General features: G+C 57.5%; 46 protein-coding genes, 6 pseudogenes and 1 riboswitch (2 of these 53 cut by a window edge). Of the genes and pseudogenes, 37 read left to right on the top strand and 15 right to left on the bottom strand.

The features are described 5' to 3' along the window. The 5 genes from GHO42_RS06010 to GHO42_RS05990 form a co-directional block, all read left to right on the top strand. Positions 1–809 carry the 3' portion of an efflux transporter outer membrane subunit gene (locus GHO42_RS06010; RefSeq protein ID WP_218575995.1) on the top strand. Its footprint begins 700 nt before the window's first position, so only the last 809 of its 1,509 coding nucleotides appear in the window; its start codon lies off the left edge, out of view; the stop codon is at positions 807–809. After that, a complete protein-coding gene (locus GHO42_RS06005) occupies positions 806–1,639 on the top strand; it encodes a MipA/OmpV family protein (protein WP_153326007.1) in 834 nt (277 codons plus the stop codon). The genes GHO42_RS06010 and GHO42_RS06005 overlap by 4 nt, the downstream gene beginning before the upstream one ends. A gap of 88 nt (positions 1,640–1,727) precedes the next feature. Further along, positions 1,728–2,798, top strand: coding sequence for an efflux RND transporter periplasmic adaptor subunit (locus GHO42_RS06000; protein WP_153384134.1), 1,071 nt, complete (start codon positions 1,728–1,730; stop codon positions 2,796–2,798). Further along, positions 2,795–5,881 carry an efflux RND transporter permease subunit gene (locus GHO42_RS05995; RefSeq protein ID WP_153326011.1) on the top strand — a complete coding sequence of 1,029 codons (3,087 nt, stop codon included), beginning with the start codon at positions 2,795–2,797 and terminating at the stop codon, positions 5,879–5,881. The genes GHO42_RS06000 and GHO42_RS05995 overlap by 4 nt, the downstream gene beginning before the upstream one ends. 362 nt (positions 5,882–6,243) lie before the next feature. Beyond that, positions 6,244–6,810 (top strand): putative glycolipid-binding domain-containing protein, encoded by a 567-nt coding sequence (locus tag GHO42_RS05990; protein WP_153326013.1) that lies wholly within the window; start codon positions 6,244–6,246, stop codon positions 6,808–6,810. Between the two features lie 76 nt (positions 6,811–6,886). Here the strand turns inward: GHO42_RS05990 and GHO42_RS05985 are convergent. After that, positions 6,887–7,021 (bottom strand): annotated as a pseudogene (locus GHO42_RS05985) (transposase domain-containing protein); the annotation flags it as partial. A gap of 634 nt (positions 7,022–7,655) precedes the next feature. Then, a complete protein-coding gene (locus GHO42_RS05980; protein ID WP_153326015.1) occupies positions 7,656–7,844 on the bottom strand; it encodes a hypothetical protein in 189 nt (62 codons plus the stop codon). 1,037 nt (positions 7,845–8,881) lie between these two features. On the opposite strand from GHO42_RS05980, the gene GHO42_RS05975 reads away from it, so the two are divergent. From GHO42_RS05975 to GHO42_RS05895, 17 genes and pseudogenes are all read left to right on the top strand, one after another. Continuing rightward, complete coding sequence (locus GHO42_RS05975; RefSeq protein ID WP_153326017.1) at positions 8,882–9,145, top strand: hypothetical protein; 264 nt, start codon at positions 8,882–8,884, stop codon at positions 9,143–9,145. A gap of 285 nt (positions 9,146–9,430) precedes the next feature. Beyond that, a complete protein-coding gene (locus GHO42_RS25670) occupies positions 9,431–10,186 on the top strand; it encodes a hypothetical protein (protein ID WP_178114900.1) in 756 nt (251 codons plus the stop codon). Between the two features lie 109 nt (positions 10,187–10,295). Further along, positions 10,296–10,526, top strand: coding sequence for an AlpA family transcriptional regulator (locus tag GHO42_RS05965; RefSeq protein WP_153326019.1), 231 nt, complete (start codon positions 10,296–10,298; stop codon positions 10,524–10,526). Between the two features lie 4 nt (positions 10,527–10,530). Next, the gene (locus tag GHO42_RS05960; RefSeq protein WP_153326022.1) at positions 10,531–11,388 is read left to right on the top strand and encodes a ParA family protein; all 858 of its coding nucleotides are present in this window, start codon (positions 10,531–10,533) and stop codon (positions 11,386–11,388) included. A 58-nt stretch (positions 11,389–11,446) separates the two neighbouring features. After that, positions 11,447–11,656: a hypothetical protein gene (locus tag GHO42_RS05955; protein WP_153326024.1), complete on the top strand. Its 210-nt coding sequence runs from the start codon at positions 11,447–11,449 to the stop codon at positions 11,654–11,656. Positions 11,657–11,670: 14 nt separating this feature from the next. Then, on the top strand, positions 11,671–13,293 hold the full coding sequence (locus tag GHO42_RS05950; RefSeq protein ID WP_153326026.1) for a ParB family protein: 1,623 nt from the start codon (positions 11,671–11,673) through the stop codon (positions 13,291–13,293). After that, complete coding sequence (locus tag GHO42_RS05945; protein WP_153326028.1) at positions 13,290–13,838, top strand: DUF2857 domain-containing protein; 549 nt, start codon at positions 13,290–13,292, stop codon at positions 13,836–13,838. Before GHO42_RS05950 ends, GHO42_RS05945 begins: the two co-directional genes overlap by 4 nt. Next, the gene (locus GHO42_RS05940) at positions 13,835–15,022 is read left to right on the top strand and encodes an STY4528 family pathogenicity island replication protein (protein ID WP_153326030.1); all 1,188 of its coding nucleotides are present in this window, start codon (positions 13,835–13,837) and stop codon (positions 15,020–15,022) included. The genes GHO42_RS05945 and GHO42_RS05940 overlap by 4 nt, the downstream gene beginning before the upstream one ends. A 219-nt stretch (positions 15,023–15,241) precedes the next feature. Then, on the top strand, positions 15,242–15,997 hold the full coding sequence (locus GHO42_RS05935) for a PFL_4669 family integrating conjugative element protein (RefSeq protein WP_153326032.1): 756 nt from the start codon (positions 15,242–15,244) through the stop codon (positions 15,995–15,997). After that, positions 15,994–16,512, top strand: coding sequence for a DUF3158 family protein (locus tag GHO42_RS05930; RefSeq protein WP_153326034.1), 519 nt, complete (start codon positions 15,994–15,996; stop codon positions 16,510–16,512). The genes GHO42_RS05935 and GHO42_RS05930 overlap by 4 nt, the downstream gene beginning before the upstream one ends. After that, on the top strand, positions 16,509–16,964 hold the full coding sequence (locus GHO42_RS05925) for a single-stranded DNA-binding protein (RefSeq protein WP_153326036.1): 456 nt from the start codon (positions 16,509–16,511) through the stop codon (positions 16,962–16,964). Before GHO42_RS05930 ends, GHO42_RS05925 begins: the two co-directional genes overlap by 4 nt. Before the next feature lie 229 nt (positions 16,965–17,193). Next, a pseudogene (locus GHO42_RS05920) lies at positions 17,194–18,852 on the top strand (DNA topoisomerase III); the annotation flags it as partial. A gap of 199 nt (positions 18,853–19,051) precedes the next feature. Further along, a pseudogene (locus tag GHO42_RS05915) lies at positions 19,052–19,309 on the top strand (MerR family DNA-binding protein); the annotation flags it as partial. A gap of 43 nt (positions 19,310–19,352) precedes the next feature. Further along, positions 19,353–19,598, top strand: a pseudogene (locus GHO42_RS05910) (transposase); the annotation flags it as partial. Between the two features lie 13 nt (positions 19,599–19,611). Next, positions 19,612–20,066 (top strand): annotated as a pseudogene (locus GHO42_RS26005) (DDE-type integrase/transposase/recombinase); the annotation flags it as partial. 314 nt (positions 20,067–20,380) lie between these two features. Further along, entirely contained in the window at positions 20,381–20,713 is a 333-nt protein-coding gene (locus tag GHO42_RS05900) for a DUF2790 domain-containing protein (protein WP_033979951.1), read from the top strand. Positions 20,714–20,872: 159 nt separating this feature from the next. Continuing rightward, positions 20,873–21,633, top strand: a pseudogene (locus tag GHO42_RS05895) (OprD family outer membrane porin); the annotation flags it as partial. Between the two features lie 36 nt (positions 21,634–21,669). On the opposite strand, the gene GHO42_RS05890 reads toward GHO42_RS05895, so the two are convergent. Next, positions 21,670–21,939, bottom strand: a complete 270-nt coding sequence (locus GHO42_RS05890) for a hypothetical protein (protein ID WP_033979952.1) — start codon at positions 21,937–21,939, stop codon at positions 21,670–21,672. Positions 21,940–22,074: 135 nt separating this feature from the next. Continuing rightward, positions 22,075–23,124, bottom strand: coding sequence for a DNA-binding protein (locus GHO42_RS05885; RefSeq protein ID WP_011154388.1), 1,050 nt, complete (start codon positions 23,122–23,124; stop codon positions 22,075–22,077). 186 nt (positions 23,125–23,310) lie between these two features. On the opposite strand from GHO42_RS05885, the gene GHO42_RS05880 reads away from it, so the two are divergent. Further along, complete coding sequence (locus GHO42_RS05880; protein ID WP_077747747.1) at positions 23,311–24,321, top strand: tyrosine-type recombinase/integrase; 1,011 nt, start codon at positions 23,311–23,313, stop codon at positions 24,319–24,321. 745 nt (positions 24,322–25,066) lie between these two features. On the opposite strand, the gene GHO42_RS05875 is transcribed toward GHO42_RS05880, so the two are convergent. From GHO42_RS05875 to GHO42_RS05865, 3 genes are all read right to left on the bottom strand, one after another. Further along, a complete protein-coding gene (locus tag GHO42_RS05875; protein ID WP_095000222.1) occupies positions 25,067–25,696 on the bottom strand; it encodes a glutathione S-transferase family protein in 630 nt (209 codons plus the stop codon). Positions 25,697–25,724: 28 nt separating this feature from the next. Further along, the gene (locus tag GHO42_RS05870; RefSeq protein WP_133144621.1) at positions 25,725–27,095 is read right to left on the bottom strand and encodes an amidohydrolase family protein; all 1,371 of its coding nucleotides are present in this window, start codon (positions 27,093–27,095) and stop codon (positions 25,725–25,727) included. Positions 27,096–27,358: 263 nt separating this feature from the next. Further along, entirely contained in the window at positions 27,359–29,254 is a 1,896-nt protein-coding gene (locus GHO42_RS05865; protein WP_133144620.1) for a sigma-54-dependent Fis family transcriptional regulator, read from the bottom strand. Between the two features lie 243 nt (positions 29,255–29,497). On the opposite strand from GHO42_RS05865, the gene GHO42_RS05860 reads away from it, so the two are divergent. After that, positions 29,498–31,321 carry an NAD(P)/FAD-dependent oxidoreductase gene (locus GHO42_RS05860; protein WP_133144619.1) on the top strand — a complete coding sequence of 608 codons (1,824 nt, stop codon included), beginning with the start codon at positions 29,498–29,500 and terminating at the stop codon, positions 31,319–31,321. 118 nt (positions 31,322–31,439) lie between these two features. Further along, positions 31,440–32,405, top strand: a complete 966-nt coding sequence (locus tag GHO42_RS05855; RefSeq protein WP_095038801.1) for an endonuclease — start codon at positions 31,440–31,442, stop codon at positions 32,403–32,405. Between the two features lie 21 nt (positions 32,406–32,426). Here the strand turns inward: GHO42_RS05855 and GHO42_RS05850 are convergent, their stop codons facing one another. From GHO42_RS05850 to GHO42_RS05820, 7 genes are all read right to left on the bottom strand, one after another. Beyond that, complete coding sequence (locus GHO42_RS05850) at positions 32,427–33,038, bottom strand: dTMP kinase (protein ID WP_095019163.1); 612 nt, start codon at positions 33,036–33,038, stop codon at positions 32,427–32,429. Positions 33,039–33,157: 119 nt separating this feature from the next. Then, complete coding sequence (locus tag GHO42_RS05845; RefSeq protein WP_095000228.1) at positions 33,158–34,348, bottom strand: MFS transporter; 1,191 nt, start codon at positions 34,346–34,348, stop codon at positions 33,158–33,160. A 23-nt stretch (positions 34,349–34,371) separates the two neighbouring features. Beyond that, positions 34,372–35,409, bottom strand: coding sequence for a Rieske 2Fe-2S domain-containing protein (locus GHO42_RS05840; RefSeq protein WP_095000229.1), 1,038 nt, complete (start codon positions 35,407–35,409; stop codon positions 34,372–34,374). A gap of 101 nt (positions 35,410–35,510) precedes the next feature. Next, positions 35,511–36,752, bottom strand: a complete 1,242-nt coding sequence (locus GHO42_RS05835; RefSeq protein ID WP_133144618.1) for a LuxR C-terminal-related transcriptional regulator — start codon at positions 36,750–36,752, stop codon at positions 35,511–35,513. A 136-nt stretch (positions 36,753–36,888) separates the two neighbouring features. Continuing rightward, positions 36,889–38,751: a long-chain-acyl-CoA synthetase gene (locus GHO42_RS05830; protein ID WP_133144617.1), complete on the bottom strand. Its 1,863-nt coding sequence runs from the start codon at positions 38,749–38,751 to the stop codon at positions 36,889–36,891. 32 nt (positions 38,752–38,783) lie between these two features. Further along, complete coding sequence (locus GHO42_RS05825; RefSeq protein ID WP_095000232.1) at positions 38,784–39,953, bottom strand: acyl-CoA dehydrogenase family protein; 1,170 nt, start codon at positions 39,951–39,953, stop codon at positions 38,784–38,786. 112 nt (positions 39,954–40,065) lie between these two features. Further along, the gene (locus GHO42_RS05820; protein WP_095019932.1) at positions 40,066–41,502 is read right to left on the bottom strand and encodes a coniferyl aldehyde dehydrogenase; all 1,437 of its coding nucleotides are present in this window, start codon (positions 41,500–41,502) and stop codon (positions 40,066–40,068) included. 241 nt (positions 41,503–41,743) lie between these two features. On the opposite strand from GHO42_RS05820, the gene GHO42_RS05815 reads away from it, so the two are divergent. The 7 genes from GHO42_RS05815 to GHO42_RS05785 all read left to right on the top strand — a co-directional run bounded on the left by GHO42_RS05815 (position 41,744) and on the right by GHO42_RS05785 (position 51,756). Next, positions 41,744–43,291: an efflux transporter outer membrane subunit gene (locus GHO42_RS05815; protein WP_133144616.1), complete on the top strand. Its 1,548-nt coding sequence runs from the start codon at positions 41,744–41,746 to the stop codon at positions 43,289–43,291. Between the two features lie 89 nt (positions 43,292–43,380). Beyond that, positions 43,381–44,493 carry an efflux RND transporter periplasmic adaptor subunit gene (locus GHO42_RS05810; protein WP_178114903.1) on the top strand — a complete coding sequence of 371 codons (1,113 nt, stop codon included), beginning with the start codon at positions 43,381–43,383 and terminating at the stop codon, positions 44,491–44,493. 9 nt (positions 44,494–44,502) lie between these two features. After that, positions 44,503–47,574, top strand: coding sequence for an efflux RND transporter permease subunit (locus GHO42_RS05805; protein WP_153326041.1), 3,072 nt, complete (start codon positions 44,503–44,505; stop codon positions 47,572–47,574). A 105-nt stretch (positions 47,575–47,679) separates the two neighbouring features. Continuing rightward, positions 47,680–49,065 carry a GntP family permease gene (locus tag GHO42_RS05800; protein ID WP_095000237.1) on the top strand — a complete coding sequence of 462 codons (1,386 nt, stop codon included), beginning with the start codon at positions 47,680–47,682 and terminating at the stop codon, positions 49,063–49,065. 29 nt (positions 49,066–49,094) lie between these two features. Continuing rightward, positions 49,095–50,732 (top strand): AMP-binding protein, encoded by a 1,638-nt coding sequence (locus GHO42_RS05795; RefSeq protein WP_133144614.1) that lies wholly within the window; start codon positions 49,095–49,097, stop codon positions 50,730–50,732. After that, the gene (locus GHO42_RS05790; protein ID WP_133144613.1) at positions 50,729–51,175 is read left to right on the top strand and encodes a MaoC/PaaZ C-terminal domain-containing protein; all 447 of its coding nucleotides are present in this window, start codon (positions 50,729–50,731) and stop codon (positions 51,173–51,175) included. Before GHO42_RS05795 ends, GHO42_RS05790 begins: the two co-directional genes overlap by 4 nt. Before the next feature lie 77 nt (positions 51,176–51,252). Then, entirely contained in the window at positions 51,253–51,756 is a 504-nt protein-coding gene (locus tag GHO42_RS05785; protein WP_095000239.1) for a PaaI family thioesterase, read from the top strand. A 95-nt stretch (positions 51,757–51,851) separates the two neighbouring features. On the opposite strand, the gene GHO42_RS05780 is transcribed toward GHO42_RS05785, so the two are convergent. Continuing rightward, the gene (locus GHO42_RS05780; RefSeq protein WP_133144612.1) at positions 51,852–52,187 is read right to left on the bottom strand and encodes an RcnB family protein; all 336 of its coding nucleotides are present in this window, start codon (positions 52,185–52,187) and stop codon (positions 51,852–51,854) included. 182 nt (positions 52,188–52,369) lie between these two features. Here GHO42_RS05780 and GHO42_RS05775 point away from each other — a divergent pair, with 182 nt between their 5' ends. The 5 genes from GHO42_RS05775 to GHO42_RS05755 all read left to right on the top strand — a co-directional run. After that, entirely contained in the window at positions 52,370–53,143 is a 774-nt protein-coding gene (locus GHO42_RS05775; RefSeq protein ID WP_095000241.1) for an SDR family NAD(P)-dependent oxidoreductase, read from the top strand. Between the two features lie 34 nt (positions 53,144–53,177). Further along, entirely contained in the window at positions 53,178–54,476 is a 1,299-nt protein-coding gene (locus GHO42_RS05770; protein ID WP_095019175.1) for an MFS transporter, read from the top strand. Between the two features lie 102 nt (positions 54,477–54,578). Then, positions 54,579–55,736, top strand: a complete 1,158-nt coding sequence (locus GHO42_RS05765; RefSeq protein ID WP_095019176.1) for a DUF1624 domain-containing protein — start codon at positions 54,579–54,581, stop codon at positions 55,734–55,736. 33 nt (positions 55,737–55,769) lie between these two features. Beyond that, a riboswitch (cobalamin riboswitch) is annotated at positions 55,770–55,968 on the top strand. 115 nt (positions 55,969–56,083) lie between these two features. Next, positions 56,084–57,097 (top strand): ABC transporter substrate-binding protein, encoded by a 1,014-nt coding sequence (locus GHO42_RS05760; protein WP_095000244.1) that lies wholly within the window; start codon positions 56,084–56,086, stop codon positions 57,095–57,097. After that, positions 57,094–57,671: the 5' portion of an iron ABC transporter permease gene (locus GHO42_RS05755; RefSeq protein WP_133144611.1), read on the top strand. Its footprint extends 439 nt past the window's final position; the window shows 578 of its 1,017 coding nt (coding positions 1–578); its start codon is at positions 57,094–57,096; the stop codon falls past the right edge of the window. The genes GHO42_RS05760 and GHO42_RS05755 overlap by 4 nt, the downstream gene beginning before the upstream one ends.

Below are 57,671 nucleotides of genomic sequence, written 5' to 3'. Positions count from 1 at the left end.
GCCAACGAGACGTTGGGACATTATCTGAAGATGAAGTGAACCTGCAACGCAGCGACACCGAACACTCACACGCAAGCATGCAGCAGGCTCAAACCGACTCGGCTGGCGCACGAAATGCGCTGCAGCTGCTGACTGGCTACGCCGGCGCGCCCCCCGCAGGAAAGGTCGAAGAGTTGGCCAATCCGAATGAGTCGCTCGACTGGCTAAATTCGTTGCCTTCTGAGGTACTGCTGGAACGTCCCGACATCCTTCAGGCGGAGGAGCAACTGCGGGCCTCCAATGCTGACATCGGCGCGGCGAGAGCCGCGTTCTTTCCATCAATTACGTTGAGTACCTCATTGGGTACTGCTAGCGATGGTCTGGGAAACCTGTTCGATGCAGGTGGCCGCGTTTGGACCTTCATTCCTCAAATCACACTGCCCATTTTCAATTATGGCCGCAACAGCGCCAATCTCGATCTGGCCCAGCTACGTAAAGAGGCGGCAGTGGCCGACTACGAAAGAACCGTGCAATCAGCGTTCCGAGAAGTATCCGATGCGCTCATTGCCCGCACCGCGCTGATTGAACGAGTGCGTAGCGAGCGTGGACTGGGGATCACAGAGGATGAACGTGTTCGGCGAGCGACTGCGCGCTTCGACGCGGGATGGGAGGACCAACCGCGGCTATTGTCGGCACGCCTGCGGCTCCACCAAACCCGCATCGACGGTATTTTCGCGCAACGGGACTTAGCCCTTAATCGTATCGCTCTTTTCCACGCCTTCTATGGCGTAAGCATGAACGCTCCAGCAACGTTAGGAAAAAAATCATGAAAAAACTTTCTGCATACGCATTACGACGCTCAGCTGCCCACGTGTTCTACGGTTCGGTCATGTCCTTGCCGTTGGCGCTTCAAGTGCAGGCTGAAACGGCCTCAATTGCCGACAGCATCTTTGGTGGCGAAACTCAAGCTAGCATCGGTGTCGGTGTTGCGGGTGGGCCCCGCTACATGGGCTCAAAGGACTACCGAAGTGTGCCGGTCCCGGTGCTCTCGCTAAGCCGTGGCATTTTTTTTGTTGATACCTACCGAGGGTTAGGCTTGCAATGGCAGTCGCCTTCCGGCTTCTACATCAGTCAGTCATTTTTCTACGACGCTGGCAGGGATGATCGCAATAACGACTTCAGGCCTGGGTCTAACCGACTCTCAGGCATGGGCGAAGTCAACAACACAGCAACCAGTATTCTGTATCTAAGTCAGCAAGTGATGCCGTGGCTCTCGGTCAATGGCGAAGCCGAATTTGCGCTGGATGGTGGAGAAAGGGGCACACGCTATCGCGCCGGGCTCGAAGCGACGGTATTGAACCAGTCCAGAGACATCATTGTGCTTGGGCTTGACGTCCGAGCTGCCGATCATCGCTACAACCAGGCCTATTTCGGCGTAACTGGCCAGCAATCTCAGCAATCGAGGTTTACTGCATTTACCCCTGGGGGCGGCCTGAATCAGTATGCTCTGAACGCGAACTGGACTCATAAATTTGACGAAAACTGGTCAACGTATGTGCTGGTAACCGCATCGGAATTGGGCGGAAAAGTTGAGGACAGCCCTCTAATCGAACGCAAAGGCGCTGTGAGCGCCGTTACCTCCATTAGTTATACGTTCTGACCCTGCTAGACGGCAGCCGCTCAACTATCAAACATCGGGAATACATGTCGTGATCCATGCCCCTCGCGCGCCTCTTGTACCTTTAATAATGATGTTAAGTCTAATTGCTGGATGCGGTCGTTCAACACCGCCCCCACAACCCCCACCTCGTTCGGTGAAGGTTGAAACCGTGCGTGATAGCGATGGCAATCGCCTCCCTATTACGGGTCGGATCCGGATTGAACAACGCGCTGATCTGAGTTTTGAAGGTTCAGGCCGTATAGCTTCCATCGCCGTGGATGTTGGCGATACGGTTCGGCGCGGACAAACACTCGCACGGCTGGATCCAGAGCCTGCACAACTTAAACTACAACAAGCCCGTGCGGATGTGAGCGCTGCAAAAGCGCAAAAAGCTGAACGAGAGCTGAATTTTCGCCAGCAACAAGCATTGTTTGATGATCGCGTGATCTCACCCGCTACCCTCGCTGGTGCGCGTGCGGCCTACCTGAGTGCCAACGAGCAGTTGGACAGCGCAAAGGCAACAGAGGCCCTGGCCAGTCGAGCCGTGCGCACCAGCGCCATTGTGTCGCCATTTAATGGACGCATAGTCGCTCGTTCAGTTCAGCCCTTCGTAGATGTGACAGCGGGGCAAAGCGTGCTTCAGATTGAGGGCGCCGAGAAGGCTGAAGTCGTCGGTATGCTTCCCGCGACATTGGTCACTAAACTCAAGCCTGGGGATGTCGCGTCAGCCTATACAAATACAAACCCCACGCGAGTTGTCTCCATCCGATTGGAAAGCCTGTCCAGTCGCTTGGAAAATGGCGCGCTGGTACAAGCCATCTTTCGTCCCGTCGAGCCTAACAGCGAGCTGCGAAGCGGCGAGGCAGTCCTAATTACGTTGCCAATAGCGCAAGCACAATCACCCTCTGTACCGGTGACAGCACTTCTCCCACAAACGCAGAGCAAACAAGCGAGTGTCTTTGTGTATGACCCAAGGACCTCCAAAGTCAGCCGTCGTGAGGTCACCCCCGAAACGGTGGAGAACGGTCGAGTGCTTGTACATGAAGGCCTTGCCGTCGGCGAAACCGTCGTGGTTGCAGGCGCCGCATTCCTGGTTGAAGGTCAGGAGGTGCGTCTGTATCAACCCGCCACCCACATTGGCCGAGACAAAGCCTTATGAACCTGACGCGAAGCGCACTCGGCGCGAGCCGGCTGACTTTATTTACCGCACTTCTGATTTTGATAGGCGGCGTACTAACGTTTCTTCGGTTCCCCTCTCAAGAGGAGCCAACGATCACCATTCGTGACGCGCTTGTCGCAATTTACTTCCCGGGTATGCCGGCAGAGCGCATAGAAAATTTGCTAGCCAGACCGACCGAAGAAAAGTTACGTGAACTGGCGGGCATCAAAAAGATCATCACAACTGTGCGCCCCGGAAGCGCAATGATTCAGATCACGGCCTACGACCAGGTCAAAGATCTTAGCGCGCTGTGGCAGCGGGTACGCGCTAAGGCGAACGAGGCAGCTGCAGGATACCCGCAGGGCACCCTCGGGCCGTTTGTCGATGATGATTTCGGCCGCGTGGCGGTAGCGTCAGTCGCAGTCACGGCACCCGGTTTTAGCATGAGCGAAATACGCGAGCAGCTTAAAAATACTCGTGAGCAGCTCTACGCTTTACCAGGTGTTGAACGTGTCTCTATATACGGCTTGCAAGAAGAACGCATCTACCTCGAATTTGACCGCCAGCGCCTGGCTGGCCTCGGGCTAAGTCCCAACGCTGTACTGGAGCAACTGCGTACTCAAAACGTTGTGACACCTGGAGGACTGCCCTCTGTTTCCGGATCGGCTTTCACCGTTATGACTACCGGTGAAATGCGTACTCTGGACGACCTGCGTCGCTTTCTAATCTCCGCACCGAGGGGCAATGACACAACAGTTGTGGCATTGGGTGAATTGGCAGACGTTCGTTTGATGCCAGCCGATCCGCCGGAAACGGCGGCAATTTATGAAGGGCAACCGGCCGTCGTACTTGCCGTTTCGATGGCATCCGGCCAGAACATTGCAGCTTTCGGCCTCCAATTACGTCAACGATTGAACGAAATCGCCAAGCAACTGCCTGCCGGTTTTTCCCAACACGTCGTGACCTTCCAGGCCGACGTGGTTGAGCGTGAAATGGGCAAGATGAACAGCGTGATGGCCGAGACGGTCATTATCGTGATGGCTGTGGTGATGTTATTCCTCGGCTGGCGCACCGGGCTTGTGGTGGGGGCAATCGTGCCGCTAACCATTCTCGGGTCATTAATTGTTATGAGCGCTCTGAAGGTCGAACTGCAAACGGTGTCCATCGCAGCGATCATCATCGCCCTGGGACTTCTGGTGGATAACGGCATTGTGATTGCCGAAGACATTGAACGACGTCTTCAGGCTGGAGAGGAGCGCCGCTCCGCCTGCATAGAGGCAGGGCGTACGTTAGCCATTCCACTGTTGACTTCATCCTTGGTTATTGTGTTGGCGTTTTCACCTTTTTTCCTAGGTCAGACCAGCACAAACGAGTACTTGAGATCACTTCCGATAGTGCTCGCTGTAACGCTGCTGGGGTCGTGGGTATTGAGCCTGACGGTAACACCCTTGTTGTGCCTTTACTTTGCCAAGGCTCACGCCCCAGCAGCCAATAATGAGGCTGCCTACGATTCAAAATTGTATCGGGGCTATCGACGCGTTATCCAAGCGCTCATGCTCCATAAACTGATGTTCATTGCCGTGATGCTGGTTATGCTGACTGGAGCCGTTGCGGTACTCGCGTCCCTCCCCTACAGTTTTTTGCCTGAGTCAGATCGGTTGCAATTTCAGATGCCATTGACGCTAGAACCGGGTACCGATTCTCGTAAGACACTGCAGACCGTCAAGGACATCAGCAACTGGCTAGCGAATGACCAGGAAAATCCAGAAATTGTCGACAGCATCGGCTACGTCTCAGACGGTGGCCCACGTATCGTACTGGGATTGAATCCACCGCTGCCTGCGACGAACGCCGGTTACTTCACCATCAGTGTGCGCCAAGGTAGCGACATGGATGCGGTGATCGCGCGCGTGCGCAATCATATGCTTGAGACCTACCCGCAAGTGCGTGCTGAGCCAAAACGATTTTCCCTTGGCACTACCGAATCTGGAAAGGCGGTCTATCGCGTCAGCGGACCGGACGAGACCGTATTACGTGCAGCGGCCGACCATATAGCTAAGGCTTTGCATGGCCTGCCAGGCACGGTCAACGTGCAGGACGATTGGGATGCTCGAATCTCACGTTACGAAGTGGTGGTTGACCAGGTGCGCGCCCGACGCGCTGGCGTGACCAGCGCCGATGTCGCTCAAGCGCTACAGACTCGGTACTCAGGCGCACAGGTGTCTCAGATCCATGACGATGACACGACGGTGCCCATCATGCTACGTGGGTCGACGACTGAGCGTGACCAAGCTGAAGACGTGGGTAGCACATTGATCTATCCGCAAGCGAACGGCTCGCCGGTTCCGCTGGCTGCTGTAGCGCAGGTGACACTCAGTTCAGAGCCCTCTGCGATTCAGCGTCGGAATTTAAATCGGACCATTACCATCTCAGGCCGTAATCCCGATCTGACGGCGGCGACCCTAGTCGCGCAGATTGCGCCGAAGGTGGCAGAGTTTAAACTTCCACCTGGATATCACATTGAAATTGGCGGGGAAATGGAGGAGTCCGCAGAGGCCAATGAGTCGTTAGTGCAATATATGCCAGTTGCCGTATTGTCGATGTTGTTACTGTTCGTCTGGCAATTCAACTCGTTCCGAAAACTGCTGATCATCGTCGCCAGCATCCCATTTGTACTTATTGGCGCCGCACTGGCATTGGTGGTAACCGGCTATCCGTTTGGATTTATGGCGACATTTGGATTACTGTCCTTGGCAGGGATCATTGTGAATAACGCGGTCTTGCTGCTGGAGCGAATTGAGGTGGGTGTCGCCGAAGGCCAATCCCGTCATGATGCTGTACTGACGGCAGCCGTAGAACGGCTAAGGCCGATCTTGATGACCAAACTGACCTGCATTGTCGGACTGATCCCGTTGATGATGTTCGCCGGCCCTTTGTGGACAGGCATGGCGATTACGCTAATTGGCGGTTTGGCGCTAGGCACCTTAGTCACATTAGGGTTGATCCCGGTATTGTATGACCTACTTTTCGCAGGCAGCATCGGGGAGCGGATTACCAACAAGGAAAAAGAACACCACATATAGACTTGCAGCAAGCGCTTAATCGAAAGCGCTCCACCATAACGCCCTCCCCGGGCCGGTGATAGGCGACAGCGGGCGTCGGTCGCGTCCAATTTTCGATGCGACCGATGGCTCACAGATAGGCCAAGCTCGGAGGGAAAGGGCGGTAAGCGACCAGCCGACTCACTTTGCGTGCTTTATCGATAACGAATTTCGGCAGTAATTTTGCATTACTTCTCGCCAGTTGTGCGCGGTATTCCTGCGGCGCCCCATACGTATCATCTAAGTTCAGACGCGGAGATAGGATCAAACCCATGAGCCTCTCTACGCTGCAAGCTACGCTCACCTAGTAACATTGCTAACACGCTCCGCAAAGGAAGAAACGGATGAAGACAGTTGCTCAATGGTGCGATTGGGACGGGCATGGCCTGGATCATTGCTCGTTTTTTGAGGGTGGTGATCATTCAATCCTTGAAGGCGTTGTCATCGGTACTCGCGAAGGAGATTACGGTGCGCACTACTATGTCCGTACTGACGCTCTTTTCCGCACACGCGAGGTGCGGGTCGAGTATGTCAGCGGCCCACGTATGCACGTAAGCGCTGATGGCGAGGGGCGCTGGCACGATCTGCTTCGCGACGAGCCAATACCATCATTAGCGGGTTGTTTGGATGTCGATATCGGCGTGACACCTGCAACGAACACGCTGCCTATCAAGCGCCTCAAATTACGGGAGCAGGCTAGTGAAGATATCGTTGTAGCGTATGTTCCTTTACTTGCCCAAGTTACAGGTGATTTATTACCTAGGTCTGCCCAGCAACGCTATAGGTGTCTAATACTCAATCGACAGTACCGATATGAGGGATTTTTTCGGGCATTTACTGCTGATCTCGAAGTGGATGAGCACAGCCTTGTACTCGACTATCCTGAAACATTCCGAAGAGTTTCACTGTAAATGTTAGCACCGGAGTTTTTTTATGGGGGGGCAACAGTTACTGTATGCTGCCAACGCACCACCGATGGGGCAATAGCTACAATATATCACTTGCCCGTTGCGTCGGTAGACGCGCGAGAACGCCCTTCAAACAGGCATACGGCTCATGCCCATCCAGCCGTGCAGACTGGATCAAGCTCATGATCGCTGCCGCTGGTTTGCCGCTGCGCAGTAACGGCCTAATACAATCACCAGTTTGAGTCCGAGATCGTGGCCCCCGACCAACTGCCGGCCTTTTTCGCCTACCCGCCCGCCCCACATTGCTCAGAGACTCAGAGACTAGAACAGGACGATCCCGATCGAGTGACACTCCGCTTAACTACGCTAGGCTTGTTCGGCGAACATTTACCCAAAAATGCTAACCGTTGCATGCATGCGAATGCATTCTATTAGATAACCATTGTCACCAACACTTGCACCCTGTAGTACAGGGCCTAACAATTAAGCGTACGGCCAACTCATCTTGACGTAAGCGTCCGGCTAGGACTTGATACTCTAGGAGAGACAGATCAGCACCGACAGCTTTAGGCTTGAGGAGACACTCGCACTTCTCCCAGCTGAAAAAAGCGCTGTGCAGATGGACAGGCAACAGGATGCTTACAGGCGTAGCACTCACAGTGCGATCCGCTCGATGCTCAATAGCAACGGTAGTCCTCCTGGTACTCGATCTCATGCAGCAACCACAAACCTTTAGCTTAGGTAGGTGACTTGGCCGGCGCTTACCCTAACAAAAGGTAAACCAGCGACGCGTAGAATCTTAAAATGACCTCGAAACGACAAGGCGTAAGCTGAGCGCAACACGCAGATTAATCGATATCTATCGCCTTAAGGCTATCAATTAAATTTATCAACTGCTCCACCTGGGCCATAAGCTCCACACCATTGTGTGGTTGGCTAGAACGCTTAAGATCGAACGCTAGCTCGGCAAGCCGTTCGGCGTACAACTCAAACTTGCTAATAATAAGCGAGCGCTCGAACTTGGACATCTGGGCCATCACAACACCTCTTTTTATGATCATGGCCTCTAAACTATCTCGATCTTTTGAATAATCGGTCGAGCTTTTGTCAATATTTCGTCAAGGTGCTGATTTACGACTAACTTCAGCCTTTCCAAAATTACTAACTAATTGATTTATAAAGAAATAGCATATAACCAAAGACACACACATGTTAAATATTGCGGCGGCGTGGCGAATGGCTGCGCTGGCACTAGGAGCTCTCAGACTCATAGCGCCCTAAACAGGCTCATGTTGATCTACAGTAGATCTGGGCCAAGACCGGGTCGGTATGCTTAAGATTCCAACCGCCTCCCCCGGCCAGCAAATTAATGTCTAGTGATCAAGCTCAAGTCTTTGCCAAAAGCTCGCATTCGAATGCTGACCGCAATCTGATCGGCCATTCATCGCCCAGGCCTCTGAATATCCAGCCCTTAATAAATAATTGATCGCCCCTTCATACAATCTTGATAATCAAATGACAGCCTACGGGTAGACGTAACGCGAAATTCGTTTTAGATGCCACGTGCTTAAATTGGGTCGATCCTACTTTTAGCTCTGGTGGCTCTCCGCCATAAGCATTTTCTCCTTTGGGGCTATGGCGTTTTTCTCCTGCAGCTGTCGTCTTAGGCCTCGGCTGCCAAGACCGGTCGGCAACTTTAGTGCTGGATCGTTGATTTCAAGACGCTAGCTAGCTATCAGAAGAAGGATCTTCACCTAACCTCATCGACCACTAATACCGTCTACACACCTATTCACTACCCATGCTGGGCTGTACCTCAAAATAGCACCATTCGTTTGGGTCGCTTGGTAGCGGCAAGCTCATTTCTTCGAAAGCAAATGTGCGACCTACTATGAATTCCCTGCTTCCTATTTGAGTAAAAAACCTTCTAGGCAGAGACAGGACGGCGTCAAAAATGCATAGTGATTATGGTGGTACACAGCAGCAGATCGCGGCTCGACTCTAGACTGCGCGAATCTCCATGGTCGCCAGTTTTCCGCTCTGGGTCGGGTATCAACGAGAAGGAGGGCAATTCATGCTTGAGCCCCTACAAGGCGCCACCAATCAGTTTTTTGATGACTTGTGCAGGTTGGTAGACCCTCGAGAAGATCTGCCACTTTTGCGACCTCAGGTCGAAGCATATCGCTGGGAAGCCCTACATCATGCGGGAATGGTAAACATATATCATCAAATGCAAGGTTTTTTGTGCGGTCTGATGGTTTCCGAAGTATTGGACATCGAACAAGGTCGGCACCTGAATCAGCGCCTCGAGAATTGTCATGACGGTGGATGGCGTTGATGAGTGCTTCAGCCGGTACGACGGACTACTGACGTGTCAAACAATATTTACGGGTATCGTATCAATCGTTCGTGTTGCTTTGTGACGCCCAAACCGTCCTGTGAGGGAACGGCTCGGCAATCTTCGAATAGCGCCCTACAAAAACACCTGAAAAACAGCATCAGGACCACAGAAATTGCAACTTATCAGGGAAAATAGGACAGCAACCGCATGGAAGCCTAGGTCAAGTGTTGGATCTTTAGACATTACCTAGCGGGTCTGCCCTTTGATAACAAGGCGACCTCTATGTACGACCGCAATACCTTCGGCTCGATCGAAAAGCTGTTTTATAGTCCAATCGAAGCAGCAATACGCTGGTGCGATTTAATTGCTCATGAGGCTCAGATTCTGGAGTCAGCATGGGAGACCCCAGGGCGAATTATCCAGGGCTTTCCACAATGGCCCTGCTTGCACATCAAAATGGAAAAAATTCTGGATGCCATCCGAAACCACGAACTACCTTACGGAGCTCTGGGAACTACGGTTGCACCAGGTACTCCCGTCGATATTAAATTACTGACCGTCAGGCATTCGGATTTAAAGCGGTGGATGTTTCACTACCATCCAGATCAGCGCCCCCCCTTCCTTTTCAGCCAAGTTACAGCGGATAAAGTTGCTATCCATTACAGCACCTACTTGATATTGCAAGCAGATCGGGACGCCTTACAGGTGCAGCTAAAGGCAACCAAGAAGCATCTCCAAACGCTGATCGATGAGCTAAAAGCAGCTGGGCTGGAGCGCGAAAATCTGCGCATGCTTGCCGAAAACAAAGAGCAGCTCAGTAACCAAAGTAAAGCGAGCTACCTGAATGTCATTGGAGCGCTGGTAAGTACCATACTGGGATCGTCTTCAACAGGAAGAAAGCACTCTATTTTCGATAGCCAGGCTTCTATCGTCGACTCTATAACCGCGCATTACGACGGAGTACCGGGGCTTAGCAAGCGATCGTTGGACGAGAAATTTGCGGCCGCCAAACGTAGTCTCGCCCAAGCCAAAAGATGAGGGTTGCACTGCAATCACCGACGTTGCATTGCAATGACCGACAGCATTTTCTGGTATTGAATCCAGGTCACTTCCCACCCAACGCCATCTGGCTCTAGGAGTGACCACCATGTCCCACCAATCCTCCCCCACCGTTGCTACACCGCCAAAACAAATCGAACGTCATATCATGCGGCGCGACGAGGTGGAGCGTAAAACCGGTTTCAAGCGTGCCCACATCTACAACTTGATGAAGGAAGGTAAATTTCCTCAGGCTAAACGCATTGGCATGCGTGCGGTCGGCTGGGACTCGCTGGAGATTGAGCAGTGGGTCGTTGAACGCTTAGATAACCAGGCCTGATGCCATGCGTGTGATTTCGGTGGTCTCCACCAAAGGAGGCGTGGGTAAAACCACGATAGTCGCCAACCTTGGCGGCCTATTGGCAGATGCGGGTCTGCGCGTTCTGCTGCTTGATCTGGATAGCCAACCCACCCTCTCCAGCTATTACGCCTTGAGTCAGAAGGCTGATGTGGGGGCGTACGAGTTCATCGCGCTCAACTTAACAATCCCCGAGCAGTTCATTTCCAAAACAGTGATTGCAGGACTTGACCTGATCCTATCCAACGATGACCAAGGCCGACTTAGCTTGCTATTACTACACGCACCGGATGGGCGATTGCGGCTGCGCAATCTGCTTGGCATATTGCGCCCCCATTATGACCTGCTGTTGATCGACACACAGGGTGCACGCAGCGTCCTGCTGGAGATGGCCCTATTGGCCTCCGATCTCGCCCTTTCCCCTATCACTCCGGAAATGCTCGCGGCCCGCGAACTGCGCCGCGGTACCTTGAAGCTGCTCAGTGAGCTCGAACCGTTTAGTCACTTGGGCGTTTCACCGCCCCCCTTACGGCTACTACTTAACCAGGTGAACGCCAATCGGGTGGACAGCCGGATGATCATCCATGGACTGCGTGAAAGCTTCGCTAAGGTGACCAACATCTCTGTACTAGCTAACGTAGTTCCCGACCGAGTGGTGTATCTCAACGCTGCTTCTCTTGGGTTACCGGCCCATCGAATCGAGAAGCGTCGGTCACATCAACAACGCTCTCCATCAGCACGTCAAACCATGCAATCGCTAGCCATCGAGTTGTTTCCGCAATGGCGTGAAGAAATTTCTACGCTGAGTCGAGCCTGGGAGGAATCAACACGCGAGTCTTTCTAGCCCGGTCGTTTTTGTTCTATTGACCTGAGTACTAATAATAGTTGGAGAGGAGTCTTTGATGTTGAGTCAACAGCCCATCATCGTTCAGCCGCCAATTCGGCCACACCATCACATCTACGAGGAGTACTGCACCGTGGTCTTTCGCCTGCAGGATGGACGTCCGGCCATGGGCTGGTTTCTCGCGGAACTCTGCAAACACTTCGATGGTTCCAGCACTGCCGAACTTGTGAAGTTCGAGATGGGTGACCATCTGCGTGACTGGCGTTAACCGAGGCACTACAAATGAAGAAGCTCAGCCAAGAAGAGGTCACCAGCAAGCTTCGTCAGGGGCATTTCCAACGGGGTCCAGAACTGGAGCGGCTGTCTGATCCCCTAATCGACACACCGATGCTGGTCACTCTGGAGCAGTTGCGGCCTTACGAACATAATCCGCGCTTCATCCGTAACCCGCTTTTTGACGATATCAAGGCCTCGATTCGTGAGCGCGGGCTGGATCAACCACCTCAAATTACCCGTCGTCCAGGAGAAACCAACTTCATCATCCGCAACGGTGGAAATACGCGTTTGGCGATTCTCGGCGAGCTGTGGCAGGAAACTCACGACGAACGTTTCTTCCGCATCCACTGTCTGTTCAGGCCTTGGAGCGATGAAATCACCACCCTCCTCGGGCACCTAGCAGAAAGCGATCTGCACGGTCAACTCACCTTCATTGAGCGTGCTCTTGCCGTAGCCAAAATAAAAAATATGCTTGAACCTGAGGGGGCTGCGCTTTCACAACGAGAGCTAGCACGCCGCCTTGCCGCCGGAGGTTATCCGATCTCGCAGTCACACATCAGCCGGATGCTTGACGCACTTGAATACCTACTACCCGCCATTCCACAAATCCTATATGCCGGGCTGGGTAAGCCTCAGATCGAGCGCCTGATGGCACTGCGTAGCCAGGCAGAACGGACCTGGAACCGCTACCCAACCGCCGCAGTTGCGTTCGCGGAATTTTGGCTTGATACCTTGGGCAACTTCGACACCGAGCCCGACTCCTTCGATCTTGAGCAAATACAGGCCGAACTTCTTGAGCGCATGAGTCGGCTACTGGGTCAATCCTACCGAATGCTGGCGTTAGAACTGAGCGACCCGCAACGGGTCATCACCCCTCCTAGCGATGTCGTTACACCCTCAAAGAGCAGCCCCCTGCGGGAACCTAAGGAAGCTGCGGCAGGACCTGCCTCCCAAGACCCGGCTCCAGTCGCCCCTAGGTCCCAGTCCACCACGCCGGCGTTTGCGTCTGAGTCAAATACAGTCAGCTCTCACAGCGACTCCACGCAAGTGGAGCGGCAGACGCCTGAGACAAATGTCACAACAGCCGTCAGCCCTCCGTCACGCGTCCAACAGATTCGTGAACAAATCAATTACCAGACGACTACCGAAGTGGCGCTGACCGACGAGGCCTCAGCGACCGATGACGTTTGGACCATTGCACCTACATTGGATAACCCCCAGCAGCTGCGTTTGGAGATCGCCGGACTTGCGCGAAGCATGGCGGCCTACGCCGGGTACCCCGAGAGCATCATTGATCAGACCAGTGGCTTAGGTTTTACACTCGACATCGATCAAGGAGATCTAGCAGCGCCTCGAGCGATTGGTGTTCACCTCCTGCTACTCGCCCTGCTGCGCGCTCAAGACGATGTCAATTGGGAAGACCGCAAGCAACTGCCATCAGCCCTCTTCGGCCAATTGTTGCTGGGGATTTATCAACTGCCTTTAACAGATCATCCCCCCGTAGATATCGGACTAGAGCGACTACCTGACCCTTTGTTAATCAAACTGTTTCGCTTGATCCGCCTGGCACGTCGCCTCATCGACTTAACGCTTTGCGCCGAAGACGACTCACCGAGGGAAACGCTATGAACCTGTCTTTCCATGTATTGAACCAGGCCATGCTGACCCAGGTGCTGCACGAGCTGCGTCTGGGTAATCTACAACGCTGCAAAGCCCTCGGACTGAGCGAGGATGACATCTACGTGCTGCAATCCTTACCGCCCGCCACGCTGTCGCGCTTGGCACATGCGACCGTATCCTGGGTCGAGGTCAAAATCGACTCAGCTGTGCTCCACCGACTCATCGAACAAGCCGGCCGTGACGAGCAGAACGAGCGCTTGATCAATAGAGCTCTTAAGCTGGGTGCCAGCAGCACCATCATGTACCAATGTTTCGGTTTGGCGCATTCGGAAACCGCCATGCGCCGGCGTCTGCTCAAAATAGAAACCCGCAAGGGCCGACCTCAGCACTTGAACGAAGCGCAAGAGCACTCGCTCTGGCAGCGTTGGTGTCAATTACGCACCCAGGAGGGCACCGAGGATCAGCTTGACGCCATGATGATGCTGGCCGAAGAGCAACAGATCAGCTTGACCGTCGTTTGGCAGCAGATCGATCAGTACAGCAACGGAACATGATGACTGCGCCTGCCAGTCGTTGGCAGCGTGTCTTGCAACAGTGCACCCAGCAGTTGAATGAACGCTGGCCAGCACATCCAACCGCTGACCAACCTTCAAATCAGTCCCTACAAGCTGGGTTTCTGTTTAGCGGCCAATCACACGAAGTCGTCCCACGTCGGCTGCTATTGGACAATCGGCTGACGCCATTGGAGCGAAATGCCTGGCAGGTATTTCGAATCATGCTACAAGGTCAGGGCGTGGTCACGCCGCGCTATGAGGATTTGCAGCCTTACCTCTCGAGCGCGCCCTACGCTGCGTCAGCCTCGCGAGAAACCATTGCTCGAGTGTTGACGATGCTTAGGCTGACTCGCTGGCTCAGTTTGGTGAGCCGCGGTCGCGATCAAATCAGCGGGCGACTGCAAGGTTCTTTGTACGTTCTGCACGATGAACCGTTAACTCCCGCCGAAGCCATGGAGCTGGATCCGGATTATCTAGAACTGGTCGGACATGCTCTCGGTCATGCGACGAAGGCCGTGAGGATTGTCGCTCAGCACATCGCGGAGGAGGTCCGACAGGACACGAATATTGATCGGGGTCGGTTACCGACGCGGCTCGACAGCTGGGGCGAACAGTGGACGCAGCAAGGCTTGGATCAGCCACACGGTGATGCATTCCACGATTCCGAACGGGCGGAAGATCACCACGTTCGGAATCGTGCAAGCCCTCGTTCGGATTCCGAATCATGCTTGAACGCTAATGTTTCCAGCACCGTTCGGAATCCGAACGCCGCCTGTACTGTATTAAAAGAAAGTATTTGTACTGTACCGCGCGCGACCACAGCGGTGGATAACCTGCACTGGCCCACTGCGCTGCACCTGAACCCAAGCGAGCGTCAGGCCGTCGCCGTGGCGCTGAACAAGCTCAACCCAACGGATCAGCAGGCGGTGCTTAACGAAGCGGGGGCACGCTTTGCGGCCGGTGGTATACGCAAGCCGGCGGCCTATCTGATGGGCCTGATCCAGCGTGCGCTGAAAGGCGACTTTCGTCCTTGGGCAAGTCAGGCCAAACCGGCACCCGTCGCAGAGCCGCCCCCACCCGCTCCCTCGCGGCGGACTCGGAAAAAGGGCGAACCCGCATCAGCCCTCGCCCAAGCGTGTCTGAATGAGCTGCGCCAACTGCGTGGACGCGGTGGAACTCAATAGATTTGATGCCAGTGGCATCAAATCCATAGAGCTCCAGTCTACGAAATGTCGGACCGAGCCATGGAGCTTTTAGAGGAACACCGGGACGTACTCAACTAAACGTAAACGTTATGTATTTTCTCTTTCTCATCAAACCGAACAGACCGCGTTCAGCTTTTTGGCTGCCCTTGCCCCTCATCTGTCGCAACTTCCCGTCCAAGCCTATGCGAGGACAACACCATGGCCGATCACTATCAACTCAATCTGGGTTCATTGCGCAGCAGCATCACCCTTACCCTGCATACCCACCATGCAGCCCGTATCTGGCAAGGTCGAGCCGCACGCGAAGGCGTCCACTCGATCATGGGTATGGCCGGTTACATCAGTGTCACCAACCTTATCAAACAGACTGCGGCCCATGACGATCCCTACGCCGATTGGGCCATCGTGCAGCTCGAAGAAAAACTGATGCAGGCAAAGGCTGGGATGGGAGAACTGACCCAACAGCTGGACAGGGTCAGACAGGACCTGCCAACACAAATCGACATGGGGGACAATCTCAACATCCACCCCGTTACTTTGCCGTTGTATATCGGCAGCCAACTGGGTTTTTTGGCGGTTTACCTACTGACCGACTACGACACGCTGGTCCGCCATACCCTCTTGGCCCATCACACCGCCTTGATCGGCCGAAGAGACATGGAAGCCTGGATCGACGAAGGTGCCCACCTGTTACGCAGCCTGTTCGGTCAGGCGCAACGTTATCGACATACCGGCGTTACGCGCGATGATATGGCCGCAAATAATGCCCGCGCCCTGGCGGCCGTGGAGAAGTATGGATTGCCCCCGCTGGACATCCTTGAGGGTCATCGCCGTTCTCAATTTGCGCCGCCGATCATTCGCCGTGGTGCTGTAGCAGTGGATGACGCTGACGCTTTGGCAGACGTAGTGGACGGCCCGTCTGTGAGCGTAGATGAGCCGGAGGCTGATGCATGAATCCCATGATCTTGATTCAACCAATGCCCTTCGCAGCGTTGACACCGGATGCCTATCGACAGCTCGAACACGCAGCCTCCCTAAAAGGCCTTTTAAAACCTTTTAAGGGTAAGGGGGAGTTGGAGCACCTGGCGCAGGTGGCGAGGGAAATCGAGGCGCAGTTATGTCGCCTGATGGAGGCTGTCGTGCAGCAAGCCGGGGAACCGCGGTACTCGCTATTGAAGATACGATTGGTGCTGCAGAAGACCAGTGCGGGCAGCACCTTTTTGCGTTGGCGCACCCGTGATTTTTCTCGCATGGGTGTGGCAGTTTGGGAACGTCAGATCTCCAACAAAGCATTGCCGCAGATCGTACGAGAGGAATTGCACCGTTTCGAATGCGCGCGTATCGCACTAAACCTTCAGATGAGTGTGGTGCATTCGCTCTACCGCCAGGCTACGACCTGCGCGATCAAAATGGCCAGTGCCGAACAGTTGCTGCGCCAGTTCACACCCGCAGTGGAGAAAACACGATGAGTACTTTTTTCGTCGGCGAAGGCAATATAGGCAGTGCGCCAGAGTTCCAGGAATTCGCCTCAGGCAATGACGAGCCACGGCGATTGCTCCGGTTGAATGTGTACTTCGACAACCCCATCCCACGCGAGGGCAGCTATGAAGATCGGGGCGGCTATTGGGCGCCGGTTGAGCTCTGGCACCGTGAGGCTGAACACTGGAGCACGCTGTACCAGAAAGGCATGCGCGTGCTGGTCGAAGGTCGTACGGTGCGCGATGAGTGGGAGGACAGCGAAGACAATGCACGGGTTACCTTCAAGATCGAGGCCCGTCGAGTCGGCGTCCTGCCTCACCGGGTACACAGTGTGGTCATGCGGGAACGCTCCAGTGAAACGGCGGCCTCTCAAAATACAGAACAGGGCAGTTCACCGACGTCGAAATCCAAGAAACACAGAGGGCAATCACCTAAGGCCTGAACGACTTCAGGCATAAAAATTGCGCCTTTGCGCGAAGTTCCTGGCCTGTCATTGCTCGCTGCTCGTGAAGCCCCCCAACCCAGTTACGAACGCTCCAATAAAGTAGCAGCTTCAGCCCATTCAAGGCCGCCCTCACCGACTAATATGAGGAACCTGCCATTCAGGTTTCTCATATCTCGCCCCTGCTACTTCGAACAACGCTGCTCCGAACTCAATCCGGAGTAGTTATATGCGCCTCTTCCTCTGCGAAAAACCTTCCCAGGGTCGTGACATCGCCAAGGTTCTCGGAGCCACTCGGCGTGGCGATGGTTGCCTGATCAGCCCCGAGACAACTGTCACATGGTGTATCGGCCACCTACTGGAGACGGCCCCGCCTGAAGCCTACGGCACTCAGTACAAGAACTGGTCGCTGGATCATCTACCGATCATTCCGGCGCAGTGGCAAGTGCAGGTCAAACCCAAGACTGCCGCGCAGTTCAAAATCATCAAACGCCTGCTCAGCGAAGCCACCACCGTTGTCATCGCAACCGACGCCGACCGCGAAGGTGAGATGATTGCCCGCGAATTATTGGAGCTCTGCCAGTACCAAGGCTCTGTTCAGCGCCTCTGGCTGTCCGCACTCAACGAAGCATCGATTCGCAGGGCACTGACCTCGCTGAAGTCTGGTCAGGAGACCTTCCCGCTCTATCACTCGGCCCTCGCCCGCAGCCGTGCCGACTGGCTGATCGGCATTAACCTCAGTCGTTTGTTTACCCTTCTTGGTCGGCGGGCAGGCTACGACGGCGTTTTGTCAGTGGGGCGCGTCCAGACACCCACCTTACGTCTAGTGGTCGATCGGGATCGTGCGATTGCCGGCTTCGTCCCGGTGCCTTACTGGAACGTTGAGGTACACCTATCGTCGATGGGCCAGCGATTCATCGCGTCGTGGTTACCGCCATGCTCAGGACGGGACGAGTCGGGACGTTGCCTACAACAAGTGCTTGCCCATCACGCGGCCCAAATAATCACCGACGAGAAGTCCGCCACGGTACTCTCGTTACATACTGAGCATTTCCGAGAACCGCCGCCACTGCCTTTCGACCTAAGCACGTTGCAGGAAGTCTGCTCGCGTAAGCTGGGGCTCGGCGTCCAGGAAACCTTGAACATCGCCCAAGCCCTGTATGAAACCCACAAAGCCACCACCTACCCGCGCAGCGATTGCCGCTATTTGCCAGAGAATATGTTCAACGAGGCTCCCGCAGTACTCGACGCCCTGCTCAAAACGGATCCTGCACTCAGACCTGCATTCGAGGACCTCGATCAATCATTGCGCTCCCGCGCATGGAACAATGCCAAGGTCACTGCGCACCACGGCATCATCCCCACCACTGAACCGGCAAACCTGGTGCGGATGTCCGAACAAGAACGCCATGTCTACGAACTGATCCGTAGCCACTACCTAGCGCAGTTTCTTCCGCATCATGAGTTTGATCGGACCCAGGTCGAACTGACGTGTGGCGAAGAACGATTGACCGCTGTGGGCAAACTGATCTTGGTCCAGGGCTGGAAAAGCTCGCTCTCCGAAAACACCGAGGAGGATGAACCCAGTCACAAATCCCAAGTCTTACCCATCTTGCAACAGGGGACGCAGTGCGCAGTCGACGATGTCGAACTCAAATCCATGCGAACTGCCGCTCCTAAACCTTTTACCGAGGGTGATCTGATCAAGGCGATGAAAAACGTCGCCAAGCTTGTCAACGACCCACGCCTGAAACAGAAACTTCGGGACACCACCGGTATCGGAACCGAAGCCACACGAGCCGGCATTATCAAAGGGTTAATTGATGGGGTTGGGGGAGCAACGGAACAGAAAGTGCACTTAAGCTCAGTCGCTGCCCCGCAAACCCTTGCAACGTCTGGATAGTTTCGAAAAACGACCGTTTTATGAAACCGTTTCCGCTATCGCGAGGAAAGGTCACCAACACCCGAAAATCAGTGCAATAAACCTTTCTCACGAATCAAAGTTCGTTAATTCGCAGTCGCTGACGAGTAAAACGAACTCTAATTCGGCTTACGTTGGTTTTCAGTTCCATTGCTCCCCAACCCCCGATGTCGCCCGGGTGAAATTCGTAAAGTCCGCGCAACGGCTGGGCTTTAGCCTCGAAGAAGTGGCCGGGCTGTTGAGGCTCGATGACGGCGCTCACTGTGATGAAGCGCGCGTGCTCGCCGAGCAGAAGCTTGGGGATGTGCGTGGCAAGCTCGCGGATCTGCGACGGATCGAGTCTGTTTTGGTGCAACTGGTTCACGACTGTTGTGCGAGCCACGGGACCGTTTCCTGTCCGCTAATCGTTTCGCTGCATGGGTAAAACGCTCTGCGTTGGCCAGTGGTTGTGAAGGGAACCAGCGGACAAGGTCTACGGCTGCCGCGGCTGTGAAGCCGCACCGGTCACCGCCGACAAACCGGCTCAACTGATCGAAAAGAGCATGGCCAGTCCTAGCGTCCTGGCGATGCTGTTGATCACCAAATACGTCGATGGTCTGCCGCTGCACCGCTTCAAAAAAATCCTCGGTCGTCACGGCGTCGATATCCCCCGCCAAACCCTGGCGCGCTGGGTGATCCAGTGCGGCGAGCACCTGCAACCGCTGCTGAATCTGTCTACGAAAACAGCCCGGCGTGCCGCGTCGGCACGAAGGCCGTATTGCGGTGCAAACCAGCGATACGCGTTGGTGCTCGGACGGCTTTGAGTTCCGCTGCGAGGACGGAGCCAAATTGAGCGTAACCTTCGCCCTGGACTGCTGTGATCGCGAGGCCATCGGCTAGGTCGCGAGCCCGACCGGGTACAGCGGCGATGATATCCGCGACTTGATGCTGGAAAGCGTGGAGAGGCGCTTCGGTGATCAACTGCCCGCCACGCCGGTGCAATGGCTAAGCGATAACGGCTCGGCGTACACCGCCGACCAGACGTGCCTGTTTGCTCGACAGATCGGCTTGCAGCCGGTGACCCCCCAGTTCGCAGCCCGCAGAGCAACGGCATGGCCGAGAGCTTCGTGAAGACGATCAAGCGTGATTACGTGGCGCACATACCTAAGCCGGATCGAGAAACGGCACTACGTAACTTGGCCAATCCCTGTGATCCTGCGTGGTCGTCTTACTTTGCCCAACGTCGAGCTGCGATAGACGTGGATTGATTGCCCGGTACTAGACCATGGTGCTGACGAAAGACTTGAGCCGGATGAGGCGCGACTCTCATGCCCGGTTCTTTGGGGGCGGTGGCGCAGTAATGCGCTGCTGTTACCCGACGAAAGTGTACTTAAGCCCTACCATCTTATCTCGGCGCCATAAACCAGGACCTTCATCTCCTCCCTCCTTGATTCCGTACTTAACTACGGAGGTAGAGTTGAATCGTGGATCGAAAACCCGAGAGGAGATCGCCGTTATGAAACACCTAAGACTGCTGCTGATAGTGAGTGCGACTCTGCTGTCATCCACCGTATGGGCCGATGGCAGTTCCGATCGCCTGTACGGTAAGATGATCCAGGCCAACGAGCAATCCATGCGCGAATACGCTAGCGCCCAAGGCAAGAACCCGCCAGAAGTCACTCACTACCGCTATGGCATGAAGCTCGACATCGCCAAGGTCATTCACGTCACGTCGACCAATGGCAACTGCGATGTGATGCCTGCGCAAATGACCTACGAGGATTCGAGCGGAAACCTGCATATTCTGGAGTACCGCGTATCAGGAACGGACTGCAGGAGCCAGCACTGAGCATTGTTGACGTGTTGCTGACGGAAAAGTAATTTTCACGTCACCCTGACGTTATTTTGCATGTGGAAGTATGTAAGAAGCGCACCCGGCTATGCCCGGCGCGCTTCGGCATATACACAACCGCACAATGAAAAATCTGCCAAAACATCAAGAGCGTTTATGAACAACAAGGCCCTGTTGGGACTTTCTCAGATCGTCTTGAGCATCAGCGCTGCGCAGGCTGCAATGGCCGCCGAGGAAAAAGGCGAGGGATTCATCGAAGGCAGCAGCCTGAGCATCTTCAATCGAAATTTCTACTTCAACCGTGATTTTCGCAAAGGCCAGTCCAGCAGTACAGGAAATGGCTACTCGGAAGAATGGGCCCACGGAGTCATAGGCCGATTCGAGTCGGGCTCGGCCAGGCCGAGGACAATTACTCCAAGCTCGGCGGCGCCGTAAAGACCCGTTTCCTGGACACTGAAATCAAAGTAGGCGATGTCTTCCCTGTCACGCCTGTCGTGCAGTACGGCGATTCGCGACTGCTTCCGGAAAGCTTCCGCGGCGTCACCGCATACAACACCAGTGTCGAGGGCTTGGTGCTACAGGGCGGACGCCTGCACGCGATGAGCCAACCCAGCTCCAGCAGCATGCGGGATGATTTTGCAACCTTCTACGCAGGCGAAGTCGGCTCTCCGTGGATAGTCGGCGGTGATTACACACCCAACGACAACCTTGGCTTCAGCCTTTACACCAGTTGTCTCAAGGATGCCTGAAACCAATACTATACCGGCACTACCTGGAGCTACCCGCTTGCAGATGATGTCGCCTTGGTCGGTGGTTTGAATTACTACAAGGCCGTCGATGAGGGGAAGCAGCTCCTCGGCAGTTTTGAGAACGATATCTGGAGCGGCAAGGTCGGCCTCCGTGTCGGGGCGCACACCGGCGAGGGACGGAGACGGCCGACGTGAACCAGATCGCTATTGTGCCTTGCTATCGCCCTTCGGGGACTCCATTCCAATGTGTTGGTTCATGTTCTCCATCATTGTATTGCAGTTTTTCATCATCTTGGACATTTCCTGCATGTCCATCATCGGCATATGGTTGCCGTCCATCATGTGCATGTCCTCACCCTTATTTGTCTCGGCACTGCTTTGGGCGGGGGCTTTGGCCTGTTCGGCAAATCCCGTGGCAACAGTTCCAAGGGCTATGAAGGTAGCAAGGACGGTGTAGGTAATGGCGTTACGCATGGCGACTCTCCTCATCTACGACCTTGGTTTCCAGCCAGGCTGTGTATTGAAGAGTTGATTGCTCCACTGTCCTCCTGTTTGGCTCCTTTGGTTTGGAGGATGGTTTCAGGCGCCTGAGGTAGGCGCCTTTTTCGGTCAACAAGTCTTCGGCTTCATCGCTCTGGACTCTGCGAGCTGGCTTGACAGCACCGCGTTGTCTTGCACGAGAAGCTGCTTTTCTGTGGCCAACTGGCTCAATTGGCTTTCAGTTTGGCTTAAGCGTTCCGCCAGCAGGCTTCGCTCCCGTTCATTGACGGCCAGGTAAGTCCGCGTCTCAGCCAAACGCTGCTCACCTTGGCCATGGCGCTGCTCCAGTGCCTGATGCGACTGTTGCAAGTCGGTGAATTGAAGTAAGACGTGTTCATGCGCAATCTGACTCTGCGCGAGCGTCGCTTGCGTCGTGAGCAGGGTGCTCTCTAGACGATCATGGTCCTGCACCAGGCGTTGTTCCTGCGCCTGCAGTTCGCCCAGGCGGGTTTGCTGCGCGAGCAGACGCTGCCGGAGCGCTGCCAATTCGTGTTCCAGGCGCTGCTGGCGTTGCTCAGTGGCCTGGCGCTCGTCGCTGCGTTGTTGCGCGACCGATGCCTGGTAGTGCTCAAACTGCTCCCGCGCTTGTTGCAGTTGCCGGGTCAGTGCGGCCGCCTCGGCGGCGCGGTCAGCCAGACGTTGTTCGAGCCCGGTCTTTTCACTGCCCAGGCTGGCCAGGGCGATCTCCTGACGCTGCAGGGTGTCAGCCAGCCCCTGGCTGCGCGTAGTGGCTACGGCAAGTGCCTGGGCCTGCTGCTCCTGAACGCTGAGTTGCGCGTCGCGCTCGACGAATGCCTGCTGCAACTGTTCCTGCAACGCGTCGGCCTCTGCCTGGTGAGCCGCTACGGCCTGCTGGAGTTGGACGGCCGCCTCCGCCTGAACTTTTTCGTACAGTCCTTTCAGCGCCAGGACCAGCTCCGCGGGCAATCCCAGTTCGGCCTGGGCCAGCGTGCCGGGATGCGCGGCTTTCCAACGCTTTAACAACGGAGCAATCGTGCTTTTGCTGCCCGTCCCACCCAGGGCGACGCGGATGCTGTCAATGGTGGGGTTGTGGCCCGCAGCCACCAGTTGGGTGGCCGCCTGGGCAACATGCAGGTAGAGGACGCCGGAACGGGCCATGAACACCTCGGATTTTTTCGTACCGTATTATGGAAAACGTAATACCTCGATTTAAGTACAGAATAGTTCAGCCGACTGAGACCGTCAGTTGACCCACGATAAGCGCGGTTATCGTGAGTTAAGTCATCGCGATCGAGGGTTGTGTCTATAATCTGCGGTACACATGGCCTAAACAGGCGCTTCGTGATGACAGCCGGCAATAATGACGAAAACCTCCCCACCAGGCGGCACGAAGAGCCGACAGTACTTGCGCGTACCCCCGGTACGCTCACCACCCCCGAACAATTGGCTGAGCAACATCAGCGTTTTCTCGCCGCCGCGACAACCGACAACACCCGGCGCACCTACCGCTCGGCCATTCGCCACTTTCTCGCCTGGGGCGGCGTGCTGCCGTGCGATGAAGCCGCGCTGATTCGTTATCTATTGTCTTTTGCGGAAGTATTGAACCCGCGCACCCTGGCCCTGCGCCTCACGGCGCTGTCGCAATGGCACCGTTATCAGGGTTTTCCTGACCCTACCGCCAGCGCCACCGTGGGCAAAACCTTGCGCGGTATTGAGCGGGTGAACGGGCGGCCTCGACAAAAAGCCAAGGCCCTGGTCCTAGAGGATCTCGAACGCATCGTGGTGCACCTGAACACGCTCGACGGACTGGCGACACTGCGGGACAGTGCACTGCTCCAGGTCGGGTATTTTGGTGCGTTCCGGCGCAGCGAATTGGTCACGCTGGAGATGCAATACCTCGAGTGGGAGCAGGAAGGTCTACGGATCACGCTGCCCCGTTCCAAGACCGATCAGGAGGGCGAGGGACTCGACAAGGCGATCCCATACGGCGACAGCATCTGCTGCCCCGCGACAGCGCTACGCCGGTGGTTGGACGCGGCTCAGATCGTTCAGGGGCCACTGTTCCGGCGCATCAGCCGCTGGGGCGTACTCGGCGAGGTGGCACTGCACGAGGGCAGCGTGAATACCATCCTGACGGCACGTGCCGAAGCCGCAGGGCTGTTGTATGTGCCCGAACTGAGCAGCCACAGTCTGCGTCGGGGACTGGCTACCAGTGCGCATCGGGCTGGGGCGGATTTCCTTGAGATCAAACGACAGGGTGGCTGGCGGCACGATGGCACCGTACACGGCTATATCGAGGAAGCTGGAGCTTTCGAGGAGAATGCGGCTGGCTCGTTATTACGACGCAAACCGTAGCCAAGGTTTGTAAGCAGGGCTGGTTAGAATCCCAAGTGGCCACCCTCTATTCTCGACCGTCCTTCCGCAGCACATGAGCAGTTCCCTTAAAAACAGTTACTTACAGAACGAATGTCCTAATTTTTGGCTTATCTCGGCACGCCCCCTGATCCACAGAATCTCGGTGCCCGTTGCTTGCAACGCAAGGGTCAGTGACGGAACCGCGACATGAAGAATGGTGTAATCCAGGACAATCGGCATAAAAGCCAGAATGACCGACATGAGGACTAACCAACGGTTTGAGTTGCCATTAGACACAATAAAGAGACCTTTTTACCGGGATCCCGGTCTTCAAACGGTTGTGAGCCGTTTTAAGCCGTTGTTGTTACCACGCTTGCGCCCCAAGGCTGCGCCGCGATGCTAACCCATATCCCCCGGCTTTCCCGCCGTGCAAATGTGAAGCTTTGTGAAGTCCAGGGTTTGAACCAGGACGATTCAGCCCTGCCCTGGAAACTGTAATCTGGCCTGATGAAAAGACACTATCGGCGCCCAGGCAGCGCCCTGCTCGACCTCTATCGGTTCGGTCCCCCTCAGCAGCGTCTGCCGTTCGGATACTTCCAGTGGGGCCCGGATACAATCTGCTCCAGCCTCTGTGGGAGCGGGCTTGCTCGCGATGGTCGTTAACGATGATGCGTAGTTACTGGGTAAATGCGCAGCTCTGAAGATCATCACGAGCAAGCCCCCCCTATGACCAGCCGCCTCTCAACTATTCGTCGAGTTCATGCTCAAGCTTCAATGCTCGCTTCCAGCTGTCCAGTGCTGCCAGACGTTGCAGGTAAGCCTGCAGATGTGGGTACTGCGCCCCGCACTTCATCTGCTCGACCACCGTGATGGCAACAAAAGCCAGCATGAAGTCAGCCCCTGACAATGTGTCCCCCACAATGAAGGTTCTGTTCGCAAGCGTACTGTCCAGAAACCCCAGTACTTTATCGAACTCAGTCCGGGTATAGCCGTCCAGGAACTTGAGCTGAGTCCCTGCATTGATTTCAAACTGGGTGAACAGCTTGAGTAGCACCGGCACCATCGCCGAGCTTTCTGCAAAATGAATCCATTGCAGGTACTGAAGATAGTCTGGTGAGCTGAACGCGGGCTCCAGCCGGGGCGCAAAGCGGCGAATCAAGTATTCGACGATGGCGCCGGATTCAACCAGCACCTGTCCGTCCAGCTCAATCACCGGTGACTTGCCTAGCGGGTGAATGTCTTTCAGTGAGGCCGGGGCGAGATGAGTGGCAGGATCACGCTGATAGCGAATCAGGGTGTAAGGCTCTCCCATTTCTTCAAGCAGCCAAAGAATACGCAGTGATCGGGACGCGTTGAGGTGGTGAAGTGTGATCATGAAGACTCTCTCTGTTTATGATGGATGATTAGAAGTTCTTCTTATATATTTTCCCGCCTTTCATAATCATGCTGATAGTTGCATCCGGGGCCTCCAGAAACCCCAGGCTCACCGTGGGATCTCCCTCGACAACCAACAGATCAGCCAATGCACCTGCTTCTATCTGGCCAATTTTACCGGGATATGGATTGCGGGCTCCCGACAGCCCCAACAGTTCCCCATTCATCTTTGTTGCCATGTTCACGACGTCGTGTGCAGCGTAAAACCGGGTCAACTTTGCAAGCTGTCTTCCCTGAGTGGATGTCTTTTGCGGATTAAATAAAACATCAGTCCCCCAGGCCGTTTTTATATTGAAGCGCTGAGCAAACTCATAGGCTCTCGCGGTGCCCTCAGCCACCACGCGCTGGCGCTCACGCCGTACAGGATCAGGATAAACATTAGCATCTTCATCTTGCAAAAAAGGCTGAAGACTCCACCAGATATCGTTGTCTGCCATCATGCGCGCGGTTTCTTCATCCGCCAGTTGGCCATGCTCGATCGATTTCACACCGGCGCGAATGGCACGCTGGATACTTCTGGGCGTGTACGCATGCACCATCACATAGGTGCCCCAATCGGCAGCGGCTTCAACCGCCATTCTTAATTCTGACTCCAGAAACTGGGTGCTATCGAGATGGTCATACGTAGACGCAACGCCGCCACCGGCCATCAATTTTAGCTGTGATGCCCCAAGCATAAGCTGTTCTCTGGCCCGTCTGAGCACTTCGGCATCGCCATCAGCTATGGCTGCAGCACCCAGTTGCTCAGTCACGCTCAGTGGTCTGAGTGAGCTGCGGGGAATCTCTGATCGCATCCTGAAATCACCGTGGCCAGAGGTCTGTGAAATCATTGCGCCGGAAGGATAAATACGAGGCCCTGCAATAACACCCTCATCAATGGCACGCTTCAATGCGAACGAAGGTCCTCCAGGATCGCGAACCGTCGTAAAGCCGCGCATCAAGGTGCTTTCTGCTTCGCGGGCGGCGACTAAATGGATATAGCCCGGGTCTGCGCTCATCGCGTCAAGTTGTGTGATGCCCGCTAACGTAGTGTGCCAGTGGGCATCAATCAATCCCGGCATCACCACTCTTCGCCCGCAATCGATAACCACGGCGCCTTCAACCTCTGTATTGGCGGGTAGCAGTGAGTCGATCACGCCATCCTTGATCAGGATGCAGACGTTATCGTCAAGCACAGCGCTACCGTTGAATAAGCGAAGATTCTTGAGCAACAGCGTGCTCGCGCTGGATTCAGCGTTTGTACCTTGTCCTGAGGCAGTCGATGCGCGCACTGCAGAAAGTTGTGCACCTTTGGGTTTGATACCGCTATAGACATCACGTCGAGACAGATCAAGCATCATTCTCGCGTGAAAGTCCTGTATATCCGGCGAGCTACAGGTGCACAGGTAATGTACTTCACGTTCAACATGATGACTGGGTGTAAAACGCGTATTGGACCTGGCAGATTTAAGCCTCATATCGAACGTTCCGTAAGCATTTTCAGGAACAGAGACTATAGATCGAATTAAAAACGCTGATCGAGGGGAAAGCTCGAGAACATTTATCGTTTGTATCCCCGGTGCAGGTACACAGAGACAGGAAGCGCGGCACTGTCGCTTTCCTTTCAACCAGGCCGTGCAATACCGTGGTGTCGCAATTTGCGATAGAGCGTATTTCGGCTAATCCCCAGGCGGGCTGCAACATGGGCGATATGCCAATGTTCTGCCTCGATCAATGCCAGTAGCGTCTGCCGTTCGGATACGCCAAGCGGATCTTCGGCCAACGCGACTGGCACTGCTACTGCCGGCAGCAACTCCGCCAAATCGTCCAGAGTGACACGCCCCTCCAATGACAACGCTACTAGCGTGCGCAGGCACGTACGCAGCTGCCGGACATTGCCCGGCCAGGGTTGCTTCAGCAAGCGCTCTCTGACGCCGGCCTCCAGCCGGATTCTTGTACCTTTTGTCTCTTCGAGCAGCAGAAGGTCGAGCACACTGCCCTTGTCTGATCGTTCACGCAACGGTGGGAGCTGCACGGTGAACCCGGCAATGCGATAAAACAGATCTTCGCGAAAGCGCCCCCCGACCACACCGGCGTTCAGATCCTGGTGACTGGCACTGATAAGGCGTACGTCGAGGGGACGTGCTGTCGCGCCACCTAGCGGCATCACCTGACGCTCCTCCAGCACTCGCAGCAGTCGGGTCTGAAGCGCCAGGGGCATATCGGCGATTTCATCGAGAAATAGAATGCCGCCATGGGCCTGCTCAAGTTTACCGACCATCCCGTCCTTGCGTGCGCCGGTGAAGCTGCCACCACGATAGCCGAACAGCTCGCTTTCGATCAGCGTTTCCGGAATGGCCGCGCAATTGATCGCCACAAACGGCTGGCCCGCTCTGGAGCTGGCACGATGCAGCGCTGCCGCAAAAGCTTCTTTGCCGGTACCGGTTTCGCCCTGTAAAAATACGGGAACGTCTCGCTCCAAAACCCGTAATGCGCGGGCAAAGCCGCGTTGCAGACGCGGGTCTTCCAGGCATACATGCACGTCGTTGATGATGGGCGCTGGCGGCGTTAGCAAAGGCGATCGGTGCACGGGTTCCCGCAACTGTCCGTAGATCAGGCGCCCGTCCACCAGCCGCATTGGCCAACAGACACTCGTCTGAGCGCTGGCCTGACTCATTATCTGATCCACAGGTGTTTCCAGCAGCATTGTCAGAGGCTGCCCAACCACCTGGTCACGGCTGAGGCCCAGCAGATCCAGCGCAGCATGATTGATTGAACAGATACGGGCACTCTCGTCGAAACTGAGCAGACCTTCACCCAGCAGCCCGACGAAACCAGCCTCAGGGTGCAAGCGCAGCAAGTAGCGATGCGGGTCATGCCCCAGGAAAAACGAGCTCTCGATCAGCCTGGCTGACAAGCTGGTCAATGCCATGGCCTGGAAGTGTTGCTGAAGGCTGTGGTCATCCCTCACGGATGAAAGGTTGAGTACGGCTAGCAGCTCTCCACTCGCATCGAATATCGGGCTCGCCGAGCAGGTAAGTCCGACGTGCTTGCCACGGAAATGCTCATCACGGCGGATGGTGACGTGCTGTCGCTCGACCAGGCAGGTACCGACACCGTTGGTGCCCTCACAATCTTCACTCCATACCGAGCCGAGCCACAACCCGGAACGCTGAACCTCTGCTCGCTCGGATTCGTTGAACACGCTGTCGATGGCCACCCCCCGTGCATCGGTGAGTAGTACCACATGGCCGTCACGCCCGAGTTGTTGGTGCAAGTTGCTCATCTGCCAATGCGCCACGGCGATGATGTGCTCCAGTGGCGCGCGGTGATCCTGCAAGCGTGGATGCTCAACCACGTTAGGTGCGCGGCGACTGGCAGGGTCGAGCTGATACTGGTCCAGGCAGCGGCGCCAGGAGCGTGTAATGGCCAGGTCAGCACCAGGGCTGTGGCTGGCGACAGTGCCCTGCACGGCTTGTAGCACTTGTTGTGCATGGGCGTTGATCAAGGCCGGCTTCATTATTCTTGTTCTCCGTTACGGTCAGGACACGGGTCTGTTGGCAGCTTATATGAAAAGATTGCAACGAGCGCTTTTTGCACCGGGTGACACTCTGTCATCAGCATTTCCAGAAACGTGACAGAGATCCGGATCAAGATCTGAGCCGTAATGCCGCAACGGCTCTGCAACGGGGTTTTGATAGAGATGGCCCGGGCCTTGCTCTGGGTAAGTTGTTACTAAAACAACAAGATCGGGAGAAGCCCCATGAACATCGCTGTCGAAACCCCCCTGCACACGCCTACGGCTCAGCTTGCCGCTTGGGTCGAGAGCCTCAACGAACGTCTCGCCCAGCGTGATCTGGACGGCACGCTGGCATTGTTTGCCAGCGAGTGTCACTGGCGCGACCTGCTGCTTTTCAGTTGGAACCTGGTGACCCTGGAAGGCAAACCTGCCATTCGCGACCTGCTTGAAACACGCCTCGACCAGACTCGCCCCGAGCGGTGGAAAGTGGAAGGTGAAGCGGCGCTGAATAACGGTGTGCTCGAAGGCTGGATCAGCCTGGAAACACAAGCGGCGCGGGGTAAAGGCTATGTGCGGCTGAAGGATGGTTTGTGCTGGACGCTGCTGACGGCCATGCGCGAGCTCAAAGGTTTTGAAGAACCCAGTGGTCGCCGTCGTCCGATGGGTGCCAGTCATGGTCACGCCCACGCTGACAAGCGCAACTGGCTGGAGCGCCGCCGCGATGAAGAAGCATCGCTGGGGATCACCACTCAACCCTATTGCCTGATCGTGGGCGGCGGTCAGGGGGGGCTGGGGCTCGCTGCGCGGCTCAAGCGAATGGGCGTGCCTACCCTGATCATCGACAAGGCTGACCGACCCGGCGATCAGTGGCGTGGACGTTACAAGTCGCTGTGTCTGCACGACCCTGTCTGGTACGACCATATGCCTTACCTGCCCTTCCCCGATCATTGGCCGGTTTTCACCCCAAAAGACCAGATTGGCGACTGGCTGGAAATGTACAGCAAAGTCATGGAGCTCAATTACTGGCCGCGTACGGAATGCGTGAGCGCCAGCTTTGACGAGCAAAGTGGCACCTGGAAGGTTGAAGTACAGCGTGATGGCGAACCTGTGACGCTACAACCGACCCAGTTGATTCTCGCCACCGGCATGTCTGGCGTACCCAATGTGCCACGTTATCCGGGAGCCGAGGTTTTCAATGGCCAGCAGTATCATTCCAGCCGCCATCTCGGTGGCGACGCCTGGAGCGGCAAGCGCGCGGTGGTCATCGGTGCGAACAATTCGGCTCACGACATCTGCGCCGACCTGGTGGAGAACGGCGCCGAGGTGACCATGGTGCAGCGCTCCAGTACCCACATCGTGCGTTCCGACAGTCTGATGGAGCTGGTCTTCGGCGGGCTCTACTCGGAAGACGCCCTGGAGACGGGTTTGACCACGGACAAGGCCGACATGCTGTTCGCCTCGATCCCGTACAAGGTGATGCCAGGCTTTCATCAACCCATCTTTGCGGCGATCAAGGAGCGTGACAAGGACTTCTACGAGCGCCTGGCCAAGGCTGGTTTCATGCTCGATTTCGGTGACGATGAGTCTGGCCTTTTCATGAAGTATGTACGCCGTGGTTCGGGTTACTACATCGATGTCGGCGCCAGCGAACTGATCGCTAACGGCACGATCAAGCTCAAGAGCGCACCTGGCCTTGGTGTCGAATGTATCGAAGCCGATGCCGTCGTACTCAACGATGGCAGCCGCCTACCGGCAGATCTGATCGTCTACGCCACAGGCTATGGCTCAATGAATGGTTGGGCGGCAAAGCTGATTTCCCAGGAAGTAGCTGACAAAGTCGGGCGCTGCTGGGGCCTGGGTTCTGGCACCACGAATGATCCTGGCCCTTACGAGGGCGAACTGCGCAACATGTGGAAGCCGACACAGCAGGAAAACCTCTGGTTCCACGGTGGCAACCTGCATCAGTCGCGGCATTATTCGCTGTATCTGGCGCTGCAGCTAAAAGCGCGCTTCGAAGGGATCAATACCTCCGTCTACGGCCTTGCAAAGAGTCACCACACGGGCTGATTCAAATGGCGCCCAGCTGTGGTTGGGCGCCTTTGCACAATATTCCGGATACATTCCGGGCTAAAAGCTGCAGGCGTTCGAGTACAATGTGTTTCCTATCAATCGCTTAAGCTGTCCAATGAAAAAACTGTTTTCTGTAGTAGCGCTGACCCTCTCGGTAATTACCCCCGCCTTTTCAAGCCCTCCATCGACATTTTCCGAAGCAAAGGTCATCGCAAAGCAGAAGATCTACCTCGACCAAGCGAACAGTGCCATGGGCGAGCTGTATTGCGGCTGCAAATGGACATGGGTAGGCAAGTCGGGGGGCCGTATTGATGCGGAGTCTTGCGGCCTTCAAACCAGGAAACAACAGAGTCGCGCGCAACGCACTGAATGGGAACACATTGTTCCTGCCTGGACATTCGGTAACCAACGTCAATGCTGGAAGAACGGTGGTCGAGAACATTGTGTGGATGATGATCCCGTATTCCGGGCGATGGAAGCCGATCTGTTCAACCTCTACCCCTCTGTTGGCGAGGTGAACGGCGACCGTAGTAATTTCAACTACGGCATGGCCACCGGGGTAGCGCCGCAATATGGGCAATGCAAGACGCGGGTTGATTTCAATCAACGTGCTGCGGAGCCGCGTGACGAGGTCAAAGGCCTGGTCGCGAGGACAACTTTTTACATGTTCGACAGATATAAACTGAACATGTCTCGTCAGCAGCAACAGCTACTGATGGCCTGGGACAAGCAATATCCGGTTTCGCCCTGGGAGAAAGAGCGAGATCGCCGCATTGCAGCAATCATGGGGCACTCCAATCCTTTCGTAACCGGTGATCGTCGCTGGACGCAAGGGTACAAGACCGTCGGTGAGGGGGTAGTCGGTGCCATTCCTGCTCAACCCACTCGTGTACCCGCACAGCCGATCCTGGCGAGCGCGAGTGGCGTGAGTTCGATCATTGGTAACCGCAAAAGCCAGCTTTACCACCTCTCGATGGGGTGCCCTGGTTATGGCCAGGTGTCAGCGAAAAACCAAGTAACCTTTGACTCCGAATCTGAGGCTCAGGCAGCAGGATATCGAAAGGCAGGCAACTGCAAATAGTTGCTTTCGGTGAATACCGGGCTATCGAAGCACTCTATGGATCTGCGAAATCACCTGCATCGTTGCGTCTTCGATGGTTCCTTCATTACGGCATAAAACCCAGCCGTGATCTGCAATCGCCCGCTCGAACGCCTGGGTACAGGCAACATGTTCTTCCAGCTTATGGATCACCGTACTGTTCAGCCCTCGCGAGCGGGCCGCTGCCCTCGCCCATGAAATATCAGGGTCGGTGACAACCCCGACATGCAGGTCCGGGACTTGCACGTTTCGATCAATGTTCAACTGCAGAATCTCTGCAAACGGGATTATCCGGCGAAATGCGGCATCAGAGGGGTACCAGCGATCAATCAGGATGATGCTGTCGGGTGGCTGCTTAGCCAATACGTGCCGGGATATCCAGGTACGGCTGTCAGCAAGGCGTTCACAAACCCGCAACTCTAATTCCCGGCCGGGATTTCTGACGAGTTTGTTGACGAGGGCCATTGTTTCACCTCGATAGGGATCGCTTTTTTTCTCGCAAAGCCGGATCACCTTTTTGTTGTCTGCCCTCAGAGCTTTGGTGACGGCCTCCAGCAGTGTGGTTTTTCCAGCGCCCTTGGGCCCATCCAGAGAAACAAACAGCGCACGGTTCATTCTTCACTTAACAATTGATTCATTGATGAGCACTCTAACCTGAATAGGTACCAACGGGCCTGAAAATTACAGGCTTACAGCCGCTGCAGCCAAAGCCGCCAACCAGCAATCATCGCGTTTCACACCGCCACCACCACCCGCTCGACCGCAACACCCTCCCCATCCAAGCGTCGGGCCAGCAAACAGGTGAACGCCAGTACCGGAATCACGGCACAGGCAGCGGCTATCCACAACAGCATCGTGTAACCCTGACCCACCAGTTGCCCGGCCAGTGCCGGCCCGGCCATGGAGCTCAAGGCAAACGCGCCGGGGATCAGCATGATCGAGCGGCCACTACGGTCCAGCCGTGCAATTGCTGCTGTCTGATAAACGCAGCCCCAGGTGAAACCTACTTCCCAGATCCATGCGCCCGCGGCATACATCACAAAGCCTTCGGCATTGCCCAGCAACAACAGCCCGGTGCCCAGCACCAGCATGACGATGAGATGCGGCACGCGTACGCCCAGGCGGTCACCGACCGCGGCCAGAGTTAGTGCTGCGGCCCCTCCCAGCAGTTTCAATACGGCAAAAACGATACCCAGTTCGCCCGGTTGCAGTGCCAGGCCATGGCCCAGTCGCTCCAGGAAAGCCCACAGGCCGATTTGCCCGGCGCCGAACAGGAAGAAAAACCCCAGCGCGGCATAAGCCGCTGGCGGTAATTGAAAACGTGACAACACCGAACCATCCCGCGGTGGTGTGTCTCTTCCGATAAAGTCCTCGCGCCTGGGCAATGCCAGGGCACTGAGGCTCAGCAGCAGGATGATCGCTGCGAGCATTACTACGGCACCGGTGTAGTGGAAATACGCGATGACCAGCGAAGGCAGCGCGAATAACACGGCTGCCACCAACCCCAATTCAATGCCCAGGCGCAAGCCCAGGGCGCGCTCTTTGTTGGCCATTTCGCCCATGATACGCATGCCCAGGCAGGTCATGAGTGCGGCAAAAAAGCCAATCAGCGCCCACAACGGCAACTGCGCCGTGGCGGGCAGCCATGACGTCATCCAGTACGCTGCAGCCGCGCCAGTGGCGCAGCCCAGCGTCAGCCAGCGCCAGTTCAAACGGTCGATCAGCACGACGGCCATCAGGGTGCCCAGCAGGTAGCCGGCAAAACAAACGGCACCCAGCAGGCCGACCCGTTCGACACTGAAGCCCAGGCTGTCAACCATCGAGCCAAGCAGGATCGGCAAGGTATTGAACGGCAAGCCGCCAATGGTCGAGGCGAAGCTGGCGGCCAGCATGATCGCCATTGTCTTGCGGCCACTCATGTTCATTGCGCGTTCCTGCCCGGAGTTGATCAGCGATGGTCGACGGTGATGATTTCACTGCGCCCGGCAGTCGATGCCGGCACGCTGTCTTCGTCCATAAAGAACTGGGCGTACCAGTCGCGCAGTTGATAGACCGGACCATCACCTTCAGCCAGCACCGGTTTGTCGACCCGGATCTTGTGCTGCCAGATCACCACGTCCTGATAGAAAGCATCGCGATTACGCAGCACATAATCCTGGGCCAGCGCCCTGCTCTGCTCTTCGCTCCAGCCCGGGATCTTTTTCACCATGCAACCAAAACGCAGCTCGAAACTGTTGGCGTCGATCGGGACGTGGCAGTTGAGCAGGATCGAGTGAATTTCCATGCCCTCGAACACTGCGCGCATGCGGGTAAAATGCGTCGCCGGGCCGTAATAGGCAGACTCGGCAACCAGGTCCCCGCCCAGCCGGTCCGAGTCGCCGTGGAAAATCTGCTGGGCAATATGGCCTTCGAAAATATTCGCGAAGTACTTGGTCGGCGTGCCATGCACCGGGCCGAAGTGCTGGGCGTCCGCGAGGTTGTCGACCAGTTCCCGGGGATTGGTCTCAATGACCAGTTTGTCCATGTGCCAGTCATGCAGCCATTCATCGCTGTCCTGCTCCGGCAAATGCGGGATCACCACATTGTCTGCCGGGGCCTTGCCCTCAGGGTTGTTCCACACGAACAGCAGGTTGTTTTCTTCACAGGTCAACCAGCGGCGGGTTTTGGCCTTGGGCGGGATGCGCTTGCAATATGGAATCTCGACGCACTTGCCACTGGCGTCGTATTGCCAATGGTGAAAGGGGCACACAACCCGGTCGTTTTCCAGGGTGCCTTGTGACAGATCGGCGCCCATGTGCGGGCAATGGGCATCGATCACGCTGATCTCGCCACTGGCCGTGGCAAACGCCAGCAAGCGTGTGCCGAAAATATTCAGTGTATGGAGCTGGCCATCACGGTAGTCGGCCGCATCACCCAGGCAATGCCAGCCCCGGCCAAAGCGAGGTGCCAGAATACTGTCAACATTGATTGCAGCGAGTTTGGTCATTGTTATTGTCCTCGTGTGAAAATCCCCGATCCTATGCCCGCTGGATTTTCACCGAACCCGCTGCCGTCCTCATCCTTCGCATGGACTAACAATGCCTGCTTTCAGGCACTGTTTTGCGTCAATCCGGTTTTTTTTCTGCTGGCCTTGGCGCCGGGCAATAACGCCAGCCCTGGCTTGCCCAGGGCAACCACACTGTTGAGGATGATGCGCACCAGTTCGGTCTGGCGGCGCACACCGGTCTTCGAGAAAATCGAGCGCAGGTGTGCCCTTGCAGTATTACGACGCACATTCAACGCCTCGGCGGCTTCTTCCAGGGACAGGCCATTGGCCAGTTCCATCGCCAGGGCGGTTTCAGCCCGGGTCAGGTTGAACAGCTGCTTGGTCAGGGTTTCGCTGGCCATGGACCGTCCTGCAGCGTCGCGGATGTATACCACCACCCCTGGGGTGCCTTTGCCCTCGGCCCAGTCCTGGGTCGCAATGGCCTCGACCACCACCCCCAGGTTGATCTGCCCCGAGGGCCTGGAGACTGACATGGCTTCAGCCTGCGTGCCTTCCTGCACATTGCCGGTGTCACGGGTAAAGGCGTTGCGGACCAGGCGCTGCAGTTCGCGATTGTCGCTGGGGTAAATCGCCTCAAGGTGTCCGCCAACCAGTTTGAGGCCGTCTGCCTGCTCCAGCAGTTCGCTGGCCATCGGGTTCAGGCTCAGGACCTTGCCCTGTTGATCCAGCACAATGGTGGCCACCGACAGGCGACTGATCGCCTGCGAGTACAGCTCGGTCATCGACTCGCTGCGGTCGATCAGGTTGTGCACATGCATGGCACGGCGCAAATGCGGTATGAACATGCCACACAGGCTGCGTTCACTGGCACTGAAGTTGGGCGCGGATTTTGGCCGGGTAATGCGAAAGCGCAGCTTGCCGCCATCAGGCGTGGAAATATCGGCAGCCATGATGTGGTAGGTGTCGTGCACGGTGCCATAGGTCTTGAAGTAAGCCGAGCGGGTCCACTGTTCCTCACTCATCAGGTCGTCGACAGTGAACACCCGGTCCATTGGCGGGTTGTTGAATGGCGTGAGCGCTTGTGGGTAGGCCCAGTAACTCACCTCGCCTTCGCGCTCAATGTCACCCACTACGATCATCAGGCCCAGGTCAGGTTGCTCGGGGACGCGCAAGATCAGGATGACATAGTTGGCCTGGTACAGATTGCGCACATGGCGCAGGGTCTTGGCCATCAGCCTGGGCTCCAGCGAGCCGTCGTAAAACTCGCCGATAAGGCTGTCATACTCGGTCAGGTTCAAGCCCATGTCTGCCAGGGTCTGAACACTCAAGCCGCTATTATCCATCGCCCTCTCCTCACGGGACACCGCCTGGGCCCTGCCCGTTGTTATTGTTATGTCGTGCCTGACTGAGGTTTACCGACAGTCGCTGTAAACGGTATGCGGGGCATCGTGCAGAAGACCTGCCCCGCAGGCCGACCGGTCACTGGCTGGTGTCCCCGACAAAAGCGGCCAGGCCAATGCGCTCCAGCACCTGTGCGCTGTACGGCACATAGCTGCGGCTGCTGTCATCACGGATAAACAGCGGGTCGCTGAATGCTGCAGGGGCATAGCCCTGACGTTGCAGGTCGACCTTGCGCAACTTGAAGGTACTGGTCAGGTCAGCCGCTGCCGATACCCGTACGAACACCGGGGCGGCGTAACGCGGCAAGCGCGTTTCGGTCAATGCATAGAACGCCTGCGGGTCGAAGCGGCGGCCCGGCTGCATCAACACCGCCGCCATACCGGCGCGCCCCTCCTGCCCGGGTACTTGCACGCCATAAATGTTGATCAGCTCAAGGCCTTCGAAGTCGCCCAGCGCAGCCGCCACCTCAAGGGTGGAAACGTTTTCACTTTTCCAGCGGAAAGTGTCGCCAATGCGGTCGATAAAATACAGGTAGCCGTCCTTGTCAAAACGCAGCAGGTCACCTGAACTCCAGTAGGCATCGCCCTGGCTGAACACATTGCGACGAATCTTGCTGGCAGTCGCCTCGGCTGAGGTATAACCCTCGAAACGCCCGCCGCCGATGTCGGGATGGTTGATGATAAAACCCAGGGCCTCACCCACCTCGCCCGCCTCGCACAGCTGGTAGAAGCCATTTTCGTCCCGTGGGTGGCTGTCGGTTTCAACGTCATAGCGCACCAGGCGCAAGTTGCTCTTTTCCCAGTACGGCACACGGCCGCAAGCCCCCAGATAATTGTCGACATTGACCACATTGGTGTTGGACTCGGTGGAGCCCCAGCCTTCAAACACTTGGATCGGCCCGAAACGGCGCAGCCAGTTCTGCCAGCTTTCGCGGGTCAACCCGGCGCCGAGCATGCAGCGCAGACCGTGGTCACGTTCACCGGCCACCTCGGGCTGGTTGAGCAGATAGCGGCAGATTTCACCGATGTACTGGAACACGCTCACATGATGCTTGCGCACATCGTTCCAGAACTCACGGACACTGAATTTGCGCCGTACCACAATGGTTGCACCGGTTTTCAGCGCGGTGGACGTCACGGACGTGGCGGCTGCACCGTGATACAGCGGCAAGCAGCAGTAAAACACGTCATGGGCGGTGGTTTGCAGGGTGATTTCCATGATGTCACCGGTCGACATCCAGCGCATATGGCTATAACGCGCCGCTTTCGGCAGGCCGGTGGTGCCCGAGGTAAAGATCAGCAGGCACGGGCTCTCGGCTCTCAGGTCGGCGCGCACATCACGAGGGAATGGCATGGCGGGGGCTGTGGCCAGTGCTTGAGCCAGTCCGGTATCGACCTGTGACGGCATGGCCCCGGTCCATGGCTGCTCGGTATCCGCTACCAGCCATAAGGGCAGCGGTGGCAAGCCTTGAGTGGCAAGCACATTGCCCAGCACCTCTTCGCCGACCAGCATGGCCTTGGCATCGATCGCCTGCAGCGCGTGCACCAGTGGCCGGCCGCTGACCTGGGTATTGACGAAACCCGCCACCACGCCGAGCTTGGCCAGGGCGAACCAGCAACAGAAAAACTCCGGGCGGTTCTCCATCGCCAGGGCGCAGACATCACCCGGACGCAGGCCGCGGGCATACAGGACATGGGCCAAACGGTCGGCGCGGGCATTGATCAGGGCGAAACTGAGACGCTGTTCGCCATAAATGATAAAGGGCCGTTCGCCGTGACGCTGCGCCTGCTCTTCGAGGCGATCGGCAAGGGTGTAGCGATCGGCCGGTTTGATCCGGGCACTGGCGGCGGCCCGCAAATCGAGAATTGCCTGCGTCTGCTCCCGTGGCACAACTGCGCGTTCGGCACTGGACAGCAGGGTTGCGTTGTTGAAATCGTTCATCCTTATCTCCGATATTGGGGCCACTGCGTAACTCAGCGTTGTGTGCGCGGCATGCCCAGGCCGAACTGGGCAATCAGCTCGCGCTGGATCTCATTGGTGCCACCGCCAAAGGTCAGGTTGACCGATGCCCGCACCTCATATTCCAGCTCGCCAAGCAGATAAGCCGCTGCCGAACCGGCCCGGGTCAGGCCACTGGCACCCAGGATGGCTGACAGCTTGCGCAGGATCTCGATCGCCGACTCCGAGCCGTAGACCTTGGTGGTCGAGGCCAGTGCGACGTCCACACGGTCACGTTCAAGGTCGGCGGCAATCCGGAAATTGATCAGGCGCATGGCTTCAAGCCGGGCATAACACTCGGCCAGATCACGCTTGACCCAGGCCACATCAGTGGCGCGGTGGCCCTGCTCATCGGCGCAACGTGCCCACAGATAGACGCGGTTGAACAGGCTGACCACTTTGTCGGACCAGGCCCCCAGGCCCAGGCGTTCGTGGTTGAGCTGAGCCGTGATCAGTTTCCAGCCGCCATGCAGCTCACCCACCAGCATGTTGCGTGGCACCCGCACATTGTCGTAATAGGTGGCCGCCGTAGGGTTGCCGGAGGTCGGGATCAGGGTGCTGGAAAACCCTTGGGCACGGGTGTCGAGAATCAGGATCGAAATGCCCTTGTGACGCGCCTGCTCGGGGTCGGTACGGGCCGCCAGCCAGATGAAATCGGCCGCATCGGCGCCCGAGGTCCAGAGCTTGCTGCCATTGACCACAAAACCGTCGGCATCTTCACGGGCGGCGGTTTTCAATACCGCCAGATCGCTGCCAGCACTGGCTTCGGAGTAACCGATGGCGAAGTTGATGTCCCCGGCGGCGATCCCTGGCAGGAATTTATCCTTTTGCAACGCCGAGCCGTGGGCCATCAGCGCCGGGCCAACGGTACTGATGGTCACGAATGGCAGTGGCGCGCCGGCGATATTGGCTTCTTCAAAGAAAATCAATTGCTCGGTCGGGCCATAACCCTGCCCGCCATAGGCCTTGGGCCAGCCTACCGCCAGCCAGCCATCGCGACCGATTTGCGCGATGGTGCGGCGAAACAGCTCGCCACCTTCGGTACCGCGCATCTGCTGGCGCAGCTCGGGGGTCATCAGGTTCTGGAAATAGTCCCGGACCTTGAGTCGCAATGCATGCTGTTCAGGGGTGAGATCGACAAACATGGGGACGCGCCTCCAGACTGTTAGAAAACGTGCTTGTGTGCGGCTCACTCTAAGGCTGTCTGCGCCCCGCCGCTTCGTCTGTATGGACGAACAAAACAACCGTCTGCCAGGATCAATCCCGAGTGATCTGCGCCAGCATTGCCGCCTCGAAATGCTCGCTATAAGGCGGCAGCAAGCCCCATTCGCCGCGCGGGTCGTGGTCGGGTGCCTTGAGAACGGTGCGCAGGTGGCTGAACTCAAGGAACCCTTCACGGCCGTGGTAATGGCCCATGCCCGAGCCGCCGATACCGCCGAACGGAGCATCATGCAAGGCGGCATGCATCATCACGTCATTGAGGGTGACGCCACCGGACAAGGTGTGCTCCAGCACATGACGCTGTTCAAGGGCATCGTTGCCAAAGTAGTAGAGGGCCAGTGGCCGTGGCCGGTCATTGATATGCGCAATCACCTGGTCGACCTCGTCGTAGGGCAGCACGACCATGGCCGGGCCGAAGATCTCTTCGTGCATGATCAAGCTGTCTTGAGGCGGGTCGATAACCAGTTGCAGCGGGCGCCGACGGTTTTGCATATCGACCGCTTGCGCATAGGGCAGGCTTATCACCCGGGCACCGGCCTGACGGGCCTGGTCAACCAGATTTTCCACCCGGGCCAGATGTTGTGGGTTGACCACGGCAACTACATCCGGGTTGTCGCTTACCTCGGGGATGAACCCGCGGTAAGCGCCAGCAAAGGCATTGATAAACGCCTCAAGCTGCTCACGGGCAACGTAGACCAGGTCCGGGTTGATGCAGACCTGACCGCTGTTGGTGGTCTTGGACAGAGCAATGCGAAAGGCCGCCGTGGCCAGATCCGCGCTGCGGGCAACGATCACTGGCGATTTACCGCCCAGTTCCAGTGTCACCGGCACCAGGTTTTGCGCTGCATTACCCATCACCGAGCGGGCCACGGCGGTACTGCCGGTAAACACCAGGTGATCAAAGGGTTGCGCAGTAAAAGCCTGGGCCAGGTCGGCGCCGCCGGTGACCACCCCCACTTCCAGCGGGTCGAACAGTTCGGCAAACAGCCTGGCAACCAGCGCGGCAGTGCGCGGTACCACCTCCGAGGGCTTGAGGATCGCCCGGTTACCTGCCGCCAGCGCCGAAGCCAGCGGGCTGAGCAGTGTGTACAGCGGCGCGTTCCAGGTCCCCAGAATGCCCACGGTGCCCTTGGGCTGGTACATCACCCATGCCTGGGCACCGAGCTGATCATAGGGGCTGAAGACCTGTCGCGGTTCATCCTGCATCCAGCTTTCGAGGTGGTCCCGGGCGTGCTTGAGCGAGCCCAGTGCCCCCAGCACATCGTTCATCAATGAGAACCCCCGGGGGCGACCGCCAAAGTCGGCATCCATCGCCTCGGCCAGCGCCAGGTGGTGGTCCACCAGTATGTCGATTACCCGCTGGATTCGCGCCCGGCGCTGCGCAGCGCTGACTGCGCCCTGAGCGTTGAACGCGGCTTTCTGCTCAAGCAACAGGGCTGCCAGACCATCAGCGCAAGAAATTGCACAACTCATTGATGCCTCCTCAACTGAACAAGGGCCCGCACAACACCCTGAGCGAAAGCTAGCCCGATCCTGCGTGCAAGCGCCTCGTCCAAGTGGACGAGTAAGCCAGAGTGCCCCCGTAACCTGTACACCCCGCCGAGGGCGAAGGTTTCCTCTGGTTGCGGTTGTCCCGCGCTTGGATTAACGTTCAGTCCAACTGCCAACGTGACTTGAATCCCGTCACTACCTGCCCTTTCAGGAGGGCTGTCGGATGCAACGGTGCTTGCCGCTGAGTCTGCTGTTCATTGCCCTCGCAGGTTGTACCCTGGGGCCTGACTTTGTTCGTCCCGAAGTCGCTGCGGATGCCGGTTACTCCACGCACAACCTCACGACCACCGCCCGGGCCGATATCGACGCTGGCGGCGCTGCGCAACGCCTGATTGCCGGCATGGATATACCCGGGCAATGGTGGACAGTGTTCCGCTCGCCGGAATTGAACGCCCTGGTGGAAGAGGCCTTGCGCGCCAACCCGGATATCAGCGCCGCGCAAGCAGCATTGCGCCAGGCCAATGAGCAGGTGTATGTCGATCAGGCTTCCTTGTTTCCCGTCCTGAACGGCAATTTGTCGAAAACCCGCCAGAAAGTCTCCGGGACCACATCCGGTACGGCGTCGTCGCCGATTCTCACACTCAGCTCCGCGTCACTGAGCGTGTCCTATGCGCCGGATGTCTTCGGCGGTACGCGGCGGCAGATCGAGTCGTCCACGGCGCAAGCCGAGTACCAGCGTTTTCAGCTTGAGGCCACCTACCTCACGCTATCCACCAATGTGGTCAATACCGCCGTCAGCCTGGCGTCCCTGCGCGATCAGATTGCGGCGACCGGGCAAATCATCCAGCTACAGAGCGACCAGCTCGACCTGCTGCAGGCGCAGCGGCGCCTCGGTGCCATTGCCGATACCGATGTATTGACCCAGCAAACTGCCCTGGCGCAAACCCGCGCTACTCTGGCGCCCTTGCAAAAGCAGTTGGCGCAAACCCGGAACCAGTTGATGGCCTACCTGGGCAGGTTCCCCAATCAGGACAAGGGCGAGCGTTTCAACCTGGCGTCCCTGCATCTGCCGCAAGAATTGCCAGTGAGTCTGCCCTCGGCAATCGTCGAACAGCGTCCGGATGTGCGCTCCGCTCAGGCGCAACTGCATGAGGCCAGTGCCAATATTGGCGTGGCGGTGGCCAATCAGTTGCCACAGTTCAGCATTACCGGTTCATTGGGTTCCACGGTAGCCAGCGGCAGCACGCTGTTTTCCGCAGGCTCGGGTGTATGGAGCCTGGCCGGGGCAATTGCCCAACCGCTGTTCGATGCCGGTGCGCTTGAACACCGAAAACGGGCGGCGGTTGCGGCGTATGACCAGTCGGCGGCGCAGTACCGCGGTACGGTGCTTGCCGCATTCCAGGATGTGGCCAACGCGCTCAGGGCGCTGGAGGCCGATGCCGAGGCGCTCAAGCAGCAAGTGGCTGCGGAGCAGTCCGCCCAGGCCAGCCTTGCCCTGGTGCAGGCGCAGTATCGCCTGGGAGCGGTGGCTTATATCAACTTGCTCACGGCGCAGCAAACCTACCAGAACACCGTGCTCACCCGGGTCCAGGCCCAGGCCGTGCGCTACAGCGATACCGCAGCGCTGTTCCAGGCTCTGGGCGGCGGCTGGTGGAACCGCAGCGACCCTGACCCCCAGGGCCGCCCTGACCGATTCGGCTTGCCGACCTGGCAAGAACTCATGCCGAGTCACAACAAGACCGCGCCCGCCAAACCCACGCGGCTCGACTGAATACCATTGAAACAGCGAGAACAACCATGGCTGACGTCAACAACGACTCACTCGCGCAACCCACTGCAAGGCGCAGGCTGTGGCGGCCGATGCTTATCATGATCGGGGTGGTGCTGGTGATTGTCGCGATCATTGCCGGGGTCAAGTTCGCGCAGATCTCAGCCATGATTGCCCAGGCAAAGCAGCCCTTGCCCGCCGCCGTCGTCACCGCCATGCAAGTACCGTTCGACGACTGGCAGCCGACGGTGACCGCCGTGGGCTCGATAAAAGCCGTGCGCGGGGTCGATGTGACCACCGAAGCGGGTGGCATTGTGCGCAGCATCGGTTTTACACCGGGCCAGGAAGTGGCAGCACAGGCGCTGCTGGTTCAATTGAATGCTGATTCGGACATCGCCCTGCTCCATTCGCTGGAAGCCACGGCGGACCTGGCCGCCATCGTCCTCAAGCGTGACCGCGCACAACTGGCGGTCAACGCCGTGTCCCAGGCGCAAGTGGACACCGACAACGCAGACCTCAAAGCCAAACTGGCCGCCGCAGAACAGCAGCGGGCGCTGGTGGCGCAAAAAACCATTCGTGCGCCCTTTGCCGGGCGTATAGGCATTACTGCTGTCAACCCCGGGCAATACCTCAACCCCGGTGACAAAATCGCCACGTTGCAAACCTTCGACCCCATCTATATCGACTTCAACGTGCCCCAGACCCAACTGGAAGCCATTGCTGTCGGCCAAAAAGTATCGGTGACCGACGACGGCCTCTCCAACCAGACATTCACGGGGCGCGTCAGCACCATAGACACCCGCTTCGACCCGACCACGCGTAACGTCACGGTCGAAGCCAGCGTTGCCAACCCCGGGAAAAACCTGGTGCCCGGCATGTTTGCCCGCGCAGTTGTCGACTCGGGGGCGGTGCTGCGCTACCTGACCGTGCCACAGACAGCCGTCACCTATAACCCCTACGGCACCACCGTTTTTATCGCGCTGTCGAGCAAGAACGACAAGGGTGAAGACGTTCTCACGGCGCAACAGACCTTTATCAAGACCGGACCGACCCGTGGCGATCAGGTCGCCATCCTGTCCGGTGTGAAGGAAGGCGACCTGTTGATCACCAGTGGTCAGATGAAACTCAAAAATGGCTCGCCGGTGCAGATCGACAACAGTGCTGCGCCGCTCAACGATGCGGCGCCAACGCCTCAAGAACATTAAAGGTGACCCATGAAGCTCACCGATACCTTTATCCAGCGCCCGGTCTGGGCCGTAGTGGTTTCGCTGTTTATCCTGATCCTGGGGCTACGTTCGATCTTCGAATTGCCGGTCAACCAATGGCCGCGAACCGAAAATGCGGTGGTCACTATTACTACCGCCTACTACGGCGCCGATGCAGCCACAGTTGCCGGGTTTATCACCCAGCCACTGGAGTCGGCGATCGCCCAGGCCCAGGGCATCGATTATCTGTCTTCGTCGAGTATTACCGGGGTCTCGACCATTACCGCCACGCTGCGGCTGAACTTCGACGCCAGCAAGGCCCTGACCGAGATCAACACCCAGGTCAACTCGGTCAAGAACCAGCTACCGGCCCAGGCCCAGGAACCGGTGCTGTCGGTTGCGGTGGGGCAAACCACGGATGCCATGTACCTGGGGTTCTACAGCGACACCCTGCCCACCAATAACATCACCGATTATCTGGTGCGGGTGGTCAAACCCAAGCTCGACTCGATCCAGGGCGTGCAAACCGCAGAAATCCTCGGTGGGCGCCAGTTCGCCCTGCGTGCCTGGCTGGACCCGGACAAACTGGCGGCCCATAACGTCACCGCCCAGGACGTAGTCGCGGCGCTGGCCAACAACAACTACCTGTCTGCCGTGGGTTCAACCCGCGGGCAAATGGTCACGGTAGACCTGACGGCCGGAACCGACTTGCACACGGTGGATGAATTCAAGCGGCTGGTGATCAAGAACAACGACGATGCCCTGGTGTACCTGGAAGATGTCGCCACTGTGACCCTGGGTGCAGAAAGCTACGACAGCAGCGTGGCGTTTTCCGGCAAACGTTCGGTGTTTGTCGGTATCAAAGCCGCGCCCAATGCCAATATCCTCAGCGTTGCCAGCAGCGTGCGCGACGCCTTCCCCGAACTGCAAGCGCAATTGCCTGCAGGCGTGCGCGGCGAAATCGTTTATGACTCCACAGCGTTCATCAATACTTCGATTGTCGAGGTGGTCAAGACCCTGGTGGAAGCAATGGTCATAGTGTCGGTGGTCATCTACCTGTTCCTCGGCTCATTCCGCGCGGTGATAGTGCCACTGGTGGCGATACCGCTGTCGCTGGTCGGCACCTTCTTTGTCATGTATCTGCTGGGTTACTCGATCAACCTGCTGACCTTGCTTGCATTGGTTCTGGCCATTGGTCTGGTGGTGGACGACGCGATTATCGTGGTGGAAAACGTCGACCGGCATATCAAGGAACAAGGCAAAAGTGTATTTGAAGCCGCGTTGATGGCGGCGCGTGAACTGGGCGGCCCGATCATCGCGATGACGGTGGTGCTGATTGCCGCCTATGTGCCGATCGGGCTGCGCAGCGGCTTGACGGGGGCACTGTTCAAGGAGTTGTTCAAGGAGTTCTGTTTTTCCCTGGCCGGTGCGGTAACGGTATCGGCAGTGGTGGCCATGACGCTGTCACCGATGATGACCTCCCGGCTGTTGCAACCCGGGCAGGATGAAGGTCGCTTCGCGCGCCGGCTCGATCAGTGTTTTGACTGGCTGCGCGGGCGTTACCATCGCGTTTTGTCAGCCGGTCTGGATATCTGGCCGGTGCTGGTGACCTTTGGCTTTGTCCTGTTTGTACTGGTCGCCGCCAGTGGCATGACCGCCAAAAGCGAACTGTCACCGACCGAAGACCAAGGGCTGGTATTCATGATGATCAAAGGCCCGCCGACAGCTGCACCGCAACAGATGGAGCGCATTGCCGACCAGGCGTTTCAGATCGCCAGCAAGGAGCCTGAATACGCGCAGATGTTCCAGCTGACCGGGCTGCCCGCCCTCAATCAGGGCCTGGGCGGGGTCTTGCTCAAGCCCTGGAGCGAACGCACACGCTCCCAGGCTGAGCTGATCTTCGATCTTCAGCAAAAATGGAATCAGGTGCCGGGGGCCACCGTCGCTGCCTTCCCATTGCCTTCGTTACCGGGCGCCCAGGGATTGCCGGTGCAGTTTGTGATCACCACCACCGACTCGGTAGAAAGCCTCAATGAAGTGGCTCAGGCCGTGATGGCCGAAGCCCAGAAGCAACAGCTGTTCTGGTTTGCCGACATGGACCTGAAACTGGACAAACCGCAGGCCAGACTGGTGGTCGACCGGGAAAAAATTGCCGCACTGGGCATGACCCAGGCAGATGTCGGCGCAGCCCTGTCAGCTGCATTGGGTGGCAACTACGTCAATTACTTCTCGACCGCCGGACGCTCATACAAAGTCATCCCGCAAGTACTGCAGGTTGACCGGCTCAACCCCGAGCAGATTCTCGATTACTACATCCGTACGCCCGCCGGTGTGATGATCCCGGCGCGCACGGTGGCGCATATCGAGACCTCGACACAACCCGAGTCGATCAATCACTTCCAGCAGTTGAACTCGGCGACCCTCTCGGGCGTCAGCGGTGTGGCCCAGGGCGAGTTGCTGGCCAGGCTCAACACTATCCTGAACGATATTGCGCCCTCGGGTTACACCTCGGACTTTTCCGGCGAATCGCGTCAGTTCATGCAAGAGTCCGGCGGCTTTGTCGGCTTGCTGCTGTTCTCGATATTAATCGTCTACCTGGCCCTGGCCTTCCAGTTCGAAAGCTTCCGCGATCCGGTGGTCATTCTGTTCTCGGTGCCGCCGGCACTGTTTGGTGCGCTGGCCTTTATTACCATGGGCTTTGCCTCGATCAATGTGTACACCCAGGTGGGCCTGGTGACGCTGCTGGGGCTGATCACCAAGCACGGGATCCTGATCGTGCAATTTGCCAATGAACTGCAACGCGCAGGCCGCAGCAAGCGTGAGGCCATTGAGGAAGCCGCCGGCGTGCGTCTGCGGCCGATCCTGATGACCACGGCCGCGATGGTACTGGGCGTGGTGCCGCTGGTCTGGGCTTCCGGTGCCGGGGCTGCAGGGCGCCATGACATGGGGCTGGTGATCTTCGCCGGGCTGTCTATCGGCACCCTGCTGACGCTGTTCATGGTGCCGGCGATGTATATGTTTATCGGTTCCAGCCATCACCTCCAGGCTGCACGACCCTCGACAGATCCGCGCGGCGGATGAATACAGGGAGCAAGGTTGACAGGGTCGCATACGTGCTCTAGGTTGACGCAAACGTAAACGTAAGCACAAAAACAAGCCAAAACAATAATTATAAGAGAGCCACCCATGAGCACGATGGCGATACTGATATCCCTTCTGTTGTTGATGTTTTTCGCCTACCGGGGCGTGACGGTTTTGATCCTGGCGCCGTTGATGGCCGCGCTGGCCGTTCTTCTCAGCGGGGCAGCCGCAGATATCATGCCCACCTTTACCCAGCTGTTCATGAAGGAGCTGGGGCTCTATGTGATCAAGTTTTTCCCCCTGTTCATACTCGGTGCCCTGTTCGGCAAGCTGGTCGCCGACTCCGGAGCAGCGCATACCATCGCTGACTGGTTTATGCGCAAACTCGGCCATCGCCATGCAATTCTCACCGTAGTGCTGGCCTGTGCGCTGTTGACCTACGGTGGCGTATCGCTGTTTGTGGTGGCCTTTGCCGTATACCCGATCGGGGCGGCAATTTTTCGTGAGTCCGGCACGCCAAAACGCTATATGCCAGCGGCCATCGCGCTGGGGGCCTTTACCTTCACCATGACCGCGCTGCCTGGCGCACCGTCGATACAGAACTCGATTCCCACGGCTTATCTGGGCACCACCACCTTCGCCGCCCCGGGCCTGGGCATCATCGCGTCGATCGTCATGCTGTGGATGGGCAGCTGGATGCTGCAATCGCGAGCCCGCAAGGCCATGGCCAAGGGTGAAGGCTACGGCCCCCATGACGACGAAATTGCGTCGAATGCCAGCATAAAAAAACCCGGACTGCTCGTAGCCCTGCTGCCGATAATCGTGGTGATCGGCCTGAACGCGGCGTTCAGCTACTGGATCCTGCCTGCCCTGGACCTCAGCGTTTTGCGTGAAGAGCGCTTTGGCAATATCGACCCGGTGAGCGTCATAGGGCTGTGGTCCGTGCTGTTGGCCCTGATGTGCGCAATCGTATTTGTGATCCTGCTCAACTGGCGCCGCTGGGACAACCTGACGGTCACCCTCAACAAGGGCACCATCGGCGCCCTGCTGCCGATCTTCAACACAGCTTCGGAAGTGGCCTATGGCGCGGTGATCGCCGGTATGGCCGGATTTGCGCTGATCAAGGACACCATCCTCAATGTATCGCCGGAGCATCCGCTGATTTCGGCCGTGCTCAGCATGAACGTGCTGGCAGGCATTACCGGCTCCTCGTCCGGAGGCCTGAGCATCGCCTTCCGCACCCTGGGCGCGGACTATCTGCGCATGATCGAAGCCGCGGGCATCAGCCCCGACCTGTTTCACCGGGTCGCTACCATTGCTGCCGGCGGCCTGGACACCCTGCCCCACTCGGGCGCGGTGATCACCTTACTGGCAATTTGTAACCTTACGCACCGCCAGTCCTACCCGCAAATTTTCATGATGACGACCGTTGTGCCCATGACCGCCTTGCTGGTGGTCATGGTGCTGGGTTCAACGTTCGGCAGCTTCTGACCATGGCGCATAACAACAAGGACTCGACCATGAACACGGCACCTCTCTCTCCCAGCGACCCGCAACGGGATGCTTCGCAGCGTTTCAATATTGCCCGGGCTTGCTGTGACCGCTGGGCTGACGACCCCGAACGCATTGCGATCATCCAGAAAAATGCCGATGGCACGGTTCAATACCACAGCTTTTTGGCCTTGCAACAACAGGCCAACCGCCTGGCCAACAGTTTGCGCGCACAAGGTATCAACGCAGGTGACAGGGTCGGGATCATGCTCCCTCAAGGCCTGGAGGCCGGCACCGCCCATATCGCGCTGTACAAGCTGGGCGCCATTGCGGTTCCGCTGTTCAAGCTGTTCGGTGCGGACGCCATCGAACATCGCGCTTCGAACTGTTCAATGCGTGCGCTGATCACCGACGCCAGCGGCCTGCAGAAGATCGACGGAATTCGTGCCGGCCTTGCCCACTTACATCTGTGCTACGTTATCGATGCACCCGCGCATCGTAATGACGTGCTTGATTACCATGAGCAACTGCAGTGCCACAGTGACCAGTTCGAGACCCTCGATACGGCGGCCGAGGATCCGGCACTGATCATCTACACCTCCGGCACCACCGGCCATCCTAAAGGCGCTTTGCATGCCCATCGCGTGTTGCTCGGGCATTTGCCCGGCGTGCGCAATTCACACGACGACTTCCCCCAGCCCGGTGACCGGATGTGGACCCCGGCAGACTGGGCATGGATTGGCGGGTTGCTCGATGTGCTGCTACCTGCCTGGTATCACGGCGTGCCGGTGGTGGCCCACCGCGCTGACAAGTTTGTACCTGAAGACGTATTTGCCCTGATTGAAGCATTGCAGATTAAAAATGTCTTCTTCCCGCCCACCGCCCTCAAGCTGTTACGCCCTGTCGAAAACCCGCAACAGCGCTGGCATCTCGCGCTGCGGTCGGTTGCCAGTGGTGGCGAGTCACTGGGTGATGAACTGTTGGCCTGGGGCGACCAGGCGCTGGGCGTGCGCATCAATGAATTTTATGGCCAGACCGAATGCAATCTGGTGGTGTCCTCCTGCGCCAGCCAGGGGATCTACCGCCCCCATGCCATTGGCCGCGCGGTCGAGGGGTTTGACGTGGCCATCGTCGACGACTATGGCGTGCCCGTGCCCACAGGTGGTTCAGGGCATATTGCCGTGGCCACGCCCAACGGCAGCCAGATGCTGCGCTATTGGGAAAACAGCCAGGCCACTGCCGAGAAATACCTCAACGGCTGGCTGGTGACGGGCGACAAGGGCTCGATGGATGAGGATGGCTATATCTTCTTCCTTGGACGCAACGATGACGTCATCACCAGCGCAGGCTATCGCATCGGACCGACCCCCATCGAAGACTGCCTGATCAAGCATCCGGCGGTGAAAATGGCGGCGGCTATCGGGAAGAAAGATCCGATTCGTACCGAGGTGGTCAAGGCGTTTGTCGTCCTCAACCACGGCTACGCCGCCAGCAACAACACCATACGCGAGCTGCAGGCGCATGTTCGCGCACAACTGGCCGCCCATGAGTACCCCCGTGAAATTGAATTCCTCGACGAACTGCCCATGACCACGACGGGCAAAATCATTCGCAAGGCCCTGCGCGAACTGGAAGAACAACGTACTGCGATGGAGCTGCAAGCATGAATTTTCTAGGAAAGGCTTTCGACGAAATTACCCGGGGCGAAACGTTTGGCCAGTCGCTGACCATCGATGCGTCACACATCAGCCGTGCCTGCGGCATGTTTGGTGACTTCAACCCGTTGCACAGCGATGCCCAATTTTGTGCCAGCAGCCGTTTCGGTCGACCGATCCTGCATGGGCCAATGAGCAGCGCCTTCATGTCTGCTTCCATCGGCATGTACTTCTACGGCACCGCCGTGGCCTACCTTGAGCATAACTGCCGGTTTATCGCTCCGGTGTTTGCAGGCGACACCCTGAGTGTCGAATGGACCATTACCGAAACCCTCGACAAACCCCGCAGCAATGGCGGTATTGCGGTACTCAGCGGCTATTGCAGCAACCAGAGCGGCGAGCAGATTGCCGAGGCCAGCGGCAAGATTTTGCTCAGCAATCGGACGCCGGTTTAGACCTTTTCCAACAGCCCGGCTGGCTGTGAACATTGCCCGCCACGACAAGTCGGCGGGTCCTTGAGGATGAATATGATATGTCCCGGCTAACGACCTCTCTGCAAGACACCGCAGCCCCCGATGGAGTCTGTTATGGCTGCGGCAGCCACAACCCTCACGGCTTGCATATCAAGAGTTACTGGCACGCAGACGGTGTGCATGTGATCGCCGAACACCTGCCGGACCCCAAATATTGCGGTTGGCCCGAACTGGTATACGGCGGCATGATCGCCATGCTGGTGGACTGCCATTCGAACTGGACGGCCATGGCTTATCACTACCGCATGGAGCAGCGCGATGCGGCCAGCCTGCCGCGGATCAATTGCGTCACGGGCAACCTGGGAATCAAATTTATCAAACCGACGCCCATGGGCGTGCCGCTGACCTTGCGGGCCCGGGTGGAAGGCGACGTGGGGCGTAAAACGCGGATTATATGCGAGGTCTATGCCGGGGATGTGCTGACGGCGGTGGGCGATTCGATTTTCGTACGGGTCGACACCGGGCAACTGGCCACGGCAGCCCATGGCCGCGCTGCGGGTTAAAGCTGATCGGCGTGACATCATCGCGAGCAAGCTCGCTCCCACCCTGATTGCCAGCAGCGCAATCGGTGGGAGCTGACTGGTCCGGGATCCAGCCGTTATTTACTCAGGACTCTGGCGTCTTTGGTGCGGATCTCCTTGATCACCGCATTGACGCGATTGACCAGCACATAGTGGCCGCTGATTTGCACCCACTGTTCATGTTCATCAGGTTTTGGCAGGCCCCGGGCGTGCCAGTCCTTGATCGCCTCCGCGTCCCGGATGAATTGATCAGGCGCCTTGTCGCCGTTGCCATAGCAACTGCTCAGGTCCATGGACTCAGCCAGTATCTGCCCCGGCTTGCAGTCCCCGGGTTTGTCGTCATCAGCCTGTGCTGCGTAAGGCATGGCGCACAAAAGACCGGCCATTATTGATGCAGAAACCAAGCTGCGCATGTTCACCTCAACGTATGGGAGTACAGGCTTTATGGACAAGCCCTCACTGCAGTACGTTCCAATATCTTAATCAAGAATATTGATCACGAGATCAGCAATGACGATTGGACTGCACTTATAGCTTGAGGTGAAGTAACCACAAGGCCGCTGAAAATAATAAACGGCCATTTGTGGAGAACAGCATGTCATTCAATATCAACAGCTTCAAGCTTGAGGGGCGTCGGGCCCTGATCACCGGATCAGGCCAGGGTATCGGGCTTGAACTGGCCCGCGGCCTGGGCGCAGCTGGCGCAACGGTGGTGATCAACACTCGCAATATCGATAAATCTCGTGCCGTGGCCGCTCAACTGCGCGACGAAGGGCTGAAGGCTGAATCCGTGGCCTTCGATGTGACCGACCGCGAGCAATTGCTAGCCGCGATCAACACCTTTGAGAGCGATGTCGGGGCCATCGATATTCTGGTCAACAACGCCGGCATCCAGCGTCGTGCGCCACTGGAGGACTTCAGCGCCAGCGACTGGCACGACGTGATGCGCACCAACCTGGACGGTGTGTTCCATGTTTCCCAAGCTGTTGCGCGGCACATGATCGCCCGCGGTCGCGGCAAGATCATCAATATCTGCTCGGTGCAAAGCCAGCTGGCACGCCCGACCATCGCCCCTTATGCCGCCTCCAAAGGCGCAGTGAAGATGCTCACCAAAGGCATGTGCGCCGAGTGGGCACGGCATGGCATCCAGGCCAATGGCCTGGCCCCGGGCTATTTTGCCACCGAAATGAATCGCGCCTTGGTCGATAACCAGGAGTTTTCCGAGTGGCTGTGCAAGCGCACCCCGGCTGGCCGCTGGGGCCGGGTTGATGAGCTGTGCGGAGCCGCGGTGTTCCTGGCTTCGCCGGCTTCGGACTTTATCAACGGGCAAACCCTGTTTGTGGACGGGGGCCTGACCAGCGTTGTTTGACCCGCACCTGAAAAACAATAACAAGGAACACCCCATGAGCACGCTTAAAGAACCAGCACTGCCCTTGAGCGAGATCGGCAGTGCGCAGGTCAAGACCCAGGGCTTCGCGACCAAACGCTGGCTGTATCTGATCCCGCTGATATTCATTACTTACAGCCTGGCCTACCTGGACCGGGCCAACTACGGCTTTGCCAGTGCGGCGGGCATCGAGCAGGACCTGGGCATCACCAAGGGCATGTCCTCGCTGATCGGTGCGCTGTTTTTTCTCGGTTACTTTTTCTTCCAGGTACCGGGGGCGATCTACGCGCAGAAGTACAGCGTGCGCAAACTGGTGTTCTGGAGCCTGATCCTGTGGGGCTTTTGCGCCATGGCCACGGGGTTGGTGACCAATATCCCGATGCTGATGTTTATTCGGGTTTCCCTGGGCATTGTCGAAGCGGCCGTGATGCCGGCCATGCTGATTTTCATCAGCAACTGGTTCACCCGCAAAGAGCGCTCGCGGGCCAATACCTTCCTGGTGCTGGGCAACCCGGTGACCGTATTGTGGATGTCGGTACTGTCCGGCTACCTGATCCAGGCCTGGGGCTGGCGCGAAATGTTCATCATTGAAGGCGCGCCAGCGGTGCTCTGGGCCTTCGTCTGGTGGCGCATGGCGCGAGACAGGCCTGAACAGGTGAACTGGTTGACGCCACAGGAAAAAGCCCGACTGGCGGCGACCCTGGCTGATGAACAGAAAGGCATGCAACAAGTGCGCAATTACCGTCAGGCGTTTACCAGCCCTGTGGTGATCCAGTTGTGCTGTGTGCATGCGCTGTGGAGCATTGGCGTGTACGGTTTTATCATGTGGCTGCCGAGCATTATCAAACAGGCAGCGGCGGCGGACATCGTGACAGTTGGCTGGCTAAGCGCAGTTCCTTATGTCGCAGCGGTAGCGACGATGCTGGCTGTGTCCTGGGCTTCGGACAAAACCCAGCAGCGCAAACCCTTCATCTGGCCGCTGCTGGCCTTGGGGGCGCTGGCCTTCTTCTGCTCGTTCCTGCTCGGGTCTTCACATTTCTGGTTGTCGTTTGCTTTGCTGACTATTGCCGGTGCTGCACTTTACGCACCTTATGGGCCTTTTTTCGCACTGATACCGGAGATTATTCCTTCGAACGTGTTCGGCGGAGCCATTGGCCTGATCAATGCCTGTGGCGCCCTGGGGGCCTTTGTCGGCTCCTGGATCGTGGGCTACCTGATCGGCCTTACCGGCAATCCGGGGGCGGCGTATATCTTTATGACGGCCGGGGTGCTGTCTTCGGCATTGCTGATGGCCTGGGTGAAAGTGCTGCGCTAGACATATCCAGCTTTGAGAGTGTTTCTCAAAGGGGTGACAGCGAAACAGGGAATGTTATACAGTATCGGTACTTTATAACATTCCCTTGCCAGCGACCCTTCAATGACCCTCCCTACTCCCCCCTTGAATCAGCGCCTGCTGTCCATCGATGCCCTACGGGGCCTGGTTATCCTCTTTATGCTGCTGGACCACGTGCGCGAGACATTCTTCCTGCACCGGCAAGTAGCCGACCCGATGAATATCGAGATCACCGACCCTGCACTGTTCTTCAGCCGTACCCTGGCCCATCTGTGTGCGCCGGTATTTGTCTTGCTGACCGGCCTGTCGGCGTATCTGTATGGCGAAAAGTATCAGGGCAAACGCGATGTTTCGGCGTTCCTGTTCAAGCGCGGGCTGTTTCTGGTGCTGCTGGAGTTCACTCTGGTCAACTTCGCCTGGACTTTCCAGTTGCCGCCGTCGGTGATCTACATGCAGGTCATCTGGGCCATTGGCGTCAGCATGATCGCGCTTGCCGCCCTGGTGTGGCTGCCACGCCCGGTTTTGCTGATACTTGGCCTGGGAATCATCGCCGGGCACAATCTGCTGGATAACCTGCATTTTGCGGCGGGGTCGATGATGCATGTGCCCTGGGCGATTTTGCATGATCGCGGCTGGATTGAAGTGGGCGACAGCTTGCGCATGCGCACGTCCTATCCGGTGTTGCCGTGGATCGGCGTGATTGCTCTGGGTTATTGCCTGGGCCCCTGGTTCACCCGCTCCACCCCACCAGCCCTGCGCCAGCGCTATCTGTTGCTGGCGGGCAGTGGCGCCCTGCTCGGCTTTATGCTGCTGCGTTTGTTCAATGGCTATGGCGAAGCCCCCTGGGCAAGCCATGACTCCGCCATGCACAGCGTGATGAGTTTTTTCAATATCACTAAATACCCGCCTTCGCTGTTGTTTCTCGCCTTGACCCTGGGTGTGGGCCTGTTGCTGTTGCTGACGTTTGAGCGGGCACAACAGCGCAAGTGGATCAGCACCCTGGCCGTGTTTGGCGCAGCCCCGATGTTTTTCTATCTGTTGCATCTGTATGCACTCAAAGTGCTGTACCTGGCCAGTGTTGCCCTGTTTGGCTTGAATCAGGGCAACTATTTCGGTTTCGACAGTATCGGGGCGGTGTGGTTAACGGCCGTGCTGCTGGCCATTTCGTTGTATTTGCCGGTGCGCTGGTTCGCCAGCTTAAAAGCCCGCCGGCGGGATATCACCTGGCTCAAGTATTTCTGATTCTGACGGCGCCCCCCTTTGCCCAACAGGATCGATTATCATCTCGCCGCCGGTCCCCCCTAGCGGGGGGTTAAAAGGGAATCCGCAGTGCTTTTACAGCACCCAACGGAACTGCCCCCGCAACTGTAGATGACGAGCCTGCTCCAAGATTGCCACTGGGATACCCCCCGGGAAGGCTGGAGCAAGCGATGACCCATCAGTCAGGAGACCTGCCGGCAAAGTCCACAAACTAACCGGCGGGGTGTCCGGGGAGGCATCCTGCTTTGTACTGTTGCTGCAGCAGTACCCGATGATGCATTCCCGTCCGTGCACCTGTGCCCCGTGTACGATCAAATGGAGATTGCATCATGCTGTTGCACCGCGTTGTTACGCTCATGGTCACGCTGGCCTTGCCGGCCCTGGCCCATGCGACCCCCACGCAATACCCCCTGACCCTGCAGAACTGCGCCACCCCGCTGACGTTTGAGCATGCCCCCAAAAGCGCGGTAACCATTGGCCAGGCCGGCACCGAAATGCTCTATGCCCTGGGCCTTGGTGACAGGCTGGTGGGTACTTCTTTGTGGTTCAACGATGTCCCCGTGCAATACAAGGCACAGAACGACAAGGTTGAGCGCCTGGCCGACAATGACCCGAGCTTTGAAGCCGTCATTGGGAAACGCCCGGAGCTGGTGGTCGTGCAGCTGGAGTGGATGGTGGGGCCGCAGGGTGTGGTGGGCACCCGCGAGCAGTTTCACGAACTGAAGATACCGACTTACCTGATGCCTTCTGACTGCGAGGGCAAAGACAACCTGGTTGGCGCCGACGGCACGCGCATGCAGCCATTCAGTATCGACACTGTCTACAAGAGCATCAGCCAGCTGGCAGAGATCTTCGATGTGCAGGCGCGCGGTGAACAACTGAACAACCAGCTCAAGGCGAGCCTGGAAAAATCCATTGCCTCGCTCAAGGGCAAGGACCTGAGCGCCACCAGTGCGCTGTTCTGGTTCTCCAGTGCGGACATGGATATCGACCCATATGTTGCCGGGCGCAAGGGTATCCCCGACTTTATGCTCAACACCCTGGGCGTGCGCAATGTGGTGGAGTCCGATGAAGAATGGCCAACTGTCGGCTGGGAAACCCTGGCCAAGGCCAACCCGACATTTTTGGTCATCGCGCGCATGGATCGCCGACGCTTCCCGGCGGATGACGTCGAGAAAAAACTTGAATTCCTGCGTACCGACCCGGTAACCCGCAATATGGATGCCGTGAAAAACAACCGCATCATTGTCCTCGATGCCCACGGGATGCAGGCCAGCCTGCGCCTGTTCGACGGCATCGAAACACTCGCAACTGCGATCAGCCGCCACGACCTGCCTAAATGACTGCACGGTTGATCACTGCCTTCGCCGCCTGTATAGCACTGCTGCTGGCTGTACTCGCCGGGGTCGCTATCGGTGAAACTCCGATCGCACCCGATGTGGTGCTGCAGGTACTGGCCAACAAACTGTGGGGCGCCGGGCATGCACTGGACCCGATCGACGAAGGCATTGTCTGGAACTATCGCCTGACCCGAGCCCTGGTGGCCGCAGCCTGCGGTGCGGGGCTGGCCATCTGCGGCGTGGTATTGCAGTCCTTGCTGCGCAACCCGCTGGCCGACCCCTACCTGCTGGGCATTTCTGCCGGGGCGTCCACAGGTGCCGTTGTGGTCGCGGTGCTTGGCCTGGGCGCCGGGGCCATTTCACTGTCGGCCGGGGCCTTTGCCGGGGCGATTTGCGCCTTTGCCCTGGTTATTCTGCTGGCACGGGCCAGCGGGCCCTCCGGTGTAAGTGCCCAGATCATCCTGGCAGGCATTGCCGGTTCTCAGTTGTTCAACGCAATCACTGCCTTCCTGATCACCAAATCGGCCAGTTCCGAGCAGGCTCGCGGGATCATGTTCTGGTTGCTGGGCAATCTCAG

It is taken from the genome of Pseudomonas sp. FSL R10-0056 (genome assembly GCF_009600105.1).
GTDB lineage: Bacteria > Pseudomonadota > Gammaproteobacteria > Pseudomonadales > Pseudomonadaceae > Aquipseudomonas > Aquipseudomonas bubulae.
The sequence above is the reverse complement of the archived record's forward strand: the minus strand, read 5'-3'. Positions and strand labels throughout refer to the sequence as shown.

Excerpts from the sequence above, each read along its gene's own strand:
- GHO42_RS06005 (WP_153326007.1), top strand. The coding sequence starts at position 806 with ATGAAAAAACTTTCTGCATACGCATTACGACGCTCAGCTGCCCACGTG.
- GHO42_RS06000 (WP_153384134.1), top strand. The coding sequence starts at position 1,728 with ATGATGTTAAGTCTAATTGCTGGATGCGGTCGTTCAACACCGCCCCCA.
- GHO42_RS05995 (WP_153326011.1), top strand. The coding sequence starts at position 2,795 with ATGAACCTGACGCGAAGCGCACTCGGCGCGAGCCGGCTGACTTTATTT.
- GHO42_RS05990 (WP_153326013.1), top strand. The coding sequence starts at position 6,244 with ATGAAGACAGTTGCTCAATGGTGCGATTGGGACGGGCATGGCCTGGAT.
- GHO42_RS05980 (WP_153326015.1), bottom strand. The coding sequence starts at position 7,844 with ATGGCCCAGATGTCCAAGTTCGAGCGCTCGCTTATTATTAGCAAGTTT.
- GHO42_RS05975 (WP_153326017.1), top strand. The coding sequence starts at position 8,882 with ATGCTTGAGCCCCTACAAGGCGCCACCAATCAGTTTTTTGATGACTTG.
- GHO42_RS25670 (WP_178114900.1), top strand. The coding sequence starts at position 9,431 with ATGTACGACCGCAATACCTTCGGCTCGATCGAAAAGCTGTTTTATAGT.
- GHO42_RS05965 (WP_153326019.1), top strand. The coding sequence starts at position 10,296 with ATGTCCCACCAATCCTCCCCCACCGTTGCTACACCGCCAAAACAAATC.
- GHO42_RS05960 (WP_153326022.1), top strand. The coding sequence starts at position 10,531 with ATGCGTGTGATTTCGGTGGTCTCCACCAAAGGAGGCGTGGGTAAAACC.
- GHO42_RS05955 (WP_153326024.1), top strand. The coding sequence starts at position 11,447 with ATGTTGAGTCAACAGCCCATCATCGTTCAGCCGCCAATTCGGCCACAC.
- GHO42_RS05950 (WP_153326026.1), top strand. The coding sequence starts at position 11,671 with ATGAAGAAGCTCAGCCAAGAAGAGGTCACCAGCAAGCTTCGTCAGGGG.
- GHO42_RS05945 (WP_153326028.1), top strand. The coding sequence starts at position 13,290 with ATGAACCTGTCTTTCCATGTATTGAACCAGGCCATGCTGACCCAGGTG.
- GHO42_RS05940 (WP_153326030.1), top strand. The coding sequence starts at position 13,835 with ATGATGACTGCGCCTGCCAGTCGTTGGCAGCGTGTCTTGCAACAGTGC.
- GHO42_RS05935 (WP_153326032.1), top strand. The coding sequence starts at position 15,242 with ATGGCCGATCACTATCAACTCAATCTGGGTTCATTGCGCAGCAGCATC.
- GHO42_RS05930 (WP_153326034.1), top strand. The coding sequence starts at position 15,994 with ATGAATCCCATGATCTTGATTCAACCAATGCCCTTCGCAGCGTTGACA.
- GHO42_RS05925 (WP_153326036.1), top strand. The coding sequence starts at position 16,509 with ATGAGTACTTTTTTCGTCGGCGAAGGCAATATAGGCAGTGCGCCAGAG.
- GHO42_RS05900 (WP_033979951.1), top strand. The coding sequence starts at position 20,381 with ATGAAACACCTAAGACTGCTGCTGATAGTGAGTGCGACTCTGCTGTCA.
- GHO42_RS05890 (WP_033979952.1), bottom strand. The coding sequence starts at position 21,939 with ATGCGTAACGCCATTACCTACACCGTCCTTGCTACCTTCATAGCCCTT.
- GHO42_RS05885 (WP_011154388.1), bottom strand. The coding sequence starts at position 23,124 with ATGGCCCGTTCCGGCGTCCTCTACCTGCATGTTGCCCAGGCGGCCACC.
- GHO42_RS05880 (WP_077747747.1), top strand. The coding sequence starts at position 23,311 with ATGACAGCCGGCAATAATGACGAAAACCTCCCCACCAGGCGGCACGAA.
- GHO42_RS05875 (WP_095000222.1), bottom strand. The coding sequence starts at position 25,696 with ATGATCACACTTCACCACCTCAACGCGTCCCGATCACTGCGTATTCTT.
- GHO42_RS05870 (WP_133144621.1), bottom strand. The coding sequence starts at position 27,095 with ATGATGCTTGATCTGTCTCGACGTGATGTCTATAGCGGTATCAAACCC.
- GHO42_RS05865 (WP_133144620.1), bottom strand. The coding sequence starts at position 29,254 with ATGAAGCCGGCCTTGATCAACGCCCATGCACAACAAGTGCTACAAGCC.
- GHO42_RS05860 (WP_133144619.1), top strand. The coding sequence starts at position 29,498 with ATGAACATCGCTGTCGAAACCCCCCTGCACACGCCTACGGCTCAGCTT.
- GHO42_RS05855 (WP_095038801.1), top strand. The coding sequence starts at position 31,440 with ATGAAAAAACTGTTTTCTGTAGTAGCGCTGACCCTCTCGGTAATTACC.
- GHO42_RS05850 (WP_095019163.1), bottom strand. The coding sequence starts at position 33,038 with ATGAACCGTGCGCTGTTTGTTTCTCTGGATGGGCCCAAGGGCGCTGGA.
- GHO42_RS05845 (WP_095000228.1), bottom strand. The coding sequence starts at position 34,348 with ATGAACATGAGTGGCCGCAAGACAATGGCGATCATGCTGGCCGCCAGC.
- GHO42_RS05840 (WP_095000229.1), bottom strand. The coding sequence starts at position 35,409 with ATGACCAAACTCGCTGCAATCAATGTTGACAGTATTCTGGCACCTCGC.
- GHO42_RS05835 (WP_133144618.1), bottom strand. The coding sequence starts at position 36,752 with ATGGATAATAGCGGCTTGAGTGTTCAGACCCTGGCAGACATGGGCTTG.
- GHO42_RS05830 (WP_133144617.1), bottom strand. The coding sequence starts at position 38,751 with ATGAACGATTTCAACAACGCAACCCTGCTGTCCAGTGCCGAACGCGCA.
- GHO42_RS05825 (WP_095000232.1), bottom strand. The coding sequence starts at position 39,953 with ATGTTTGTCGATCTCACCCCTGAACAGCATGCATTGCGACTCAAGGTC.
- GHO42_RS05820 (WP_095019932.1), bottom strand. The coding sequence starts at position 41,502 with ATGAGTTGTGCAATTTCTTGCGCTGATGGTCTGGCAGCCCTGTTGCTT.
- GHO42_RS05815 (WP_133144616.1), top strand. The coding sequence starts at position 41,744 with ATGCAACGGTGCTTGCCGCTGAGTCTGCTGTTCATTGCCCTCGCAGGT.
- GHO42_RS05810 (WP_178114903.1), top strand. The coding sequence starts at position 43,381 with ATGCTTATCATGATCGGGGTGGTGCTGGTGATTGTCGCGATCATTGCC.
- GHO42_RS05805 (WP_153326041.1), top strand. The coding sequence starts at position 44,503 with ATGAAGCTCACCGATACCTTTATCCAGCGCCCGGTCTGGGCCGTAGTG.
- GHO42_RS05800 (WP_095000237.1), top strand. The coding sequence starts at position 47,680 with ATGAGCACGATGGCGATACTGATATCCCTTCTGTTGTTGATGTTTTTC.
- GHO42_RS05795 (WP_133144614.1), top strand. The coding sequence starts at position 49,095 with ATGAACACGGCACCTCTCTCTCCCAGCGACCCGCAACGGGATGCTTCG.
- GHO42_RS05790 (WP_133144613.1), top strand. The coding sequence starts at position 50,729 with ATGAATTTTCTAGGAAAGGCTTTCGACGAAATTACCCGGGGCGAAACG.
- GHO42_RS05785 (WP_095000239.1), top strand. The coding sequence starts at position 51,253 with ATGTCCCGGCTAACGACCTCTCTGCAAGACACCGCAGCCCCCGATGGA.
- GHO42_RS05780 (WP_133144612.1), bottom strand. The coding sequence starts at position 52,187 with ATGCGCAGCTTGGTTTCTGCATCAATAATGGCCGGTCTTTTGTGCGCC.
- GHO42_RS05775 (WP_095000241.1), top strand. The coding sequence starts at position 52,370 with ATGTCATTCAATATCAACAGCTTCAAGCTTGAGGGGCGTCGGGCCCTG.
- GHO42_RS05770 (WP_095019175.1), top strand. The coding sequence starts at position 53,178 with ATGAGCACGCTTAAAGAACCAGCACTGCCCTTGAGCGAGATCGGCAGT.
- GHO42_RS05765 (WP_095019176.1), top strand. The coding sequence starts at position 54,579 with ATGACCCTCCCTACTCCCCCCTTGAATCAGCGCCTGCTGTCCATCGAT.
- GHO42_RS05760 (WP_095000244.1), top strand. The coding sequence starts at position 56,084 with ATGCTGTTGCACCGCGTTGTTACGCTCATGGTCACGCTGGCCTTGCCG.